The following is a 49,483-nucleotide window of genomic DNA, read 5'->3' on the forward strand; positions in this document are numbered from 1 at the left end:
CAGACGGTCGCGTCGTGGCCTCAGGAACGGTCGACGAGGTGCGCGCAGGCAACACACTCGACGAGGCATTCGTTCGCCTTGTCGGTAGCCGCAGTCCCAATCCCGACGGGCTGTCATGGATGCGCGCATGACCACCACCAGCTTTTCACCGACACACTGGAACACGTCGGCCTCTGTGTGGCGCACTGTCCTTCGAATGCGCGTGACCCTCTACAAACGTCAGTTCACCGGCGGAAGAGCTGTACTCAAGGTCATTGCAGCTCTGTTCGGGGTTCTTGGGGCAACGCTACTGTGCCTGCGAGCTTCGGGAACGAACGGTGATTATCCCGAACTCGTCAGCGGCACAACCAGTCTCGCACTGTCGACTATCGGCGTGATGTGGATCTTGATGCCGATCATGTCTGGTCTGTCAGACGACAATCTTCACCCCAGACATTTCCAAATACTCCCCCTGGAACCCGTCCGACTCGCCAGAGCACTGTTCTCGACGTCGCTGGTCGGTATGACCGTGCCGATCACCGCGTTGGCTGCAGCAGCGATTCCAATCTATGCCGCAACGCACCACCCTGCCGCACTGCCGCTAGCCATTGTCGCCTGGCCCACAACGGTCCTGTTAATGGTCGGCACCTCACGGGTCGCGATGCTGACGATGTCGCAGCTCCTCCACAGCCGGCGCAGTCGCGAACTGGCGTTGTTGGCCTTCAGCGCGATCTTCGGCGGACTGTATCTGCTGCAATTTCCGCTCCAGAGCCGCCTCGACACGGTCGTCGGCGGCGACGTCACGTGGCCGCTCACGGTCGCGCATTCGATACCGTTCGCGTGGGGAATCACCAGCGTCGACGCAGCAGCAGGAGGCGCCTGGCTCCTAGCCGCCGGAGCGGTCCTCGCGCTGGCGCTGGTCGATCTGGCACTGCTGTGGTCGTGGCAACACCTGGTCGTTCGCTACTTCAATGGGAAGGTCGCAGAATCAGCGGGCGCGACTTCCTTGCAATTGAAGAACCAGGGCCGCGACATTCGAACCGGTTGGCGCGCATCCCGTCTGGGCTCCGTGATCTCTCGCGAGCTTTCGCTCTGGCACGGAGACATGCGCCGACGAACGCAACTGCTCTCCGTTGCCATCATGACCTTGGTCTCCGGCTTCGGACCGCTGATCTCGTCATCGATTCCATTCTCCGCCGCATGGGGTGCCTGGTTCCTGATCTACCTGGCGATGGCAGCGGGATCGAATCTGTACGGATTCGACGGCGCATCGATGTGGCATCTGGTGATGATTCCCGAGGCCGCTGCCGCTGACGTCCGGGGCCGACAGATCGCGTGGGCAATCGTGATGACACCCTTCGTGGTCGTCGCAACAGCTGCTGTACGGATCTTCGGGGACCTCGGGACCGACCGACTGGCCGTGCCGATCGCCGTCGGCATTTCGATGATCGGGGTCGGCGCAGGATTGGTAGTGGCGATATCCGCCAAAGCCCCCTACCCGGTTCCGGAGATGAAGAAGACGTTCTCCTTCAACACCCGCGGGTCCTTCAACGGCTCGTCCTTCGGACTGATCATCCTCGGCATCGTCATCTTCGCCGCGACAACAGCACCCGGCGTGCTACTCGGAGCATTGCTACCGAGCCCACTGAACTACTGCGCCGTCCCGGTCGCCGTTTCGATTGGTGCACTGGGTGCTTGGATAGGGGGCCGCGTCGCGATCACCCGTATGCAACGCGAGCCGGACCGGATCCTGTTCGCCGTCACGACAACATAGCCGCCCGGTACAACCCGCAGGGGCCACGTTGGCAACAACTCCAAGCCGACCGGTACGGTTACAAAGCATGTTCACCGTTTGCCGCCGCGTCTCGATCGCTGTCTCCTCACTCGCCCTTCTGACGAGTCTTTCCATCATGGGTGCTCCTGCAACACAGGCACTTCCGGCGCTACCTACGGGTTCGTCGGCGACGGGATCGATCGAGACGCCCGCGGGTATCGACAGCGAGGTGACCTTCGAATCTCGCGGGATCACGTTTTACGGGAGCCTGAGGTCACCCTCGGGCGTCGAGCATGCTGATCTCGCTGTGCTGCTTCTGCCGGGAAGCGGTCCGACCGACCGCAACGGCAATCAGGAGAACGCGACGGTCTTCCCGAATACTCTCGCGCACGTGGCAGACGCACTTGCAGCACAGCGGATTCCGAGCCTTCGGTTCGACAAGTTCGGATCCGGGCGCACAGGCCTTTCAGGTAAGTCGCCGGACGCTTTCGACTACGGCTTCGACATGCAAGTCGAAGACGCTCACAGCGCGCTCGACTTGCTCGGCGACCTCACCTCCACACCTGCCACGCGCACGGTCGTACTCGGGCACAGCGAAGGCGCCCTGACCGCACTCACCCTGCAACAGCGCACTGCGCTGCCGCTCGCGGGACTCGGCCTGCTGCAACCTCTCTCGCAGCGATACCTTGATCTGCTCTCGCACCAGATCAATGCAAGCCTCGACCGCACTGTGCAGGGAGGGCAACTCTCGGAGACCGACGCTGACGCCACACGCGACAGTCTCGCTCGCACAGTGCAGTCCCTACGAGAGAGCGGCACCATCCCCGCCGACCAGGATCCGCTACTCGAAACTGTCGGATTCGTCCCCCCCAACGCCCGCTTCCTCTCCGAGGCCGACCGCTACGATCCGGCCGAGCTCGCCGCAGCCCTGTCGCCTTCCACACCTGTCCTGATCACGTGCTCCGAGAAGGATCTCAACGTCAGCTGCGACCAAGTCCACCGTTTGCACTCGGCAGCCTCACCCGAAGCAACCACCTTCCTGCAGCTGACGACCGCGAACCACGGACTCGGCGACATCGGTGTACTTGCACCCGGGCAATGGGACACGATGGCGCCAGTGCCCCTCTCAGGCCAGTTCACGCAGGCACTGAGCCAGTGGATGTCGTCGGTCGCGCAGCGCTAGCCGGTCAACGCCACAGAACATCCCGTTCCGGGAGCGGCACGTTGCGCACCTCTAGCGATCCGTGCGTTCGGACTGCCCCCTTGTGTCTCGGCGCCACTCGAACCGATCACAGACGTAGAGACACCCTACCTGGCCTTTTACCTGTACATTCCGCCAACGCAGATGCCCCGACGCGCATGCGTCGGACCATTTCTTTCGCCTCCGACTCCGTTCAGGTGTCCAGGCGGCTCGGATCGAACTCGTGGCCGAACGCAGACACGAGGACGCCGAGAACGGGTACGTACCAACGCAGGGCGTGTACGGCGTTGCATGGACCATTCTTGTCAGGAGAACATTACCGAGCATGTACTTTGTATCGCTGATCAACGAGACAGTTGACGTGAGGTCGAAACTGATCAAGAACGAGCTGAGCGCGGGTAGGGCAACCGTGTCCGATCTGATTTGAACAGTGCTCGGCGGCGCCTGAGGCGATAGTGGCGGCCGCCGATCATCCTCACGCAGCAGCGTGTGGCGTAGTTGCCTGACCCGGGATTTCGCAATGTCGTTCCGGGCTTCCCGATAACCCTATTCTGCGGGCGTCAGGTCTTCGTCGTTCGCAAAAATCAGACGCCCATCATCGAGTGCGATCGCCCACCGCTGCACCGGAGCCCAGTCCCGCCCCACCGAACCGCGGTCGATGATCATGTCCTCGTAGTCCTCGATCACCACACCCGTGCATGTCAGGCTGCCACCGGCATCGGAGTCTGACACCGTGAGTCGCACGCGGGAACCTACTGCAGTCCCGTCTTCGCTTTTGCAGTTTTTGTCGGTCATCTGCCTGATTCTGGCAGAGCAACTTCGCGGCAACCGCGTTCGGGGCACAGCGACGCACGCTCTGACAGAGCGGGGGGCTGAGTGTGCTGGATGCCAATATCACTCGCTGGAGCTGTTACCGGCGTCCTTCCGGTGCCACTGCGAGACATGATTCTGTCGGTGCATGCTCCTCCAGTCAGCTCGGGTAGCAGTCCGGATCGAGTGTCAGGAGCAGGCGATGACGTTCGTCAACGATGCTCCCTCGCCGCTGCCCAGTATACCCGACAACACTCCCGTACAACCGGCATTCCAGATGACGTTGATCGGGCAGCCCCAACCCGTACGCATTCCCGAACGTCTGTGGCGTTCCTGGCTCGACGATCCCGCCGTCGTTTCTCGCTTCGAAACCAAGCACTACCGCCGCTGCCGGGGATCAGTGCTGGCCCTGGATAAGCGTGGGTGTCCTCGACCGGGCATGGTTCGTTCCGGGCGGCGAGTCTGCGCGGGCCGTCTCGCCGCGGGACCGTGACGACCCATTTGCTCGCGCACCAGATCGAATACGGCGTCATCTCGAAGTTGGGCGGGTCCAACACCGACGACGCGGCGCTGTGCCATCAATGCGACTTCGCCCGCTGCACCAACCCTGCACACATGCGGTTGGGATGTCACCACGAGAGCTCAAGCGACGGGCAAAACACAAACTTGCTGTGCTCCGTCAGGTCGAGGAAGTCAGTGGCAGCGTAGCCGTGACCTGCCGCTACTACGGGCTCAGCCGGCAGTGCTGACTACGTGACGACTTCGATCATCGGGTAGCCGTCGTAAGGATTTTCTGGCCTTGCCGGACCTTCGCGAGGACCTGCTCGGGGGGGTGTGTCTGCGTGCCAGGAATCGTGAATTTCCTCCTGCGTCCAATATCGGACATGAAACTCACGCAGACACTGGACTTCTAAACGGAGGCCGGTTTCCTCTGCTGGGCCAGCTGTTGGATACGGGAAAGTGATGTTAGGAGGCTTCGATTCACCTAGAGGAACGTCGAGTAAGGACTCCGAATGAGATGAACACAGCAACCAGCATGAGCGCAGCCACAATCGTGTAGATCGTTGCGTTCGCTGACGCTAGATCAAGTCGGGTGAGGCTCTCGGCATCACCACCAACGGAAGCTGCGAAGACAATCCCGAAAATTGCAGTACCCAACCCCGCCCCGATGGGGAAGAAGCTGTTGACTAAGCCGGTTGCCATGCCAACCCGCTCGATCGGCACTGCCGAAGTGGTAACGGCCATGAGCGGGGTGTTAGCGAGGGCACTGCCAATACCCCAGATGACGGTAGCGGGGAGCAGCAACCGTGGGTCTTTCTCCTGCCCAATTTGCCATGCCAGCAATACTGATGCAGCGGTCATCAATGCGAATCCCGCGCCAAGAAGAGTTCGAGGATCAAACCTGGACTGTGCGTTGCCGGCCCATAGCGACACCGCCATGACCGCTATACCGAGCGGCACCAACAGAAGACCAGTCTGGGATGGGCTGTATCCAAAACCTCTCTGCAGCAGAATAACCAGGTAGACGGTGGCTCCGACCGTGGCGATCCTGTTAAGAAGCGCGAGCAGAGATACACCGACAAATGTGCGATTCCGCACCAGCGCCAGGTCGAGGATCGGAGCCGGTGCCCGGAGTTCGCGAAATCCGAAAGCGACCAGCAACAGGGCTCCGAGCCCGAAGGCCGTCAGGGTGGTGCGCTCGCTCCAGCCAGTTTCCTGGGCTTTCGCCAGGCCCAAATTGATACTGAGCAGAGCTGACCCGAGCAGGACCGCGCCGGCGAGATCGAAAGCTGCGACGACAGTGCGATGGTTCCTATTGTCCGGCGCTAGCAAGGATCGCACCAGGAAAAATGCGACTACTCCGACGGGGATATTGATCAGGAACATAGATCGCCAACCGACGGCATCGACCAGGAAGCCGCCAAAGACAGGTGCCAGGACGGCGGCAACGCCGAGGACGGCAGACCAGATTCCGATGGCTCGGGCCCTGGTGTCTTCCGCGAAAGTGCGTGCAATCAGGGGCACGACGCTGGCAAACATTACTGCAGCACCTACACCTTGGATCACGCGAGCGATGTTGAGCATGAGCATGGTGGAGGCCAAGCCACAGATGAGCGAGGCAACCGCAAACCCCGCGATCCCGTACAAGAACATGCGCTTGACTCCGACAGCGTCGGTTAGCGATCCGCTGATCTGCAGCAGGGAGCCGAATGCGACCGTGTAACCGATTATGACCCATTGCAGACCGACAAGAGAACTGCCGGAAAGGTCCTCCCCGATAGCAGGCAGTGCCACGGTGACGATTGTCATATCGATCGTGAACATAGCGGTTGCAGCGAGGACGGCCGTAAGTACAAGAACCTGTCTCCGGTCGAATCGAGTTCGTATGTTTGAGGCTTGGTCGCTAGCGGTGGGCTCGGATGTTTCGCTCATCTCACTCCTCCCTTGTGTGGGAGGCGAACCTGAGTCGTTGATCGCCATTGTGAAGTGTCGGTCCGCGTGTTAATCATGCGGTGGAATTGCCCTCCTGCCTCTGCGAGGTCGGCGGGAGTTCCTGATTCGATGACTTCCCCGCCCTCCAGCACGACCACGTAATCGGCGGTAGCGATCGTGTGTAATCGGTGTGCGACTATCACGACGGTGCATCGTCCGTGAAGGTTGCTCACCCACTTCTGAACGATTCGTTCGGACAGTGGATCGAGGGCAGCGGTGGCTTCGTCAAGGATTACGATCGATGGGTTCTGCAGCGCGACTCGAGCGATCTGAACCCGCTGTCGTTCGCCGCCCGAAAGGTTGGTGCCCCGCGGACCGACCTGGGCATTCCACCCACCCGGTATGCGTGCGATGACTTCGTCGAGACCGGACAGCGTGGCCACACGATCAAGTTCGTCCTGGTTTGCGTCAGGCCGGTTAGCGGTGACGTTGTCTCGGATGGTTCTGTCAAGCAACACGACCTCCGGCATGATCACGCCGATGCGGGTGTGCAAGTCAGCGCTGCTGATATCGCGTACGTCGACTCCACCAATCCGTACCGCCCCGGTGGTGGGGTCGGCGAAGCGGGGAATCAGTCGCAGCAGTGTGCTCTTGCCTGCGCCGGATGCGCCGACTATCGCCACCGTTGATCCGAGGGGGACATCGAAGTTAACCGCCGACAGCGCCGGTTCCGAAATGCTGTCATAGCGGACGTCGACATCATCGATTTGTATCGACAGCGCTTCTCCCTCCGGCAAAGTTTGCGGCTCAACGGGTTCCGACAGGGAGGGGGTTGTCAGAAAGTCGACCGTACGTGTCACCGTCGCAGAGGAAGTGCGCAACATGCGAGCGACAGCGGCAACAGTCATGACGGGTTCGGCGAACCGCAGCGCGAGCGTTGACAGCGCAATAAGGGTGGCGATATCAGTCGGGTTATCGAGCAGTCTGATCCCCACTACCAAGACGATCGCAGCAACTGCGATGTTCACGGCGGTGCCAAACCCCGTCCGCGCCGCGATCTCCGACCTGACACCACGCCTAGCTGTCTTGTCGAGGTCGTCGAGCGCACTGGTCAGTAGCGCCATCCCCAGGTTGTTCCGGTCTGCGGACCGCAACGTCGTTTGCGATTCGGCGTACTCGATGATGCGCGCAGTCGCTTCGGTATTAGCCGCATGGTCGACGTGCTCAGCAGCCTCTAGATGACGTGTGGTGACACGATGCACAAGGTAGAGCAACGGGATTGACATCCCCATGACAACAGCTGCTGTGGGGCTGACGAGCGCGGCGAAGACGACGACTATCACGGGAGTGACTATCCCGCGCGCAAGCGCGGCCAGGTTCAGCAGAATGTTTCGAGTAGTGCTGATAGCGCCGGGCCACAACAGTGTAAGAACTTCGGCATTACGTGATGGAGTGAACCAATCGAGCGGGAGTGTGCGCAGGTGTTCGATTTCGAGAACCTGGACCGCCGCCATGGCATCGAATGTTGCTCGCGTGCCTTTCTGGACGGTCCACGCGTGCGCTGCGAGAGCCAAGGCGGTGGCGAGAGCGAGCAAGATTAGCCATCGTGTGGAGGCTTCGGAATCACCCCCGATGATGGCCGCTAGGGTCGGCAATGTGAGACCTACAGCCAGGCCTTCCAGTACGGCGTAGGCCACGCTGCGCCGGATCTGCGCGCGATACCCGCGAACGGTGTCGCGGTCAAGAACCGCAAGCAATTGTCCAATCATGCTGGCTGCCTCCCCGGCTGCGGGGCAGCCTCCCACATTTCTCGGTATACGCCCGGAGTTTCGATCAATTCGGAATGTGTTCCTGTGGCTGTGATGTTGCCGGTTTCGACCACAACAATTCGATCGGCGCCGACGACTGAGTCGAGTTGATGTGCGATGAGTATGACGGTGCGGTCACGGACGATCTCGCCTAGCGCGGCGTGGATTTCAATGGCCGATTCAGGATCGACATGTGCAGTCGGTTCGTCGAGTATCAGAATGCGCGGATTTGACACCAACGCACGCGCGATCGCAATGCGCTGGCACTCCCCGGAGGACAAAGTGATGTCGTCGCCGACCACAGTGTCATAACCTTGCGGCAGCGCCAGGATACGGTCGTGAATGTTGGCGGTGCGTGCTGCTGCGACGACCACTGCATCGTCGGAGTCCGGGTGTGCGAGTCGGATGTTGTCTCGCACGGTGGTACGTAGCAGTACGGCCTGTTGCGGCAAGAGCGCGACTGTGCGGTTGAGATGTGCGGGGTCGATCTCTCGGACATCGACACCGCCGATGGTCACTTGCCCTTGTGTGACATCGTGGTGACGGCCAATCAGCGAGCAGATAGTGGATTTTCCCGATCCGGATGGTCCGACGATGGCCGTGAACGATCCCTGCTCTATCCCCAACGTGATATCGGAGAGTACCGGGTCCACCCCGTACCCGAAAGTGACTGAGGTGAGCTGAATTTCATCGCCGGCTGGCCGGAGCGGACGATCAGAAACCGAGAGCGGGATCACGGCAAGAATACCTTCAATGCGGGTAGCTGCCGTTGCTGCCGAGACAATACCCCAGCGCGCCAGAGTGATCGCAGACGGTGCCGCGGCCACGATGACGGATGCGACGACGAACGGCACTAGATCTGTTGGCGGTCTCGGGGTGTCCTGTATGAGCCAATACCCTGCAAAGAGCGCGACAAAGAGCCCAAAAACCGGGTCTGTGAGAGCCGCAATCTTGGATCCGCGTGACTCCTGTTCCAGGTGCGAGTCAACAATGATTTGGTGGAGCTTCCTCTGCGCGGTAAGCAGTCGGGTGGCACCGGTCGTCGCAGCACTTGTGATTCGCAGGGTGACCGCGTCACGCATTTCCTCGTTCGCAGCAGACACGAGAGCCGATATCGCAGCGCCCTGTTGGGCTTGGAAAGACTGTGCCCGCAGAATGATTCGTTGCTGAACGATATAGTGGACTCCGATCGGAATCAGCATGATCAGTGTTAGTCTCCAGTCCACAGTCAGCAACCACGCCACCGCAATGACTGGTGCTACGAAAGATTGGATGAGTTCTAGGCGTCCGTGTGCGACCGCTGAGTGCAGGGCCTCGACATCCTCTCCTAACGTCGCGAGCGCCTTTTCGGAAGCGCCGGAATCGAACCAGCCCAACGGGAGTCGCCCGAGGTGATCAGCGACCGAACTGCGAACCGACCGGCGCACCCGCAGATCAGCAGTGTGGGTCGCATAGTATGCGCACGAAGTCAGGAGAAACCCCACGATCGCCGCTCCGCACACGAGTCCGATACCCATATAGATTCGGCCCCTTGCCTCGGTGCCAGCGAAGTGCGCCTCGAACGCCGCATCGGCTATCAGCCAGATCCCGAACAGGGGTACCACCGACAGTGCGGACGCGATAACTTGCAGAACTGTCGCGACACGCGTGTAACTGGCAGCGGGAGCGCTGAGTCGACGCAGGGCGGTCCGGTCCACAATAGGAACCGCGTCGAATCTTCTCAACATGGATATCCGTGTCCGGAGGTTACCTCCGTGGCGAACTTGCTGAGGTGTTCGGATGTCTCCTCCAGGGTTTCTAGGTGCGGATGATGTGCGATGCCTGCAAGGACGACGGTCCGAACCGGGCCGCTCACGTGCTGCTGCACCAGATCCACCTGACGCAATGAACCGAAGTTGTCCGCTTCCCCCTGCATAACCAGCACAGGGTCAGTGATCGAGGGCAGAAGTGGGGTCACGTCGAAGCTCCGAAATTGCGGGGAGAGCCAGACATCAGCCCAATGAGCGAACAACTCTGCCGGGTCGTCGTGGAACGGGGCGAGCGAAGCCGCGATGTTGTCATCGAATCTCTCTTGGGCAGTGCGAATTCCGTCGAGGGTGCATTCCTCGACCACTATGTGGGGAGCGATTAATATCGCAGCGGTCACGGCGTGCGTAGCGGCATAGATTGCAGCGATGGTGGCACCGTCGCTGTGTCCGACAAGGACCGGGCCAAGGGAGATCGAGAGCGCGTCCAACACCGAGGGAAGGACTTCAAGGGCTTCGTGGTGAAGATAGTCGACTGAGCGCTCTCGTGTTCCCCCAGACCCTCCGTAGCCGTGTCGGGAGTAGACAAGCGCAGGCATTGATGTGAGCTTGGAGAACAGCGCCGGGAGTCGTCCCCATTGCGCGATGGAACCAAGGCCCTCATGCAGGAACACCGCTGTAGGCAGCGCCTCATTACCTGGATAGCGCTGATACTCGATGTCACCGTACGGGTGGTCGATGGTGGGCATAGACCTCACCAAGCCTGGGTTCGCACGTCAAGCATGTTGTCTCCCAGTCGCGCCCGCGCTACGTAGTCGAGGCAGGCACTCGGGGTGGCTGGCATGATCGAGCAGAACTGCACTTCGCGGAGCAGTCGCTGCATCGGCGCGGTGAAGGCCATCGACGTCGAACCTGTCACCTGGACGGCATCGCTCGCGAGAGCTTGTGCACTGGTACCCAGATGGTGCTTTGCGGCATAGATCATGGCGTTCGCGTCCTCGGTACGCTCGGCCACTGCTTGTGCTGCCCGATACGCCAACGATCGAGTCGCTTCGAACGTGACAATCATGGTGCCGAATTGTTGTGTGAGAGCGATGTCGGTGCGCCGTCGGGTATCGCGAGCTAGATGGTCGGCGACAAAATCGACAATCGCGGTGGCGAGTCCCAGGTAGGCCCCCAGGTATCCTGCTGCCATCCAGTGCGGATCGCGGATTGCCTTGAACAGCGACATCCCCTCGACGCCGAGGTAGAGCCGTTCCTGCGGAACGATGGTTCCATTGAGCAGCATTTGTGCTGTCGAAGTGCCGCGCAACGCACTGCCGCCCCAGTCGGACGTGAACTCCACGCCCGGATCGTCTTTTTTGACGACGAAATGCGATACTTCGAAGTCCGAGTCGGTGTCGGCAGGCCTGGCCGAGACAACGTAGTAGTCAGCAACTCCGGCAAGCGAAACGAACGACTTGTGGCCGTCGATGACGTAGTTGTCCCCCTCTCTCCGGTAGGTCGTAGACAGCCCTCGCAGACGAGCTCCGTTGCCCGGTTCCGAAGATGCGGACGCGAAAAGCGCACCTCGTACTACCTCGCTCACGACCCAGTCGTGGAAGCGTGCGGAGTCGGCAGAGAGACCACCCGCCTCCGAATCGAAGAGGTTACCTATCGCGACGTTGTGCATATTGAAGCCCAGCGCGGCGGCCCCGTTGTACCGGGCAAGGTCGGCCAGCAACAGTGTGTAGTCGGCGAAATCAAGCCCGTATCCGCCATCTGCAACGGGTACCAATACAGCCGACAAATCGGTCTCTGCGATCAGTTGGTACGCCGCTTTGGGATTGGTCTGGCCGCGATCTACAGCGTCGGCGAGTTCGGCCAGACGTGGACCTATCCGCCCAACCTGTGCTCGTGCGGCGTGAAGTCCGCTATCGGATTCGACTGATGACTTGCTACGGTCTTCCAAGTCTGTCGGGTTCGGCATATCAGTTCTCCACCGGTAAGGACAGCTCTCGGGCAATGGCAATCCGCAGCAGATCGTTGCTTCCCGCGTAGATCGACGACGCGAGCGCTCCGGGCAGGTCCACAGCAAAACCTGAATCGGCTATAACCGAACGGGCACCGAATAATTGGCCGGCGAGGGTCTCGAATTCCAGCAAGTCCTGCGCACAAGAGATCTTCACCATCGCTGCCTCGGTGGTGAGCGCACTGGCTCTGGTTCCGGCGTCGAGTCTTGCCGCAATGTTGGTTACCAAGGCTCGCACGCGATGAGCCAACACCGCCATGTCTGCAATGCGCGCCGCGGTGAGCGGACTGGCTCCCATCGGACGGTCGAAGTGCCGTCGTGTGGTCACCCACGCAGTGGCACGGTCGAGGACGTTATGCATAACTCCGATGGCGTAGCTCATCAACAGCGCGCGCTCCCATGTCGTGGTGACAGATAGGAATGCGAGCCCAGCTCCCTCGGCGGTTACCGTCTCATCCGCACGAACGACCACATCGGTGAAGTCGAGTGCTCCCATCGGCACCGCAGGTAGTGCTCGCTTAGCGAAAGGCTCGCTTCGGACGATGCCGGCGGTATCGGTGGGAATCAGGAACGCGGTGAGCGCGAAAGGGTGCCGGCCTGGACTAGTTCGTGCAAATACGAGGGCTAGGTCAGCAACTGGTGCTGCCGTGACGTAGGCCTTACGGCCTCTGAGTACATACGTATCGTTGGTATGGGGCTCCGCACTGGTGCCCATCGACAATGGGTCACTGCCCCCTGTTTCTTCGGTCAGGGCATGGCACAGCATAATCGAACCGTCCAGGATTCCGGCGCGTTGGTCGTCAGTAAGCGCGCGGAGGTTGCTGAGCGGCCATTGAATGCCGAACAGCTGCGATGTCAACGCGTAGCACAGGCCCGGTTCAATTCCCCCGCGGCCGAGCCCTTCGATGACGGCGACGGCGGCGATGATGGATCCTTGGGGGCGCTCAGTTTGCAAGGAGTCACGCATCATCGCAGCGACGGGGGGGAGCGCAACCAGTCGGCGCCAGGCTGCCCGAATGGGCAGCTCGGCGATCTCCGGTGCGAGTTTTGCAGCGAGAGTGGCGGTCTCGCGGGTAAGCGCCGAATGGTCCACGTCAACTGCTGTTCCCCGGGTCATCGTGTGCTCTCCGTCAGTTCACGAGTCAGCGCCGCATGCAGACTCGCAGGAGTCCGGAAGTTTCGTGCCACGGCAAGGCTTTGCGGCAGTTCGCCACCGACCAGCCGCTCCAGTTCCGCAACGATCTTCACCACGGTCAGCGAGTCCAGGAGCCCGGTGAGCAACAGTTCGGTATCAGCGCCCACAACTGTCGGCTCCGCTCCCGGTGACCTCACGGCCTGGGCAATTACGGTGCACACTGCGTCGAGGCTCGGAGCGGAGGGGCTGTCGATGTTAGAGCTCATGCGATGGTGTCCTCTCGTTGGGTGTCGATGTCGTTAGCGAGGGACCGGACCTGGTGTAGGTCGATCTTCCCTCGGGAATTCCGTGGAATCGATGTCATTAGGGTGATTCGATCGGGCAAATGCGGCACGGGTAGCGATCGGTGCAGGGCGGTCCGTACATCGGACAGCACGGTTACCTCTCCGTCACTGGTTGGTTCAACAAACAGCACCACTTGGTTATCGGGTCCAGTGGGAACAGTGACACAAGCGCGCACCCCGTTCACCTCGCCGACCAGGGTGTCGATTCCCGCCAAATCGATTCGATAGCCACGTCTCTTGATCTGGGCGTCCCGTCGGCCGTGCAGGTAGAACCGCCCGTCAGCGCCCCGCGAGGCGATATCGCCCGTACGATAGGAGCGGCGAGTTACCCTGTCCGGGAACATAATAGAGGTGGTTGGGTCATGCAGAATCCCATCGATCAGATACCCCCGAAGTAGCGACGGTCCAGCGACAACCAGTTCCCCTTTTCCGTCAGTGGGCGTGAGGTCGTCGTCAACAAGGCAAACGTCCAGACCAGCGCAGGGAAGCCCGATCGACAGTCGATGATCCGGAGTCCAATTCGCAGCAATCAACTCGATAGTGCACACGTTTGTCTCGGTGGGACCGTAGAGGTTGAGCAGTCGTGCGGTGCCGAACAGTGTCAACAGTTCGGCGAGGGATCGCTCGGGGTACGGCTCTCCGGCAAAAGCGATGGTGCGCAACGCTGGTAGCGCCGTATGACCCGCATCGGCCTGCACGCCGCTGGGGCTGGCTATTGCATCGGTGATTGACCGCAACAGCGTGGGGACCGCATATATCGTGGTGATCCGCTCGTCCCCGAGCCATTCCACGAGATCCTGAGGAAATGATTTGAGAAAGTCGGGGACTAGGACGTGAGCAGCACCAGCGGCGGCTACCGAGAAAATATCGAACGTGCTCAGATCGAATGTCAGTGCGGACTGCGCGGCAACTCGATCGACCGAGGTGAGTCCGAAAGCCTCCACGGCGGCTGCTGCGAAATTGGCGACTGCGGCGGTCGACAGCAACACCCCCTTGGGGACGCCTGTGCTCCCGGAGGTGAAAAGTAGATATCCATCCTCGGCATCGGGGGCTGGGGCGTCCGGGTCGACGGCCAACAGGAGTGAACCAACCTTGACCGCGGGCCAGTCGACACCCACATCCCGCAGGGACGGGAGATGGGCAGCATCAGTGACGATGCAGGCGAGGGCCGCGCCAGACACTAGGGTCGCGGTCCGCGTGGCCGGATCTCGAACGTCAAGTGGTGCGACGACCGCCTCGACTCGGACTGCGGCGTGAACTACCACGATGGCGTCGATCGATCGCGGCAAGTAGACGCCGACACGGCACCCACGCTCAACTCCACCAGTGGTGAGGGCACCAGCTACGTCGCTGACGCGCCGGAGTAATTCGGCATAGTTGAGGGAGTTGCCGTCGGCGACGATGGCCGCCCTGGTCGGTGCCGTGCGCGCCGATCTACTGAGGAAGTCCGCTAGCCGGGGCGCGGTCATCGGCTCACGACTGCGGCCGCAGTATCAGCTTCCAGTAGCCGGCGGACCGCGCCCTTGTCGATCTTGCCGAGTGGGGTGAGCGGCATGGTGTCGACGCGCACCACGCGATCCGGGCTCTTGTACGCCGCCAGCCCAGCTTCGGCGAGGAACACAGAGAGTTCGCGACGGGTTGGCGCAGCCCTGCCGTCGGTGACCACGACTGCCACGGTGCGTTCGCCCAGCGTGTTATCGGGTAGTCCGATCACAGCGACGGTCTCTATCGTCGGGTGCGCGATTAGGTGGCCTTCGACCTCGGCCGGGGCGATCTTTTCCCCGCCGCGGTTGATTTGTTCCTTGATGCGACCGACAACCGTGAGGTGACCCGAATCGCTTTGTCGGACAAGGTCCCCGGTCCGATAGAATCCGTCTGGGGTAAACGCGGTGTCATTGAGTTCCGCCGCACCCCAATAGCCTCGCAGGGTGTACGGCCCGCGAGTGGTCAATTCACCGGCCTCACCGTTGGGAACTTCGCGGCCGTTCTCGTCGACGACCCGGACCTCGTCGGCCGGTGACACTGGGACTCCCTGTGCGCTGCAGAGGATATCGACGTCATCATCGAGATGGTTGGCACAGAAAAGCCCCTCAGACATTCCGAGGATCTGCTGGAGTTTGCAGTCGAAGTTCGCAACGATCTCTCTGGCCGTGTGATCGGACAAACGCGCAGAACCAATTTCGAGGATCTCCAACGATGACAAGTCGCGGTTAGTGAAGCTCTTTTCGGCAAGCCAGGCAGGCGCCAACTGTGGATTGATCGCCGTCATGGTGACCCGTTCACGTTCGATCAGCTCGAAACAGTGCGCGGGATCAGGCGATTGGGATAACACGACCGTCCCGCCTGCGTAGAAAGTGCCGAGGATGCCTGGGCAGTTCCAGGTGAAGTTGAATGCGATGGGCAGTACGGCGAGGTAGATGCTCGACGGGTCCAGTCGAGACCTCTCGCCGGCGGCTCGCGAGTTGTACAGATAGTCGTCATGCGTGCGCGCGATCAGCTTGGGCATCCCGGTCGTACCCCCCGACAACAGCAGTAGAGCGACATCGGACGAGGACACCGAACCTGTCACCAGGTGACCTGTCAGGCCTCCGGTCTCATCGCCGTGGGTGACACTGGCAAAAGAGAAAAATCGGGAATCCCCCCTGTATTCGCCGAGATCGCCAACCACCAGAACGGCTCGAATCGACGGGTAGGAATCCGCAACCCCGGCGGCGAGCGCACGGTGGTCGAATCCGCCGATCAGATCGGTGGTTACGTAGGCGACGGCCTCGGTCATTCGTGCTAGATGTGCGATCTCCGCACGCCGATGTCCGGGCTGAGCATGCACCGGGATTGCGCCGAGTCGCTGAAGCGCAAACCAAACGGTGACGAACTCTCCGCAATTGGGCAGCTGAATGATGACACGGTCACCTTGTTCAATGCCGAGTTCGCGCAACCCGCCCGCGAGCGCACTGGCCTGGCGGTTCAGTTGCGCATAGCTTGTGCGGTTGACGCCGTCGACGATGGCGGTTGTGTCTCCGAAGTTATGCGCTCGTTCACGTAAGAAATCGCTGAAAGTCGTTCCTTGCCAATATCCCTCGGCCCGATATCGCTCAGCGAAATCTTCGGGCCATTTGGCCGCTGCCTCGTTCACTCGATTGCCCCTCCGTCGCATGTTTGTGGTCGACGAACACGAAAGCTATTGACCTCGTAGCCGTTGACATGACCGTCCGGTTCGCTCTACGTTGACTGAGCTTAGGCTTTGCTAACCAAGAGTCAAGACCTTCCCTGTGGGTGATCGGCGACGAGTTGCATGACAACCGCCGCGCCCACCCCCGCCTACGAGGAGCGATGAGTGTGAGCGTGCCGACTCTGACCGAGCTACGCGAGACTGCTGCGGCAATGCTCGATTTGCCTGTGGCCGAAGTTGGGCTCGAGGACAACCTGATCGAGTGTGGTTTGCAGTCGATTCAGATGATCAACTTGGCAGCCGAGTTGCGACGTAATGGCATCGAAGTGGTCTTCGCCGACTTCGCACTCGACCCCACTATCAAGGCGTGGCACGACCTACTGCAGTCGCGGGTTCGCATCACCGACGACACCTCGTCCCGCCCCGACGACTCCGCGACCCCGGACGTCGAAAGCTCCCCCACAGCCGACGATCACGAGCGATTCAAGTTGGCGACTATGCAACACGCCTACTGGATCGGGCGCCGCGATGACCAAAAGCTCGGCGGGGTCGCAGCTCACCTCTACGCCGAGTTCGACGGCCCGGGCGCAGGGTCAGAGTCGGTCGACCCGGATCGCATGCGTACGGCAGTTGCTGCTCTCGTGGAGCGTCATGTGATGCTTCGTTCGGTGTTCGATGACGACGGATACCAACGGGTGCCGACGCACGCAGAGTCCGAGATCTTCACCGTCGTCGACCTTCGCAAGAAAAATGCGGACACAGTTGCCCTGGAACTCGAGTGCCTGCGCGAGAAAAAGACTCACCAGCGAATGCCCGCAGATGTGGGAAAGGTCGCGGACTTCACGCTGACGTTGTTGCCGGACGGGAAGCATCGGCTACATGTCGATATTGACATGCTCGCTGCGGATGCTCTGAGCTATCGCATCCTGATGGCCGACCTTGCCGAGATCTACCGTGGCAACAAGGAATATCTACCACCCATCGACTACTCGTATCGGCGCTACCTAGCAGACAAACCTGCGCTCACCGGTGCGGTACGTGAGCGGGACCGACAGTGGTGGAGTGAACATCTCGACGAGTTGCCCGACCCCCCGACACTCCCCATCGTGCCAGAACACGAACGTGAAAATCCGCATCACACCATCCGCTGCAATCACTGGATCGACGCGGCAGCGAAACAGACGCTGATCGAACGATCACATCGGTACGGGGTTACTCCGGCAGTCGTCTTGGCAGCGGTTTTCGCACACATCGTCAGCGGATGGTCCCGTGATCGAGAGTTTCTACTCAATGTTCCGCTGTTCGACCGCGAACCTACTCACTCCGATGTCGAACTACTCAGCGGTGACTTCTCAAGTTCCATCATGCTCGCAGTGGATGGATCACATCAGAACTTCTTGGAACTGATCCGCGATCTCCAACGTCGGTTGCACACATACGCGTCGCATTCGGCATATCCAGGGCTTGATGTGTTGCGGGATCTGGGGCGCCACCGCGGGGGTCAACTACTCGCCCCGGTCGTCTACACAAGTGGTCTCGATCTCGGAGAGTTGTTCCGCCCCAGCGTGACCGAGGAGTTTGGCCGGCCGACATGGATTGTGTCTCAAGGACCGCAGGTCGTCCTCGATGCACAGGTCGTCGAACTCGACGGCGGCCTGCTGACCAATTGGGACGTTCGAGAACAGGCATTCCCTCCGGGCGTTATGGACGCGATGTTCACCCGTCATCGTGACGTGATTGACCGCCTGGTCGGCGATAACGCCGATTGGAACTTCACGCTCAATGAACCGACACCGCCGGAACAGATAGCCGTCAGAGAGCACACGAATACCGGCCCAGATGACCGGGCGCAGGGCGATCTGGTTATCCACGAGGGATTCTTCCGCAATGTGGACCTGAACCCCGACGCGATCGCAATTGTCGACGAACACGACGTCTCCCACTCTTATGCCGAGGTCGCCGAACAGGCCTTGACCATCAGCTCCGGACTCCGTGAGCGTGGTATCGGCACCGGCGACGTTGTGGCCATCCGACTACCCAAGGGAGCCGATCAGATCGTGGCAGTGCTCGCGATCCTCGCGACAGGGGCTGCCTACCTCCCCATCGGCCACGATCAACCTCCGGCTCGAATCCGTCGGATGTACGACATCGCTGGCGCCGCACTCGAGATTGCTGGGTCCGCCCTGGACGGCGCTGACGTTCCAGTCCGCATGAGCATTGACGAGCTCGAACAGCTCGGCCGGAGCCAGACCCCGGTCACACCAGTTTTCCCCGATCCGGATGCGCTTGCGTACGTGATGTTCACCTCGGGATCAACCGGCGACCCGAAGGGCGTCGAGCTTCCCCACGCGGCGGTGTCCAACACCCTCGCCGCCATGAACCGTATGTTCGATCTCAATGCGACTGACCGTTCAATCGCGCTGTCCGCCCTAGAGTTTGATCTATCGGTACAGGAAACGCTTGGGCTATTCGCGGTCGGGGGATCCACCGTAGCCGTCACTGAAGAGGTTCGCCGCGACGGCCACGCCGCCGCGGAATTGATCGGCCGACACCAAGTCACGCAGTTGTATTGCGTGCCTGCTGTGCTCGATGTCGTTCTGGCCGGCGGAACTCAGCTACCAGGCTGGTCGAAATCGGTTCGAGTGGTCATCCTCGGCGGTGACTGGGTCCGCCCAGAGTTGCTTCGCCGAATGCATGAGGCAGCGCCGCAAGCGCGGCTCGCCGGTCTCGGTGGCGCGACCGAGACAGCGATTCACCACACCGTATGTGAAGTCGACGGCGCAAACATCGATCCCCGATGGCATTCGATTCCGTTCGGAAAGCCCTTTGCCGGGGTTGCGGCGCGGATTGTCAACGATCGAGGGCAGGATTGCCCCGACTGGGTCAGTGGCGAGCTGTGGATTGGCGGCGCGGGCCTTGCTGCTGGGTACCGCGGCGATGACGAGCGCACCGCCGAACGATTCGTCGAATACGGCGGCCTTCGTTGGTACCGCACCGGCGACACGGCTCGATACTGGCCGGACGGCACAATCGAGTTTCTCGGACGTCGCGACGATCAGGTGAAGGTTCGCGGTTTCCGCATCGAACTCGGTGAGATCGAGGCCGCGTTGCGGTCCCTCCCCACAATCGACAACGCTGTCGCCACCGTAATCGCGGGACGACTTGCCGCAACCGTCACCCCTGTCGCACTGCAGGATGCCACTGTTCCGGACCGGATTCTCGCCAGCCTCGCCGACCGACTGCCCACTTACATGATCCCGACGACTCTCGAAGTGGTTGACGAGTTCCCCCGTACTTCGAACGGCAAGATCGATCGTGCAGCAATCGCACGTCAAGTCCACCAGCGACTCTCGAACAACGACTACGTTGCACCTGAGACCGCGCTCGAAAAAGCCATGGCTTCGCTGTTCGGAGACGTCGTCGGAGGCGACCGTGTCGGTGCCTGCGATGAGTTCTTCGATATCGGCGGGGACTCCGTTCTCGCCACCTCTCTTGTCGCACGGCTCCGAGATGTTCTGCAGTTCGAATCGATCACGGTCTCCGACATCTTCAAGGCGAGAACTCCGCGTGCACTCGCAACCCACTTGGAAGCGACATCCTCTGATGCCGAACACATCCGCGCGGTCGCCGAAGTGTTCGTAGAAGTGCTCGAAATGTCCGAGGAGGAACTCGAGCAACTCGATCGAGACTCCGTGTCGACCAACAACGACTCGCAGGTGGCAGCAGAATGACACTCCCTGACAACGGATCCGGCAGTTCAGCCACGACGATCGATGTGTCCGATCCCACCGGCTGGTCCGCCGCCGACTACGCCACGGTCAACGGCAATCAGGTTCGGTCAGCTCTCGCAGCAATCGCTCTGGCCGAGCAGGACAAGCTGACACAGAACGGGCAATTCGACGCGAGTGGGCTCGCGTTCGCCGACATCGGCTGCGGGGCCGGCGAGATTGCCTACGAAATGGCCGGCCGCGGATACGCTGTTTATGCCTGCGACTACTCGAGATCGATGGTCGAGGAAACAGCCCGACGATGCGCCGCCGCCGGTGTCGAAGTGGTCCAGGCGGATGCGAACGAACTAATTCTCTCTCCCCGCACCTTCGACGTGATTCATTCCTCTTGGGTGTTGCACTGGGTCAGGGAGATCGACCTGCTCCTGGACACACTTGTCGGGGCACTGCGACCAGGCGGTCACGTGGTGCTGCAGTGGAACGCAGGTCATGCCGCGGACCAACCTGATGGGCAGTTCGGGATTTTGCGCGAAGTGGCGGAGCGGCCGCGGTGGCGCGAGCAGTTGGTTCAGGTCCCCTTCACGATGCGTCGGCACCCTTCGGACCACATCGTGGCTCGGTTACAAGCCGCGGGCTTGGAAATCGTAGACCGGGTGGACGATCTCGCGCATCCACCAGTGTCGGATGCGCCCAAAATGACATTGATCGATGTCCGTGAACGCGTCAAGCGAACTGGCATGGGTCAGCAAATCACGGCGCTCGGGGCCGACATCGACGATTTCCTCGACGAGGCGATCGCCCTGATGGTTGAGCGCGGCGATACATCTCTTCGAGACAGCCGGATAATCGCGCGCCGTCCGAATGGACCCGATTGTGGCCTTTGATGAATCGCGGCGGGCCGCCCTTAATCGCGCACTGGCACAACGGGGTCTGACTGATCGCAGACCCGAGCACAACGCTGCACTGGCTGAGTTGCCGGTCGGCGACGACGGCGTCGGAGTTGCGCCGTTATCGCCCGAACAACAGCGGATGCACTTTGCGCAATGCCTGGATCCGACGTCCGCGGCCTACAATGTGCCCTTCGTTCTCATCCTCCATGGTGACGTGAACGCCGACCACCTCGCTGACGCCGTGGGTGATGTGGTCGCGCGCCACGATGTACTCCGTACTACCTACACCGCTGATGCAGATGGTGTTGTCCGACAGCATGTTATGCCCACGTTGGAGGCGCGGGTTGGGCATCGTGGCGTCCACGCAGATTCGTTCGGAGAACGAGCATTCGTAGACGATGTCGCGCACGCCCAGATGGTCAGCCCCTTCAATCTGCAAACTGACGCTCCGCTGCGTGCGGTCGTCGTCTCGGGATCGACTCTCACTGCACTGGTCATCGTCATCCACCACATTGCGTTCGACGCCGGATCGCATGCGCAGTTTTTCGGTGATCTGGGGTGCGCCTACCGGATCCGATCCGGTAGCGGCGACCAGTTCCCGCCTGCGCTGGCGCCGTATTGGGAGTACGCCCTCGCCTCGAATCGGCCGGGCCAGAGCACCGCAACTCTCGAATACTGGCGCGGCCTGCTACCTCGAATCGCCGACCGTAGCGTCATTCCGTGGGCCGACCGCACTGGCGAAGCGCACGACGATAGCAATGATGATTCTGGCACCCTCGAACTACGCGCGTTGCCTACTGGGCTCAGTCAGGCACTCGAGAGCATCGTCTCTGCACGGTCCTGCCCGCCGCTGGTTTTGCTCTGGGTGGCCGCCGCGCTCGCATTGCGCCACTTCGGCTCCGGAGACCAGTTCGCGCTTGGGATGCCCGTTTCCACCCGACCAGGATCGCGGTTCAAGGACACGATCGGGGTGTTTGTCAACACTATTCCTCTGCCGACGAATCTGAGCACGGACCGCACTCTCGGTGACCTGATCACAGAACTGACCGAGCAATACCGGGACCACATCGCCCACTCGGATGCCGATATCGACGTCCTTGTGCGCGATATCGCCGGTCCCCGTTCGCATCCGCTGCTCGAAGTGATGGTCAACACGACCACCCCGGTTGCGATCGACCTGGGTATTGCCGGCGTGCGCGCGGAATCCGCTCCGCCACTGCACATGTCAGCGCCGTTCCCTCTCACTTTCGGTATCTATCGTACGCAGGACGATCACCTCGGCGTGTCCTTGCTATTCCGCAACTCTGTCGTGGACAAAACCAGCGCGCGCCGAATTCTGGGAACCGTCATCGGTAACCTGGCTCAACTAGCCTTCCACTCTGACCTGCCGATCCACAGCGTTATCGCGTTCGATGAGGCGCCCACCGGCGAGAATGCTCCCACTGTGACCCCCACTCTGGTGACAGTCGATCTCGATGGAATCGACTCTGGTGTCGATCCGCTCGCAAAGGCTCTGGCAGCCGTCGCCGCCACGTTTTCGGGCGCAGACTCCCCCGAGCTGTTCGGCTCTCCGCTGGCCGGCGCCGACGACGCACGGCTGTGGTGCATGCTGCCCTCGGCGGTGGTGGGATCGGAAACCAGCGAGGTTCTCAGGCAGGGCCTGGTCTCTGGTGCCCCCTGGCAGGGGCCGACTTCGATCGCGGCACATGACTCAGCCCAGTACGGCGACGTCGCAATCGTCGACGTCGCCGAAGATTGGTTGGATGTTTTCGACCTCGCAAAGGAGACTGCCGCCCAGACCTCCGCGTCGCCCCGCACCGGTGGCGCTGAGATATCGGCGGATTCGCAGACAGCATTCCTAGGCGCCCTGCACGAACTCGTACTGGGTAGCCTCATGGACGCGGTTGCGGCCCACGCGACCGGTACGATCGAGAGTCCGCTGTGGTTCATACTCGACGAACCGGACCGGGACTGTCCGGATGATTGGATGGTCCTCGCGCCGATGAGGCGGCGCTCCCCCGTCCTCGTGTTTACCGACGGAAGCATCCCCAGCCTGCCGGCCCCGCGGAGTTACGGCTGGGTTCGTGATCTCAGCCCGCACACAGTCGGCATGCTCGATGATTGTGCTGAGCCCCACACGGAACTGCATGTATTCGTCGGAACATTCCCTCGCGACCCGTCCTCGCAGACGATCAGTCGGTGCGTGGTAAGCCGCTCCAACGACCGGTGGCGTATCGACTTCCAACTCACCGGTTCCCTGGCCCCGGTAGACCCCAACCTATGGGCAGAAGCGTTCGTGCGGCGCGCATCGACACTCCCGAATCACGCTCAGACGAAGCAGCCTGCACAAGAACCCCTTGTCGCCATTGGCCCCTTCGAACGGGAACAACTCACCGAGCGCTACGGCGCACTCGACGATGTCTGGCCGTTGACCCCACTCCAAGAGGGACTGGCTGTTCACCTGTTCACCGCGTCGTCTGGCGGCGCAGACGTCTATGCCACGCAGAATGTCATCGACATCGTCGGCGACCTTGATCCGGTTCGGCTGGAGGATGCGGCAAACAGGGCAATTGCGACGTATCCATCGGTACGTGCAGCTTTCGCCCAGCTAGGAACCGACCTGGTTCAGGCCATCGTGCGGGGCGCGTCCGTGCGCGTTGACGTGCACGAAATCGCAGGCGATGCCACTGCCGCAGACGAGGTGTTCGAAGAGCACCTCCGCCGCCCTTTCGACGCTGGTTCGCCGCCACTCATGCGCATTGCCGCCGTATGCATTGCACGGCCAACCCGGCAACTCTGGCGTGTCGCGTTCACTATTCATCACATCTTGCTCGACGGCTGGTCGGGCGGGCTGTTCCTACGCGCGATCTTGGACGCCTACACAGAACTGGACACCCACACCGATACAAGCGACGCCTCGCCGTCCGCACTGGGCCAGAGCGCCGTCGACCATGTCATACCCGCCGAACCGTTCCCCATGCGGGCATATCACGCATGGCTGGCGAAGCAGGACCGCGCGAGCGCCGCCGACACTTTTGCCGAGGCCTTGCGTGACGTACCGGGTCCGACAACCATTGCCCCCGGTTACGACACCCGCAACATTGACCCCCTCACCGCCACCGAGTTCGAGTACCGCCTTGATGCCACCGTCACATCCCAGGTTCACGAACAAGCCCGGCGGCGTTCCGCGTCGGTAAACACCCTGTTCGAGCTGGCGTGGGCAACCACACTCATGCGGGTTCTCGGCGCCGACGACGTGTGCTTCGGCACCGTGATTTCCGGACGCCCCTCCGACCTCGACGGAATCGACCGGGCTGTCGGCCTAGTGTTCAATACGGTGACCACGCGCCTGAGCGGAAGCGGATGGACCTCAATCGACGATGCATGTGCGCGCCTACACTCTGATAAGGCAGCGCAACTCCGGCGCCCGTACGTGAGCCTGACCGATCTGGTCGACCGTGGTGTGCCGCCGCAGCTCTTCGACACCCTCTTCGTGTACCAAAACCATCCCAAGATGGCCGCGAACGCCACATTTGGCCTACACGACCACCTGACCGTTGCCGACACCGCGCTGCGCGATGCCACCAACTTCCCGCTCACCATCGCGCTCGACGATCGAGACGGGACAATCACCGTCCGCGTCATGCATCACCACACCGCACTGTCAGCCGACCGTGCCCGCACGATCATCTCGGAATTCGATACCGTGCTTGTCGCTCTCGCGAGCGGCCACGTCGAAACCTTGGCCGACTTGACTGGTACAACTGCGCCGCTGCCGGACAGCGCGCACGGCACGAACCTGACGGGAGAGCAGCTGGACGCCACCGTGTGGGACCTGCTCGAACGTCGGGCCGTTCTCGCACGCGACGAGATCGCCGTCGTAGCAGAGAATCGCGCCGTCACCTTTTCCGAGCTACGCGAGATAGCGCTGACGATCGGCGCACTGCTCACCGCGAGAGGTGCCGGTCCGGAATCCCGGATCGGGATCTTGATGCGCCGAGACGAGCTGACGGTGGCCGCGCTGTTCGGAGTCTTCGCCGTTCACGCCGCCTACGTTCCGGTAGACGAGAAGCACCCACCGGAACGGATCGCCGACATCCTCGACGGAGCTCGCCCAGACATCGTCCTGGTTTCACCGGATCTCAATCACCTGCTGCCAGAAAGGTTCAAATCGATCACCGTCCCTATAGACCGGGCAACTGTGCGCGCCGCGAGGATCGCGCATGCGAACAACACGATGCCTGTACGCAGCCCCCGTGAGCGGCATTTCGCTTGGCTCGACCACACCGCGTATGTCATCTTCACCTCGGGCTCGACAGGCCGACCCAAAGGCGTCCAGGTGCCTTACCGGGGACTGACCAGCATGTACTACAACCACGAGCGTGAAATCTTCACTCCGGTCTTGGCCGCTCGGGACGCACACCGCGGGCCGCTAACCGTCGCGCACACCACCGCGTTGTCCTTCGACGCATCGTGGGAGCAGCTGTTCTGGCTGTTGCACGGGCAACAGGTACACATTATTGACGATGATCTACGACGCGACCCGCAGCGGCTCATGGAGTACTTCCGTAAGCATGACGTCGACGCGTGTGATCTGACACCGAGCTACGCAACCGTTCTCACCGAGCACGGACTATTCGATCGGAACGACGCTACGGGATGGCAGGGGTTGTCGTTTCTGTCTCTCGGCGGGGAAGGCGTCCCTGCAGCACTGTGGTCAACGATTCGCAGGACACCGGGACTGGCCTCGTACAACTTGTACGGTCCGACTGAATACACCATCAATGCAGTGGGCGCTGATCTCGATGAGTTTGCAGAGTCGTGCATCGGCCATCCGATCGCCAACACCACAGCCCTCGTCTTGAATTCATCGCTGCACCCGGTTGCGCCGGATGCGGCTGGAGAACTGTACCTGGCGGGCGCAGGGATGGTGCGCGGGTACTTCGATCGCCCAGACTTGTCCGCGGAACGATTCGTGGCGGATCCGTTTGGGCCGCCGGGTCGCCGAATGTACCGCACAGGAGATCTTGTGCGATGGAATCAGTCCGGCGGTTTGGACTACCTCGGCAGGACAGACGCCCAGGTCAAGATTCGTGGCAACCGAGTCGAGCCCGGTGAAATCGCCGATATGATTCGGCGGCACCCACAGGTTCGAGGTGCGGCGGTGATTGCGCGAAACTCTGCACAAGGCGCGATCCAGCTCGTCGGCTACACGATCGTCGACGACGCCGAGGTCGACACCGAGAGCATCCGCGCCTTTCTCGCAAACCGATTGCCTGCATACATGGTCCCCGAGGCGCTGGTCGTTGTTGAGAAACTACCGCTGACAGTAAACGGCAAACTCGATGTTGCGGCGCTGCCGGCACCGCAGTTTCAGAGCCGCCGGCGAGGTGGACCACCACAAGGTGAGGCCGAGGCTGCGGTAGCGGAGGTTTTCGCAGACCTACTCGAAGCGGACGCCGATTCCATCGGCCGTGACGACGACTTCTTCGCCCTGGGCGGGCATTCACTACTAGCCGTGCGACTGGCGGCTCGCGCCGCCACAGCCCTGGGAAGACAGATCGATCTTCGCAGGATCTACGGTGGCTCTACCGTCTCAGAGATCGCCAGCACCCGTAGTGCCGCGGTTGATCGAGTGCTCGTGGAGATCAACTCGGGGTCGACCACACATCCAACGGTGGTCTGCCTACATCCGGCGGGCGGATCCAGTTGGCCCTTCTTCGGATTGCGGCGACATCTGCCCCCGGCATGGAACATGGTGGCACTGCAGGATCCTGTATTGAGCGGTGGTCGACCCGTCACCACCGCAACTGGCTTGGTTGATCAATACACCGATGAACTCGTTGTGTACTGCGCCGCGCGAGATATTCGCGAGGTGACCCTACTCGGTTGGTCCTTCGGCGGCCAGCTCGCCTACTCGATGATCAACGCTCTCTGCAGCCGCGGCGTCAGCGTGTCGGGGTTGGTGCTGCTTGATACATACCTCCAATCGGAGATTGGGGTGCCAGCAGAAACCGACGAGGCCATTCTGGATGCCGCCGCCGAGTTCTTCGGCACAGCCGCAGACTCTGGTGGGCCACTCAGCACCGCCGACGGCACCTTGGCCCAGGCCGTGCGGGAGGCATATCTGCGGCACTCCCGAATGATGGAGGAGCCAGTTCCATTCACCGATCCTGTGCCGACTCAGTTGATCGTCGCCGACGATTCACCCGGGATCGCAGAAGATCTGCAACTCCAGAACCGCCACTGCTGGCAAAACCGTGTCGGTGACCATCTACACGTGCAGAACACACCGCTAGCACACAACCACATGACCACCCCTGAGGGCTGGGCTGTCATAGCTCCGCTGCTCCACGATTTCGTCCGTGACACTGCACGACGACCCTCCAATACAGAAGGACAACGATGAACCTCCAGCTTCGATCCCAGCGATTGCGGTCACGACGGTGGCTGCCTCTCACCGCAATCGCCATCTCGGCTGCCGTCTTTTCTGCCGCGTGCGGTTCGACGGCAGCAGATGACAAAACCGATACTCCGACGACCAACTCGTCTGTGACGGTCACACATGCGCGGGGGGAGGTGACCGTCCCCGCGACTCCATCCCGAGTAGTCGTGCTTGGGTCAGGAGACGCCCAAATGGCAAGCGCGCTAGGCGCAACGGTCGTTGCCGCAGTCGCGAATCCGTCCAGCGCGGACAAGAACTGGCCCGGGACCCAGCCGCCCCTGAATTCCGACGTTATGACACTCGACTCCGTCAAACCCAATGTGGAGACAATCGCTGCCGCTCGACCTGACATTATCCTCGCGACGACGGCTCAACAGTCGTACGTTGACCTGTACGACCAGCTCACGAACATTGCCCCGACGATCATTTATCCCACTGCCGCATTCGCAGACTCCGGTGAGGATCTATTGCGGCTCATCGGCAAGGTGCTCGGCAAAGAAGATCAAGCCAATACCCTAATCTCAGCGGCAAACAAGGAAGTAATTGACTTCGCTACGTCGAATCCCAGTCTGAAGAACTCGACCTATGCATTCGGCCAGTACGCTGGCGGAACCTTGTATTTGCTTGCGGCAAAAGAGAACCCATCTACTCGTTTCCTCACCTCGCTCGGTCTGCAGCTGAGTCCCGAAGTAGCTCAGCTGGCTGCCGGGGGCACCGCCAATGGCTTCGTCACTCTGACCCCTGAACTCTTCTCCAGCCTCGGCACCGCTGATCACATCTTGGTCAGCACTCCAGGTGATCCAGAGGGCACGCAATTCCGTGCGGTGCCGCTCGTTTCAGAACTCGGGGACAACCTCCACGTCATTTCCACAGATCTGGCAGGGGCACTGTTGACGGCCAACCCCTCATCTGTGAATTACCTGATCGATCAGCTACAGCCTGCGCTCGCTTAGCAAGACGTAGCCGGGAGTTCGAGAATCACAGCAAGGAGAGTATTGATGAGAACGCCCGGTTTCGATGAAGAATTCCACAAAAGGTTGGCGCTGCGGGGGATCCGGCGCGTATCTGCGCCGTCTTCTTCAGGGATGGTCGATGACCCCGGATTACCCTCCGAGGCATTGACCATCGCAGAACAACGCATGTGGACCGTCCATCAGATGAATCCGCAATCTACCGTGCACGCCATCGGGATCGTGTGGTGGTTCGATGACGCTATCGACCCGGAACGGCTCGCGAAGGCGGTCAGTGCAGCGGTGCGTGAATTCTCGGTACTGACTTCCACCATTGCAGTGACGGCAGATAACACACCCTGTTGGCAAGCCCAGGACGATATTCCGCCGATACGCGTGTGGAACGACTCTTCACCCGCTGTGGAACCGGGACATCGCGCCAGCGACTTGGCGTCAACACCATTCGACCTCACCACCGAAGTTCCGTGGCGAGCCGAAGTGATCCCCAGGGCAGGCGGCGCAGCAGCGGTGGCCTTCGTCGTGCACCATATTGCGGTCGATGATGACTCATGGGCCGCGCTACTGCGACGCATCACTGACTATTATCACGATCCAAGGACTCGACCCTCCCTCTCTACCAATGTCCGCAAGCACTACCGCCCCCGCACTGCCGTCACCGACCGAGCGGCAGCGGCAGCGGCCCGAGTGTGGGCCGATCCGCCACCACGAGTTTTTCCCCGAACGAGCGAGGGAAACCCGGAGGTTGGAGCGCGCGTGCAACGCGCTGTCGATCGATCGCTTGCCGCAAAGGTGGCAACAATTGCCAAACAGTCTGGGGCGTCGATGTTCTCGGCTCTAGTAGCAGCGTGCACAGTCGCAGTGCACGCTGCCACCGGCGCAACCGACCTTGCACTGGTTACACCGGTCGTGAGCCGGCCGGATGATGCCAAGGACCAGGTGGGGTACTTCGGCAATTTAGTACCGCTGCGCATTGCCTTCGCCCCATCCGTCCCCCTCGGATCCCTGCTCAGCGCAATCACTGCGACCTGCTACGACGCCCTCGAATTCCGGTCCGTCGATCTGGATCTTCTTCGTGCGGGACTGCGCGAACGCTCGATCGACTACCGTGCTCCCGAGATTTTGGTAGCGCTCCGTCACAATCCCGGTCGACTCGGGAATCTCAACGGCACGCCCGTGCGCGCGAATTCGGTATCCAATGGCACAAGTCAATTCGTGCTGGGGATCACGATCGAAACTGGTCCGAATTCTGATGACATGACTGTCGAACTCGATTATCGACTCACGCATCTCTCCCCACCCACAGCCAATGCCCTTGCCGATCTGGTCGTGGCAACACTGGGCGCGCTCGCTAATGCAGTTGATCGAAGTATTGACGATGTAGTCACCTCGTTCGCTGGTGGCCCACGTCCACCCTTCACGGACGGGGGTACTCAAGAAAGCCGCGAGGACACGGTGCCGGAAATCATTCGGCAACAGTGCATCAACCACCCAAATGGCACAGCCCTTGAAATTGGAGATATCACCGTCACGTACGGCCAGCTAGGCGACTATGTCCACCGACTCGCGCGGCGGCTACGCAGGACCGAAAGTCCGCACGCTCCGATCGCCCTATTATGCGAACCAGGCCTCGCCCAGATCGTCGGTCTACTCGCGACCTGGTCGGCTGGCATTACCTGCATACCGCTCGACCCTGCCTATCCCACAAAATGGATCGATCGCGTTCTACACACCGCCGGCGCACGAACGGTCTTAGTCGACCCGACAAACTGGGATCGCATCGACGCGTTGACCTGGTCCGGGCAACATATCGACCCCATGGATGCAGCGGTTGCCTCGAACGACGGAGAATCCGAGCACTGGTCCGTCATCCCGGATACGCACGCCTACATTGGCACAACGTCCGGCAGCACCGGCAGCCCCAAACTGATTGCGATCTCTCATCGCAACGTCGCAGCACGTGTGCGCTGGGGTGCCAAATACTGGCCGCTGCGCGCCGGCGAGACTCGACTAGCGAAGAGTTCGATCAACTTCGTCGATGGAATCACCGAAATCATAGACACTCTGACTGCTGGAGCCACCCTGCGTGTTCTCACCCGCAGCGACAGATCTGATCCTGCGGTCCTTGGCAAAGCAATCGACGAATCGGGAATCCAGCACCTGATGGCTGTCCCCACAGTATGGGAATCACTTGCTCACCAAAACCCGACAGCGCTTCGCGGGCTCACCCGAGCGGTGACGACCGGTTCCGCCCCAACGGCAGGACTTCTCACGGACCTGCAACGTCTAGTCCCTGGTTCGGTCCACAGTTCTTACGGCTGCGCTGAAGTCGTAGGTGACGTCATGGAGGGGCTCGTCGGACGGGGAGACCCGACGACGGCAATCGGCACTCTGCCCACCGATTGCACTGTCTATGTGCTCGACGCGCGGCTCCGACCGACCCACCCAGGTGTAACGGGAATGGTTTACATCGCAGGTCCCAGTGTGGCGCATGGTTACCTTGGGGACCCGGCAGCAACTGCCAGCGCTTTCGTGGCCGAGCCTTTCCGCGTTGGTTCCCGCATGTTTGCTACCGGTGACCGTGCCCGTCGCGCTGCCGACGGCACCGTGACCTACCTCGGCAGAAACGATAACCGCATCAAGATCAACGGAGTACGGATCGAAAGGGACGAAATCGAAAGCGCACTGTGCGCCGAGCACAGCGTGTCCGCGGCCGCGGTGGCCACGGACGCGACCCGCAACGGAACCAGCATTCTCGTCGGATACGTGAGCGGCGACAAAGACATGGACTGTACTGACATCGCCCGAGCGGCAACGCGAGCGCTTCCGCCAGGGGTGACCGTCGCACTCGTTCTTCAACTTCCGTCCTTGCCGACGCTTCCCAGTGGGAAAATCGACTACAACGCACTGCCTAAGGTCACGCCGCCAACTACGCCAGTCAAAGTTCCGAACCCGCTGGAGCAAGCCCTCACAGTGATTGTGGCCGAGGTGCTGAACATGGACACGGTGCACCCGTCCGACGACCTCTTCGCTCTCGGCAGTACGAGCTTGCAAACCGTCGACATTGCACGGCGCGCAAAGGATCTCGGTATATCCTGCACCGCAGCAGACTTGTTCGAGTACCGCACCGTAGCTGATCTCGTCACGCATTGCACCAACACCGAACGCCCCCAATCACACGTTGACGAGTCAGTGGCAAGTGACATTGCGCTCCCATTGCCCCCTATCTCTCGCTGGTGGTCAACAGCTAAGGCAAGTGAACCGCTGGTGGTCGTGCGCACTTCACCGCACCGTCCGGATACCATTCGCGCCATAGTTGCCGAACTTGCCGTTGACAACGAAGCGCTGCGCACGCGAATATTCCGATCGCGGCGAGGCACTATCCGCGCACGATTGACCACAGAACCGCTGGTCGCCGTGACAGATCACGGAAACGCTTCGAACCTCGCCGACTTGGCAAAAGCCGCTGTCACCCAAGATGGCCACCCAGGATGCTCAATCGCGGTGAACAACGACGGTTACATCGCTGTCGCTGCGCCACCTCAACTACTTGATCACGGCTCGATCGCACGGCTGATCGACGCACTCAACACCAATTCCCCGCAGACCGGAACACCTGGCCCACCCAGCCTGTCCGCCTGGCTAGCCGCACCGGAAATGGAAACCAATGGGATCGACCTGGATGTCCTGTTGATAGATCGTCCGCGGCACTTCGATAGCGGTGGCCCACATGAACACACCGCCCGAGACGGAATCGCCGGATTCCATAATGCGGACCGGGCCCGCTACGCATCAACACTTGCCCGAGCAGTCGAGCTGAAATTCGGGCGCACCGTCGCTGTGGATCTCGAATGGGCGCCAAGCGGCTCCGATGTTCCCCTGCTGGGCCCTCTCAGTGATCTCGTGCCCGCCGAGAATTCCGCCATCTCGCCTGCTGCGGCGTATGCCGGAATCCGGGCCGCCTGGAATGATCGAGCCGGTCGCCGAAAGGTCAACACGGCGCCTGTGGCAGATGTCTGCATTCTCTTTGGTTCTCGTTCGGCCGACGCGTATCCCCACCCGATAGTCGTTACCGTGGACGACGAGGTGACAGTGTCACTCACCGCCCACGCCCGAGAAAGCATTGAGCCCGCGAGGCTGCTGCAAGCCTGGCGTGGTGTACTCGCCTCGAGTACTGATTCAGACATGTCATCGAGGGCGAGTTGCGCATGAACATGCAACAGAACACGCCACTGGCCGATGCCCTGATCCAGGTCCTCGCCGACTCGGCGCTTAATTTCCACGCCGTTCCGTGGGGTGGGGTCTCCGCTACGGACAGCCCTGTCAGCCAACGGTATCGAGACCTGTTCGGTGACAGAATTTCCGACATCGACGTCTCCATGGCAGCACCCGCACTTGACTCGTTCTTTAGACCCCGCGGCCCGCTGCAATCTGCACAGGAACTCGCTGCCGAAGCATTCGGTGTCGATGCCACCCACTTCCTCACTGGGGGAACAACACTCGCCAACACCATCGCGGTTACGGCGACTGTCCCGGTCGCAGGCCGGGTAATGATAGACCACACGTCGCACCAGTCAGTGCATTTCGCGGCAGCGGCGAGTGGCGCCGTCGTAACCTCCATGCCGCCTGCACCCGGGAATCGTTGCCCGGACTACGGCGAGGTAGTCAACCTTCTACGACGAGCAGCAACCGCCGGGCAGCCCTTCGATGCTGTGGTTGTCACAACATCAACCTACGACGGACACCGCCTACGTTGTGACCAAGTACTTCCGTTGATCGCGGAAGCCTCCCCGACGACCGCCATCGTTCTCGACGACGCCTGGGCCGCCATTCACTGTTTCTCGCCGCAGACCCACTCGATAGCGCCGACCCGAGTTGCGGCCTCCCTCCGCGCACGCCCAGGGCCGGTGCTCATCGTTCACTCTGCGCACAAGACGATGAGGGCAATGCGGCAGGGCTCATACTTACATGTCATCGGCGACACCGATGTTCGTACCGCAGTGCAGCAGAGCATATTTCGTCACCATACGACGTCGCCGTCATGGCCAATCCTCGCTTCACTCGACCTCGCGCGGGCTGACGCCGCCTCAAGCGGTCCCGTCGCAGTTGACCGGTCACTCCAGGCCTCATCAACTCTGACAAGGAGCCTCAACGCCCGCCCGGACGACCTTAACCACTTCCGAGTGGTGCCCGCACCACTGCCAGCAGCCGAATATGTGACCGACCTGATGCGATTGCATATTCGAGTTCCGGAAGGACATACCCCTGTTTGGGTGCGAGATTCTCTCTGGCATGAGCATCGCATCCATGTACCTCGCGTGGCTGGTCGGCATCTCGTGGTGTCGATAACCATCGGAATTGACAACGTTGCCGCAGACAAACTGGCCACGGCGCTTACCCTACTGGAGAATTCCACCCCCATACTTCGACAGCCACCGCAATTTCCGAACATGATCGAGGTCTCTGCAAACGAAGGAGACTTGATCATCGCTTATCCACCAGGCCGGCCTGTTAGCTCGCACCTCGCAGCATGCGAAGCACTATCCAACGGTTCCGAACTTTTCACCGTACCCGCACGAGCGGGTTCAAGCAGGAATGTCGGCGAACAATGTCTTCCTCCACCAAATTCCGCGTTCCCGATCGAACCAAAGCAATCGAAGAACGCCATACTGCCACCAATGCAGGAGTCAACCAGTGAAGAAAAATCTTGACGACTCGAGATCACGGAACGACAGTACGGTCGATCTGATCGGAGTCGGATTCGGACCGTCCAACCTAGGACTGGCAATTGCGATTCGCGAGTACAACGAATCGCAAGAGTCCGACAACCGGATCACAGCGCGCTTCGTCGAGTCGAAACCAACTTTCGGCTGGCACCCCGGAATGTTGATTCCAGGTACGACCATGCAGATTTCGTTCCTGAAAGACCTCGCCACACAGCGTAATACTACAAGTCGATTTACATTTCTGAATTATCTAGCAGAACACGGCAGATTGAACCATTTCGTGAACTATCAAACATTCTTCCCCACTCGGATCGAATTTCATAAGTACCTCGAATGGGCGGCCAATCAAGTCGACGCCGACGTCGATTATGGAAGTCGCGCAGTTGAAATCCTATCCGCGGGTGATCACTTCGAGGTCCGGACCGTTGGCAGCTCAGAGCGCATGCTTAAAGCGCGCAACATCGTCATGGCAGGAGGTCTGACCGCCGCACTCCCCGACGGCGTGACACCGACTTCGCGACAGTTCCACAGTCACAACCTGCTCTTCGACCTGGCTGAACTGCCACCGATTCGACACAATTCTTTTATCGTCGTAGGCGCAGGGCAAAGCGCGGCCGAAGTCGTTCGCTATCTTCATGCGACATATCCCGAAGCTGAAGTCCATTCAGTTTTCGGCAAGTACGGATACAGCCCTTCCGATGACAGCCCGTATGCAAACCGGATATTCGATCCCGTCGCAGTCGACGACTTTTACTCGTCGGCACCGCACGTGCGCAAGCAACTGCTGAACTACCATCGCGGCACCAACTATTCCGCGGTCGACCTACCACTCATCGAAGAGTTGTATGCGATCGAATACGCTGAACGCGTACAGGGTCCACGCAGACTTTTCGTCCACGGAGCGTCTGCGATTGTCGACACGCACGAGGACTCCGTCGGCGTGAGCATCACATTGGAACACCGCCCTACAGGGCTCACAGAGACCATCCTCAACGATGCCGTCATCTACGCGACCGGATTCAAGCCGATGGATCTACCCTCAATTCTCGGACCACTTTGCGACAGGGACGATTTCCATTCGAATGGACCCACTGTTACGCGAGACTATCGTTTAGTCACCACGGTGAGCTGTGGCGGTGCCGTGTTCCTCCAAGGTGGTACTGAGCACTCACACGGGCTCACGTCATCGTTGCTGTCGAACATCGCAGTGAGGTCGGGCGAGATTTTACAAGCGGTCGTCTCACAGAGCGCCCCATCGTCCGCTCCCCATATATCTAGTCCGTAAAGTTCAACAGACCTGTGGAATGTGTTGGGTTTCAACGACGATGAAGCTTGCCCCTCTGTATGAACGCACGGAAGGGCTCAGTCAGCCAGTCAGACGCACCGACATGCTGTTCGCTACTCCAGTCGGGCGATAGTGGTCAGAGCTTGTTCCAGTCGATACTTGCGCGGGTGAGTCCCTCGACCCATTTTACGATGGGGTCACTGTTGCCTTGTGGCCAGTAGGGTTTTCGTTCGCCGGTTGTCCGCCATCCGAGTTCGGTGAGGAATAGATTGCACGTCCGTTGTCTGGAAGCCACCCACCGCCAGTGCGGTGAGGCGAGCAGTGCGGCGGTGTTGACGACGCTGGGGTAGCTGGCTGCCAGATATTCGCGGCCTTCGAGGAAGATGAACTGTCTCGCATGCGGCTGGAGGATGTCGAGTCTTTCCTTGACACCGCTGCACGAGGGAAATGAGTGGAGGTTGTGTCCACCATCAGCTCCTTCGAGCACAACAGGTGATGCAACACCGGCAATACAGCCACCGGATCGCCTACCGAACGCGCACAGTCGATCAGCGGACGAGATTTCGCGAACGCTGCCAACAATGCAGCCGCAATTGACTCCACTCGGTGACGAGGGTGCCGATATCCGCCCAGCCACTGCACGTTCGTCAACCAGACCGGATCGTGCTCGCTCACTCGCCGATGGGCCCAGCCCATCGACGCGCATGCCCGCTCGGTCGCTGCGAATGCAGCTTCATCCCGCGGCTTGATCCGCGCCGCAGGTCGACAATCGACGACTACCCCGGTGCCGTCGGCCCGGCGAGCGAAGAAATCCGGTGCATGCGATCGGCTTCCGTGCCCATCGCGCCAGAGCAGCCAGAATGGTTGCGCCGCGAACCCAGTCACATCAGGATCGAAATCCAGCACCAGCGCCTCGTCACGCTCCAACCAGGACTCGAACTCCACATGCGCCGACACCGTCGCCGACCAGTACAAGCCAGGATTGTGCCGCTGGCCCTGATACGACGGAATCGAACGGATCGGCGGAACCCGCTCAAACCGCACCGCCACCGCATCCGCCAACGAGCACCGAACCTCGACCCCATCCGAACCCACGAAGCCGATCTCGAATGCATCCAACCCGACCGACCACTCCGCCCTCCCGTTCGTCCACAGCCAACCGCATGGGGCAGCGATAATGACACACCGCGTCAGATGCCCTGAGTCTGCATCACATTGACGTACTGAAAGATCAGATCCGATGAGTCCGCATCAGGTGCGATGAGCCAGAACAATCCCCCCGGTGAACTCTGAACCCGACGGTGGCCACGACGTTCCATCCTCGATTCCACCTACGACCACAGTGACACCAAACAAGACAACCTCCGCGCCGTTGCACTGGCAGATCGGCCGAGATCTCGCTCCGAAATGAAATTTCGTTCCGGAGCGAAATCTTTTTTGTACGTGAGGAAATCGAGAGTTTGTTCACCTCGAATTCGAGAATGTTTGCGGCCGGGGGCTGCTGCCGGTGGACGATTCGATCCGGTACGGAGGATTTGAGTTTCCTCGACGGTGAGTGCGCGGCCCATCACATCTTCGACGAAGTTGGCGGCGAAGGATGTCTGCGTCTGCGGCGTTCGTCGGCGTGTTCAACGTGCGTTGGCGGCCGAGTAGTTTGCCGAGGTCGATGACACCGCAGGTGGCCGGGCAGGCAGATGCCATATTGGTGATCCGACCGACCGGGGGTGACCTAGTGTCCTGCGCCGGTAAGTAACCTTCCGATATGGCTCTCGGAAACGGGTTGGTCGCTCGCATCGAGCGGACCGTGGACTTCTACGGTCCAGGCCGTCCGATTCCGGCAGACGAGCTTCACGCGCGATTGCATGCGCTCGACATCGTCCCGGACAAAGACTTCACCGAGTTCGTGGGACGTTGGGGTGGATGCTTCGCGGGCGTGTCAGTGCACGTATGGGACAACGCCGAACTTATCGGTCGTGAGACATGCATCGAGCTGACCATTGAGGCGCGTGACGCATACGGTGCCCTCATCGACGGGGTGGTGTTCGCTGACGACGGATCGGGGAATCCGATCTGGATCGCAGCGGACGGAAGCGTGTGCTTGGTCGACCATGACAACGGGAACACAGTTGTCCGACTGGCGGCCAGTTTCCGCACGCTGTTGGAAGAGAACGTCGACGACTGACTCACGAAGGCATCCGCGCGATGTCGACTTTCACCGCCCTGGGCTCGTCGAAGGTCCTGATCACAGGGTGATCGGGCCATCGTTCAGTCCAGTGATCGGTGTTGATCACTGCGCTGCCCGGAGCGTCGGTGTCGATGCGAGAGTGCGACTTGCGGTTGGCGAGTGCTCTATCGGGCCGAGCGGGCGACCGTTTGCTCTTGATAGCACCATCGACCGCTAAGTCTCCGGCCAGTTGGGTGGAACCCTACGGCGGTACATCTCGTTTGGCTCGTAGTCCAGCATCGCCCGTTGTGTCGAGATTTTCCTGGCGACGGAATTCTCCCGCGTGAAGATCACGCATCCACCAGCCGGTCCAACAGCGGCGGCATTAAATCAACAGCGCCGGCACGATTCACGGGGAGTCGAGCAGCTCGATTCCGTAGTCGGCGACCACGGCCCGCACCTCGGCGAGGTAGCGCTGCGCCTGCGCCGTGAGCGGGACGCCGGAATGGCTGATCCAACCGATCTCGATGCTCTCGTCCACGTCGAGTGGGATCGCGACGATCTCGGGGTCGAGGTCGTCGCTGATGATGCCGGTCGAGATCGTGTAGCCGTCGAGTCCGATCATGAGGTTGAAGATGGTCGCGCGGTCGGAGACCCGGATTTCCCGCTTACTCGACAGGGTGGAGAGGATCTCTTCGGCGAAATAGAACGAGTTGTTCGCGCCCTGGTCGAAGGTGAGCCGTGGCAGGTCGGCCAGATCATCGAGAGCGACGCGATCTCGGGAGGCCAACGGGTTCTGTCTGGCGATGAAGATGTGCGGCACCGCGGCGAAGAGCGGGCGGAACACCAGCCCGGAATCTCGCAGGAGTTTGTCGATGACCTTCCGGTTGAAGTCATTCCGGTACAGGATGCCCACCTCACTGCGGAGCATCCGGACGTCTTCGATGATGTCCCAGGTCCGGGTCTCACGAAGCGAGAACTCGTACTGTGCGGCGTCAACGGAGTCCACCATCCGGATGAACGCCTCGACCACGAATGAGTAGTGCTGAGCCGAGACTCCGAGCAGTCGACGGGACGGTGGCTGACCGAGGTAGCGCTGCTCCAGCAGCGACATCTGCTCGATGACCTGCCTGGCATAGCCGAGAAACTCCGCGCCCTCCTCGGTCAACGTCGCCCCCCGGGCCGATCGAGCGAGGAGGGTGCGCCCCACTCGGGATTCCAAGTCTTTCATCGCGGCAGACATGGTCGGCTGGGCAACGTAGAGAAGGTCGGCGGCGCCGGTGATCGACCCCTCCGCTGCGACCTCGATGAAGTAATGCAGTTGCTGCAGTGTGATACCTCTGGATTCTCGCGCCATAGCTAAACCCTATAGAGAGACATAGGCAATGTTAGTTACCCGATAACTGAACTGGAACTGCAGGATGGTGGCAGAGACTTTCCGCACGGCCGAGCCCTGCCGATCAAAGACCCGAAATGGACGTACATGTCGAACGAATTCACGTTCAGCATCACCACCACCCGCTTCGACGAGGACTACTCGCCGTCGGAGCATTCTCGGACCACCACGAACTTCGCCAACCTGGCCCGAGGCGAACACCGTCAGCAGAACCTCCGCCGAACCCTGGCGATGATCAACGACCGGTTCAACGATCTCGCACGCCGGGACAACCCGGGCCGGGACCGCTACTGCGTCGAGCTCGACATCGTCTCCGCGGAGCTGCAGTTCAGCTCGGACGGCGCCGATCACCGACTCCCCCTGATCGAAGTACTCGACATTCAGATCGTCGATCGCCTCACCGGCACACGATTGCCGGGAATCGTCGGGAACAACTTCTCCTCCTACGTCCGCGACTTCGACTTCAGTGTCCGCCTGCCGGCAGTCAACGAGGGAACCTCTGTATTCACCGTGCCCGGCGACTTCGGTGACCTGCACGGCAAACTGTTCCAGCATTTCCTCGACTCCGAGGCCTACAAGGCGCGCTTCGCGATGGATCCCGTGATCTGCATCAGTGTGTCCACGAGCCGGACCTACCGCCGGACCGGGGATCACCATCGGACCCTCGGCGTCGAGTACCAGCAGGACGACTACTCGTTGACCGACGAGTACTTCCGGAAGATGGGTCTCCAGGTCAGGTACTTCCTGCCGCCCAGCGGTGTCGCCCCGCTCGCGTTCTACTTCCGCGGCGATCTGCTCAGCGACTACACCGAACTGCAGCTCATCGGCACGATCAGCGTGATGGAGACCTTCCAGAGGATCTATCGGCCGGAGATCTACAACGCGAACTCGCCCGCCACTGAAATCTACCGACCGACCCTCGATCAGCAGGACTACTCGCCTACCCCTATCGCCTACGACCGCGTCGAACGCGGTCAGCTCGCAACGAAGCAAGGCCAGTACACAGAAGAGCACTTCATCAAGCCACACCGAGAGCTACTCGAACACTGGGCCGCCCGCTTCCCCGTCCTCGTCGGATGACCACCAGAGGAAAGTCGACCATGAACCACCAGATCTTGCCCACCTCCACCGTCGGCAGCCTGCCCAAGCCCTCGTGGCTCGCCCAGCCCGAAACCCTCTGGGCGCCCTGGAAGTTGCACGGCGATGAGTTGATCGAAGGCAAGCAGGATGCACTGCGTATCGCCGCCAAAGAACAGAGCGATCGCGGCATCGACATCGTCAGCGACGGAGAGCAGACCCGTCAGCACTTCGTGACGACGTTCATCGAGCATCTCGACGGAGTCGACTTCGAACAGCGCGAGACGGTTCGGATCCGCAATCGTTACGACGCGAGTGTGCCTACCGTGATCGGCGCAGTGAGCCGCTCCAAGCCGGTCTTCGTCGACGACGCGAGATTCCTCCGGCAGCAGACCAATCAGCCGATCAAATGGGCACTGCCCGGCCCCATGACGATGATCGACACGCTGTACGACGGCCACTACAAGAGCCGCGAGAAGCTGGCGTGGGAGTTCGCGACGATCCTCAACCAGGAAGCACGAGACCTCGAGGCTGCGGGGGTCGACATCATCCAATTCGACGAACCCGCGTTCAACGTCTACTTCGATGAGATGAAGGACTGGGGCGTGGCGACGCTGGAAAGGGCAACAGAGGGATTACGCGCGGAGACCGCAGTACACATCTGCTACGGCTACGGGATCAAAGCGAACACCGACTGGAAGACCACCCTCGGCTCGGAGTGGCGACAGTACGAGGAGTCGTTCCCCCTCCTACAGCAGTCCAGCATCGACATCATCTCGCTGGAATGCCACAACTCCCATGTCCCGATCGACCTCGTCGAACTCATCCGGGGCAAGAAGGTCATGCTCGGGGCCATCGACGTGGCGAACGAGAAGATCGAGACTCCGGAGGAAGTCGCCGCCACCATCCGAAACACCCTCAGGTTCGCCGACGCGGACAAACTACTGCCGAGCACGAACTGCGGAATGGCGCCCTTCTCCCGGGACATCGCGCTGGCGAAGTTAAGCGCGCTCAGCGCGGGCACGCGCATCGTTCGTGAGGAGCTAGCGGCCGCGAAGCCCTAATCTATCGAGGCCGCATCTCACCGACGGTCCGGCAGGACACGGCGGTTCAGGTTGATCTTCTGGCGAAGGCCCGGGTGGATCGCGACATGGCCTATGTCGATCATGGGGTCAGTGGCCGGCAGGCTCGTCGGCCGGGTTTGGATAATGCGATTAACGCGGCTCGGGCTGGCGATGTGTTTTGTGTGACGAAGCTCGATCGGCTGTCTCGTTCGGCGAAGGATTTGCATGAGACGGTGGAGCGGATCGCGGAGAAGGGTGTGTCGCTGTCGATTGATGGTCAGGTGTACGACCTTTGCTGATCCGATGGGGAAGATGTTCATTGGCATTCTTGCGTTGATGGCGGAGTTCGAGTCCGATCTGATTCGTTCGCGCACTCGTGATGCTGTTGCCGCCGCGACGGCTGCTGGGAAGATGAAAGGTAGGCCGCATAAGCTCTCGCCCGAGGAGCGTGCGTATCTACTGCAAATTTATGAGACGGGTCAGTTCAAGATCGAAACGCTGTGTAAGAACACGGGTTTGAAGCGTTCGTCGTTGTATACCAATATTGCGCTTGCGCGGATCGAGCGGGAAGCGAGCGACCGGACCCCTCGGGTCGAGAGCTGAGCCCGAGAGTGGGGTCCGGTCGCGACGTCAATGTTGCAGGTGCTGTCGGCCGAGTTGTCCCTCAAGTAATTTCGACCGGTTGATGTTCAGGTCGAGTCTTCTCGCAGAGTTGCTGATGCGTTGACTGCTCCGATGGTGCCGGCGCGTCTTATGTGGAGGCGTTACGTTTGACCCATCCCCAGACGGCTGTGGCGACGAAGAGAACGATGCCGATGATCGCAAGCCACAGCAAGCCTTTGGCGACGAAACCCACGACGACGAAGACAAGCCAGAGAACCAAAAGAAAACCTATGAGACTCAACATCTCTACATCAGTACACTCGAACCGAGGGCGCCGCATCCCTAACTCCGGGCAATAGGACGTCAGTCCTCAGCAGGCGAAGAGTTGTTCCGGCGCAACGAGCGCCGGCACGCATCGGCTGTACGCAAGAGATACCGTTCGGCAGCGGTGTAGTCGGAGGCCGCGCCCGAACCGCGACCACGAACGATCAGCTCCAGATAGCGACGACGGTAGCGGTACGCATCAGGCTGAGCGAGAAGAAATTCCGTGGCCGCGATGACCTCGGGGCTCGGTGCAGCGTGTGCAAGCGCACTCCTGCTCAAGCGTTCGTCGTCGACTCTCACGGCCCTCCGTTCTGTGCCCCACCGGGATAGAACCCGTCGGGTTTCGAGAGAGCGAAACCCGACGGGTAGTGCGTGTACCTCGGCCCGGCAGAGGTCGGGTACAGCACAGGTGATCTACCGGCAGCGACGTTTGGGGGTTCGGCTACCGGTGGATCGCACAGATTCCTACCCTGCTTGTCGTCGAGACAAACATGGCACTCGTACAGGTTCACTGAAATCATGTCGGAGGGTTGAGGTTCCCGATCGGGGGGAAGGCGTCCGGCATGCTCAACGACATTCCCCGATCGCCACCTCACCGACACGGACCTGCCGCGCGGACCTCTGATGTCGTTCTCGATCTTCTCGGACAGACCGCTGTGGACGGGGCGGCGGTATCGGTGTTCGCCGGCACTGCCGGTGACCTTGTCTACGCCACCGACGACATCGCCGCGCAGATCGACGAACTGCAATTCATCCTCGGCGAAGGCCCGACCGTGGAGTGCTTTCGTCGTCTACGTCCAGAAGTACACCATGACGACGCGAGCGATCACGGTGCGGACGAATGGCCGACCTTCGCCGCGGACGCTTCTGCGCTGGATTTCGGCAGTGTCCATGCGTTCCCGCTGGTCATCGACTCGGTACCACTCGGGGTTCTGACGGTCTGCATCAAGAACCCGCGGGGCCTCACGCCGGAGGAGGAGAGGATCTGTGTGCGCTGCGCCCGGTCATTGGTCAGCTATGTGCTCACCGACCTTACGCGAACACCGTATCTCGCTACCGGCCCCTACGGTTTCTCACGAGCCGATGTGCATATTGCGAGTGGGATACTCGCTGCGCGCCACACCATGACGATCGACCAGGCGTTACGTCGCCTGCAGTCGGACGCCCGCGCCCAGCATCGCCGCATCACGGTCCTGGCACGTGAACTCATCGCTGATCACACCGAGACGAATACGACATGACACGATCATCACCCTCGCCGCCAAAAGCTACTATGTAGCTAACTCAAGGATGGGTGGTGGGACATGACGGGGAGCGATCACGTGTTCGCCGGCAACTCAATGCGCTGTTCGCCCGATCGGCCGTCCGTACAACCAACACCATGCTTGCGCAGGCACTGACCGATCAAGGTTGTCCGATTTCGGCTCCGTATCTTTCTCAACTTCGCAACGGTGTCCGAACGCGACCAGCACCGCGATACGTCGAACGGATCGCCGAGTACTTCGCAGTGCCGCTCTCGTACTTCTACGACTTGCCCTACGAGCGCAGTGATGACAGCGGCGAGGATCGAGACCGCGAACGCGTGGCGATATCGGAGATTGACGACGACGGCGTTCGCCGCCTCCTTCTCCACGCTCACGGTTTGAGCGCGGAGGCGATGGACCTTCTGTTGCAGTTCGCCGAACGGCTGAACGTACTCGGTTAGGGTCTACGTCCAGTTTCACGTTCAACAGGGGACTAGGGGCGGCAGTGAGACCACGTCCGGTTATCGCGCTTCTTTCGCAGCGAGGTCCTCGGTTATCTAGATTCCTGCTTGTCCGCTCAAGGCTCGGATGATCTCGGCAGCCACGGTCGTGAGGCGAATGTTCTGTCGCTGCGATTGCGCGGCCAACATCTCGAATGCTTGGTCCTCGGTGATTGCGTGCATGACCATCAGCATTCCTTTGGCCTGTTCGATGTGCCCGCGCGATTTCATCGCCGCCCGCAGGCCCGCGATTTCCGTTTTCCATTCTTCTCCCCGCCGGGCCTTCCACACCGCCCCCTCCAGTGCGGCGATGAACACCTGCAGCAATACCTCGTCGATCTCGTCGAAGCCGTGATCGACGAAGCTGTACAGGCTCAGTACCCCGACGTGAACCTCGTCGATGAACAACGGGGCCGAGAGATAGCTGGCGACACCGATCTCGGAAACGCGCTGCGCGAAGTCCGGCCACTTACGAACCACGCTGTCACTGTCTGCGCGCACAGGTTGGGCCATGTGGGCAGAATCCACACCCGGACCCTCGTTTACCCGGTATTGCTCGTGTTCGATGTCGAAAACGCGGGCATCGGTGCATGCCACTGTCTTAGGTTTCGTGCCGCGTTCGGGAACGAGTACGACGCCGGCCATGTCGGCGCTCGCGATTGTTGCCACCAGCTGCTGACAGAATGTTTGAATCAGTCTTTCGGATGCACTCGCGCTCACCAGCGCACCGAATCTGTCCGATGACTTGAAGATGTCGCCCGCGAGCGGCTGACCGGACGATGAGACACCGGATGTGTCAGCGGCAGCCTTTGCTGATGAATCGTCCATTTCGGTCCCATCCCGCAGCAGAACTGCGGGTGAGCGTCCTGCGCGTACTCGTCGTCGCGCGGCGCTTGTTTCACCGAGATATCGATAATACGTCAATAGAGAACGCGATTCGATGGCAGGTTCGCGCGGATGCGCGATCTGGCTCGATGCATACCGAGCACGAGTACGCCCGATCGAGAGTTGGCCCGCCACTTGGATCCGTGGTCCAGGAGCTGGACCACGCGGGTCCGGTTGAGCGTGACCGCGAGACCGAAAAGCGCACGTACAGTCGAGCTCTGAAGCGGTGTGCGTTCGTGGTGGCCCACCGATTGGTGTTGTGAGCATCCGATCGGTGGGCCGTGCGTGCCAGCGAGGACCAACATGCTGACACGCAGTATCTGAGGCCCTGATCGGTGGTTCGTCGTCAGCTACCGATCAGGCCGCGCACCCTCGCCGATAGGAGAAAGTGCAGTATTGTCGAGCTCCGTTGCCCGAACTCACCGGTGCGCGCATGTGAGCGGGCAACGATTCTCGACCATGCTGCCCAATTCGTCGATCGATGAAACATGGCATCTTCGAGCGTCGATGCCACGATCGAACCATCGCCTTACTTCCCTGCGGACTGTCCCGCGTTCTCTACCGCTACCGAACTTCCGCAGAAACCTGACGAGGGTGATCGAGCCATATGCATGGCACAAGCCCTCGGTTTCCGGTAACGCCGGCCGACCATAGTGATCGAGGATCTGAGCACGGCGTCGAGGTAATCGAGGGTCTCTGACACGCTCGATGAGGTCGGAAGCCTCCCAGCCACACGACCAGGAGCCCGACAGCCGATGGTCGAGCTGTCGGGAACATACGTACCGTCCGCGGGTCCTAGCCCACGGACACTGAACGAAACCGCCGCACGGTTACCTGCCGCGCTCGTGACAGGAGAGCCCTCGTGCACGTAATCGGCGCTCTGCCAACACATTCTGACCGCGTTACGTCACGAGACACGTAAACTGTCGTGACATGACCCAGATGGCTTGGCATACGGAAGCTCTCACTCCGGCTTCGTCAATGCGGCGTAGGGTGGGACGAGGTTCTGACGTAGTGAAGGTGGACCGCCAGTAGGGCTGTTTTGATGCTCGATCTCACCACTTCCACCGGGATGTCGTCCGTCTGAGCGATTTGCCGAGATGTCATGGCACGGTAGTAACTCCGGTAAAGATCCTTCCTCTCCCGATGTTGCACTGTCGGCCAGAACGACTCCAACGTTATCTCGTGTTCACGAGTTGCATTCTCTCCCTGTCGACGCGGCTCCGGCGCGTCGGCGAAGTTGTCAGCGATCGGCTGGGCATGTTCGTGCTGCCGAGACCGCATGTCTGCCGCTGTCAGTCGATGAGCGAGCCGAAGGAGCCATGCCGTCGGCGAACTGCGTTCGGCTCGGTATCGGCTGGCAGTCCCCCAAACTTCGGCATAGGTTTGGCGTGTGATTTCCTCGCTACGTCGATGATCATCGATCATGTGGGTGATCAGCCCGTAAACCTGGCCGCAGGTGCGATCGTAGAATTCGGCGAACGCGTCTCGGTTACCCGATGCCACCTCGCGCAGCACGCGCACCAAGTTGCCGTCGTGCCCGGTTCTTCCCATCGCGGTCACCATGCCTGGTTGTCGCACCTGCTGCCGGTCACGGAGTTCGCGCTCGACACTTCCGTGTTCCGGGGCAGGGGTATTCCCCGGATCTGGTTCGGGCGGTGCAGAAGTCACGGTCTATCTGCCTCGTCAACTTCCCTCGGAGTCGTCGACGACGCCTCGGACTGGCTGAGCGTGTCGGTCAGTTTCGCACAGAACACCGGCAAATCATCGGGCTTGCGGCTCGATATCAACGTATTCGGGCCAGAAGTGCATACTACGACTTCTTCGTCTACCCACGTGCCGCCGGCGTTCGTGATATCGGTACGCAAACTAGGCCACGACGTCAGCGTACGACCGGCCACCACGCCGGCTTCGACCAGCGTCCACGGTCCGTGGCAGATTACCGCGACGGGCTTCCCGGCATCAAAGAAACTCCGGACGAACGCCACCGCTTCTGGATTCATGCGGAGAAAATCAGGGTTGGCCACGCCCCCGGGCAGGACGAGAGCGTCGTATTCGGACGACTCCGCCGACTCGACCACCGCGTCCACGTCAAAGACGTCAGCTTTGTCGAGATGGTTGAACGCCTGGATGGTGCCGGATTCTGTCGAAACAATCGACGGCTGAGCGTGTTCGGCAACCAATGCATCCCACGGATCTGTCAACTCGACCTGTTCGACTCCCTCCGTCGCCACAAGGAATGCCACTTTCTTCCCTGCAAGTAATTGACTCATGCTTGAACGTCCTTCCTCACCTTCGTCACTCGCGCCGAGCTACTGCTCAGCTGGATACGCCCTCGGTGTCGTCGAAGAACGACCATTCGCCATCATGGTGGACTTCCATTCGCCATCCCAGTTCCGAGTTGTCGGCGCGAGAATCCACAAACCAGGCATGCGCATCGTCAGCGCTCTCGATGTCGCGCGTCGCGATGACGTCGCCTGCAGGATTGATCACTCTGTAAGTAGCCATTCCGCTCACCTTCCCCAACCGACGTTTCCTCAATCATCGACCGCGACGCACTTTGTGGTGAGGATCTTGCCGAAGGCGCGGGCGATTCGGCTCATGGGGATCGGCTCAACGTCGTTGTAGGCGGGTTGAAACACCTGGACCGCATCCGCAAATTTGTCCCACAGCCACACCTGATCGTGAACGTCGTACGGCATCGGGTACGGATACGGGCTAAGCCATTGCCTGGGCTCGACATCGACAATCGGGAACCACCCAGCGGATGGACGAAATTTTCCGGATCCAGGAGTTCAATGCTTGGGAGTTCACCTGTTCAGACAACCTCAGACACCGGCCGGCCACCGTCGGGGTCTGCCGACGTGGTGGCCGTTGTCGCGTTCGGTACCGCGGTGGTGTTCCGCTTCGTGTTGCGGACGATCATCACCCGAAAATGAGCTACTGCGCTGGTCGGCAGCGTGGAATAACTCTGAGACAGTCTTCGTTGTAGAGACTGTCAGTGTTCGGTTCTTTGCCCCGGGTACCACCCCAGAAATGCCGCTTCGAGCGGCCACTTGCCGAGAGGCGCAAGACGGGCACCGACCCTGTGAAGCCGCTGGACACCCTTTTCGGTTCCGGCGGCTTCGTCAATTCCGGTGGGAGACCGAGGATTCGTCGTGGGCCGTGTGCGTTACTTGCTTGCGACGAAAATACGCGACCGCGACTGAGGCAGCATCGGACCGGGTTGCCACGACGCTAAGCCATTCTCGGCGTGCTCAATTCGGATAGACGGCAATCTCGATGAGATTGCCATCCAGATCCCGACAATAGTGCGACACCATCTCTCCGAGGGCACCTAGCTTGGTCACGGGCCCGTCGAGCACCTCCACCCCACAGCTCTCCAGGTGGGCACTGACAGCATCAGGCGAAGCCGACGTGACGAAGCACAAATCCTCGGAACCTGCCGCCTCGACAGCACCGGTCGTCCAGCCCGGGTCTTGCTCCACCGTTCCGAGAGGCCTCAAATTGATCTTCTGATTTCCGAACTTCACCGCAGTGCGCGCCGTAGGGCCAAATCGCTCGATCGTCATTCCGAGTACTGTCGCGTACCACTGGGCTGTGGCGTCGACATCACGACAGTTGATCACGATGTGGTCAAACCGCTCGACCGAGAATCCCATGGTTTCGCACCTCATTCATTACCGTAAACCACTCCAAAAAGTCACCCTATCGCGACGGCCCTACCTGCGTTCTTTGTGCTCATGCCCCGCTTCGAGCGGCGACTTGCCGAGAGGCGCAAGACGGGCACCGACCCTGTGAAGCCGCCGGACGCCCTTGTCGGTGCCGGCGGACCGACGCACGCGGCTCGGTTCGCCGTTCCGCGCAGTGCGCTGGCGGGGATCTCAATGCGGGAAGCAAGGTTCGCTGTGTAGCGACGGATGGGCCAGCATTCGACAACCTGCGTTTCGCTTCCATGCGTGGTGAACTTGGATTGGTGCCTTTGCGAAGCACATGCCGCTTCAGTGCAAGGCCGCGAGGTCGGTAGTGAGAAGGGTAAAAATTACCGGGTGCGCGACAACTGAACTCCGCTGCGCCAGACAACGAACCCGGTGAGCGCTCCGACCGCAGCGCTGGCCAGTGGCCCGACGATGAGATACAGCGTCGGGCTCTCATCACTGCCAGGACAGAGAGAGATCGTAGGTAAGTTGGCCGGATCCGTGATCTGCGATGTCAGAGGTGCGTACGAAGCACATTGGGTCGGTTGCCCGAGCCACCACAGCACGAAGCCAACGCAGATAAGACCACCAATCAAGAAGGTTGCAGCCCCCGCTGCGATCAACGTACGCATCTCCGCATCCTTCCATGGTCGCGGCCACGTTCAGTTCGGCGGATAGCGTCGTCACCATAGAATTGAAACGCAGGATTGAATTGAAACGCCGGATTTGACAGAGACCAGGAGAAGTTCAGTAACCATCGTTTCATCGGAGTGGCGCGACGGCGACGCCGTCGGCGAATTCACCCGGGGCATCAGCGTCTTCACGGCAGACAATCGTCCGGTGCCTCTGGCTGGGCGCTCGCAGACCCACGAGGCCGCCCTGCATGACATGGTCGTCAAAACCCGGGCTTACATGGCCCAAGAGCCGGGCCCGTTCATCGACCGCACCGCACTCCACGTGAACCGAAACTATGTCCAGGTCCAGGGCATCATCGACCTGGAACTCAGCGTCGACGATATCGTCGCTCGAATCACCGCCGCCTACGATGCCATTGGCCAGGGCTCACTCACCCTCTAT

General features: G+C 60.8%; 38 protein-coding genes and 1 pseudogene. 18 read left to right on the forward strand and 21 right to left on the reverse strand.

Features of this window, described 5'->3' with window-relative positions; translation table 11 throughout:
- Positions 1-127 precede the first annotated feature (127 nt).
- Together DBV08_RS03985 and DBV08_RS03990 are read left to right on the forward strand one after the other, a co-directional pair.
- Positions 128-1,753 carry an ABC transporter permease gene (locus DBV08_RS03985; RefSeq protein ID WP_124566602.1) on the forward strand — a complete coding sequence of 542 codons (1,626 nt, stop codon included), beginning with the start codon at positions 128-130 and terminating at the stop codon, positions 1,751-1,753.
- A gap of 136 nt (positions 1,754-1,889) precedes the next feature.
- Positions 1,890-2,936, forward strand: a complete 1,047-nt coding sequence (locus DBV08_RS03990) for an alpha/beta hydrolase (RefSeq protein WP_185564430.1) — start codon at positions 1,890-1,892, stop codon at positions 2,934-2,936.
- A 564-nt stretch (positions 2,937-3,500) separates the two neighbouring features.
- Here DBV08_RS03990 and DBV08_RS03995 read toward each other — a convergent pair.
- Complete coding sequence (locus DBV08_RS03995; RefSeq protein ID WP_124566604.1) at positions 3,501-3,749, reverse strand: hypothetical protein; 249 nt, start codon at positions 3,747-3,749, stop codon at positions 3,501-3,503.
- Between the two features lie 217 nt (positions 3,750-3,966).
- Between DBV08_RS03995 and DBV08_RS32730 the strand changes: the two genes are divergently transcribed.
- On the forward strand, positions 3,967-4,257 hold the full coding sequence (locus DBV08_RS32730) for a hypothetical protein (protein WP_260395285.1): 291 nt from the start codon (positions 3,967-3,969) through the stop codon (positions 4,255-4,257).
- A gap of 488 nt (positions 4,258-4,745) precedes the next feature.
- On the opposite strand, the gene DBV08_RS04005 is transcribed toward DBV08_RS32730, so the two are convergent.
- The 9 genes from DBV08_RS04005 to DBV08_RS04045 are packed head-to-tail and all read right to left on the reverse strand — an operon-like array spanning position 4,746 to position 16,373.
- A complete protein-coding gene (locus DBV08_RS04005) occupies positions 4,746-6,245 on the reverse strand; it encodes an MFS transporter (RefSeq protein WP_124566605.1) in 1,500 nt (499 codons plus the stop codon).
- A complete protein-coding gene (locus DBV08_RS04010; protein WP_124566606.1) occupies positions 6,194-7,966 on the reverse strand; it encodes an ABC transporter ATP-binding protein in 1,773 nt (590 codons plus the stop codon). Before DBV08_RS04010 ends, DBV08_RS04005 begins: the two co-directional genes overlap by 52 nt.
- Entirely contained in the window at positions 7,963-9,732 is a 1,770-nt protein-coding gene (locus tag DBV08_RS33215; RefSeq protein ID WP_124566607.1) for an ABC transporter ATP-binding protein, read from the reverse strand. The genes DBV08_RS04010 and DBV08_RS33215 overlap by 4 nt, the downstream gene beginning before the upstream one ends.
- On the reverse strand, positions 9,726-10,499 hold the full coding sequence (locus DBV08_RS04020) for an alpha/beta fold hydrolase (protein ID WP_124566608.1): 774 nt from the start codon (positions 10,497-10,499) through the stop codon (positions 9,726-9,728). Before DBV08_RS04020 ends, DBV08_RS33215 begins: the two co-directional genes overlap by 7 nt.
- 5 nt (positions 10,500-10,504) lie before the next feature.
- Positions 10,505-11,719 carry an acyl-CoA dehydrogenase family protein gene (locus tag DBV08_RS04025; protein ID WP_124566609.1) on the reverse strand — a complete coding sequence of 405 codons (1,215 nt, stop codon included), beginning with the start codon at positions 11,717-11,719 and terminating at the stop codon, positions 10,505-10,507.
- A gap of 1 nt (position 11,720) precedes the next feature.
- Positions 11,721-12,878: an acyl-CoA dehydrogenase family protein gene (locus DBV08_RS04030; RefSeq protein ID WP_124566610.1), complete on the reverse strand. Its 1,158-nt coding sequence runs from the start codon at positions 12,876-12,878 to the stop codon at positions 11,721-11,723.
- Positions 12,875-13,162, reverse strand: a complete 288-nt coding sequence (locus DBV08_RS04035) for a phosphopantetheine-binding protein (protein ID WP_124566611.1) — start codon at positions 13,160-13,162, stop codon at positions 12,875-12,877. Before DBV08_RS04035 ends, DBV08_RS04030 begins: the two co-directional genes overlap by 4 nt.
- Positions 13,159-14,709 (reverse strand): AMP-binding protein, encoded by a 1,551-nt coding sequence (locus DBV08_RS04040; protein WP_124566612.1) that lies wholly within the window; start codon positions 14,707-14,709, stop codon positions 13,159-13,161. The genes DBV08_RS04035 and DBV08_RS04040 overlap by 4 nt, the downstream gene beginning before the upstream one ends.
- Positions 14,706-16,373: a (2,3-dihydroxybenzoyl)adenylate synthase gene (locus DBV08_RS04045; protein WP_260395288.1), complete on the reverse strand. Its 1,668-nt coding sequence runs from the start codon at positions 16,371-16,373 to the stop codon at positions 14,706-14,708. Before DBV08_RS04045 ends, DBV08_RS04040 begins: the two co-directional genes overlap by 4 nt.
- 203 nt (positions 16,374-16,576) lie before the next feature.
- Between DBV08_RS04045 and DBV08_RS04050 the strand changes: the two genes are divergently transcribed.
- From DBV08_RS04050 to DBV08_RS04080, 7 genes are all read left to right on the forward strand, one after another.
- The gene (locus tag DBV08_RS04050; protein WP_260395289.1) at positions 16,577-20,140 is read left to right on the forward strand and encodes an amino acid adenylation domain-containing protein; all 3,564 of its coding nucleotides are present in this window, start codon (positions 16,577-16,579) and stop codon (positions 20,138-20,140) included.
- Positions 20,137-21,021, forward strand: coding sequence for a bifunctional 2-polyprenyl-6-hydroxyphenol methylase/3-demethylubiquinol 3-O-methyltransferase UbiG (locus tag DBV08_RS04055; protein ID WP_124566615.1), 885 nt, complete (start codon positions 20,137-20,139; stop codon positions 21,019-21,021). Before DBV08_RS04050 ends, DBV08_RS04055 begins: the two co-directional genes overlap by 4 nt.
- A gap of 145 nt (positions 21,022-21,166) precedes the next feature.
- Positions 21,167-27,436 (forward strand): non-ribosomal peptide synthetase, encoded by a 6,270-nt coding sequence (locus tag DBV08_RS04060; protein WP_260395294.1) that lies wholly within the window; start codon positions 21,167-21,169, stop codon positions 27,434-27,436.
- Positions 27,433-28,425, forward strand: a complete 993-nt coding sequence (locus DBV08_RS04065; protein WP_124566617.1) for an ABC transporter substrate-binding protein — start codon at positions 27,433-27,435, stop codon at positions 28,423-28,425. The genes DBV08_RS04060 and DBV08_RS04065 overlap by 4 nt, the downstream gene beginning before the upstream one ends.
- Positions 28,426-28,470: 45 nt before the next feature.
- The gene (locus tag DBV08_RS04070) at positions 28,471-32,652 is read left to right on the forward strand and encodes an amino acid adenylation domain-containing protein (RefSeq protein WP_124566618.1); all 4,182 of its coding nucleotides are present in this window, start codon (positions 28,471-28,473) and stop codon (positions 32,650-32,652) included.
- On the forward strand, positions 32,649-34,151 hold the full coding sequence (locus DBV08_RS04075; protein WP_124566619.1) for a hypothetical protein: 1,503 nt from the start codon (positions 32,649-32,651) through the stop codon (positions 34,149-34,151). The genes DBV08_RS04070 and DBV08_RS04075 overlap by 4 nt, the downstream gene beginning before the upstream one ends.
- The gene (locus DBV08_RS04080; protein WP_260395290.1) at positions 34,135-35,451 is read left to right on the forward strand and encodes a lysine N(6)-hydroxylase/L-ornithine N(5)-oxygenase family protein; all 1,317 of its coding nucleotides are present in this window, start codon (positions 34,135-34,137) and stop codon (positions 35,449-35,451) included. The genes DBV08_RS04075 and DBV08_RS04080 overlap by 17 nt, the downstream gene beginning before the upstream one ends.
- Positions 35,452-35,587: 136 nt before the next feature.
- Here DBV08_RS04080 and DBV08_RS32740 read toward each other — a convergent pair whose 3' ends face one another.
- On the reverse strand, positions 35,588-35,938 hold the full coding sequence (locus DBV08_RS32740; RefSeq protein WP_185564442.1) for a hypothetical protein: 351 nt from the start codon (positions 35,936-35,938) through the stop codon (positions 35,588-35,590).
- A gap of 29 nt (positions 35,939-35,967) precedes the next feature.
- Positions 35,968-36,546: pseudogene (locus DBV08_RS32745) on the reverse strand (TnsA-like heteromeric transposase endonuclease subunit); the annotation flags it as partial.
- Between the two features lie 667 nt (positions 36,547-37,213).
- On the opposite strand from DBV08_RS32745, the gene DBV08_RS04090 reads away from it, so the two are divergent.
- Positions 37,214-37,633: an SMI1/KNR4 family protein gene (locus tag DBV08_RS04090; protein ID WP_124566621.1), complete on the forward strand. Its 420-nt coding sequence runs from the start codon at positions 37,214-37,216 to the stop codon at positions 37,631-37,633.
- Between the two features lie 391 nt (positions 37,634-38,024).
- Here the strand turns inward: DBV08_RS04090 and DBV08_RS04095 are convergent, their stop codons facing one another.
- Entirely contained in the window at positions 38,025-38,972 is a 948-nt protein-coding gene (locus DBV08_RS04095; RefSeq protein WP_124566622.1) for a LysR family transcriptional regulator, read from the reverse strand.
- 126 nt (positions 38,973-39,098) lie between these two features.
- Between DBV08_RS04095 and DBV08_RS04100 the strand changes: the two genes are divergently transcribed.
- From DBV08_RS04100 to DBV08_RS32755, 4 genes are read left to right on the forward strand one after another with little or no spacing between them, the layout of a single operon-like run.
- Complete coding sequence (locus DBV08_RS04100; RefSeq protein ID WP_124566623.1) at positions 39,099-40,091, forward strand: putative oxygenase MesX; 993 nt, start codon at positions 39,099-39,101, stop codon at positions 40,089-40,091.
- Positions 40,092-40,111: 20 nt separating this feature from the next.
- Positions 40,112-41,152 (forward strand): methionine synthase, encoded by a 1,041-nt coding sequence (locus tag DBV08_RS04105; protein WP_124566624.1) that lies wholly within the window; start codon positions 40,112-40,114, stop codon positions 41,150-41,152.
- A gap of 59 nt (positions 41,153-41,211) precedes the next feature.
- Positions 41,212-41,451: a recombinase family protein gene (locus DBV08_RS32750; protein ID WP_260395295.1), complete on the forward strand. Its 240-nt coding sequence runs from the start codon at positions 41,212-41,214 to the stop codon at positions 41,449-41,451.
- A gap of 4 nt (positions 41,452-41,455) precedes the next feature.
- Entirely contained in the window at positions 41,456-41,755 is a 300-nt protein-coding gene (locus tag DBV08_RS32755) for a recombinase family protein (protein ID WP_260395291.1), read from the forward strand.
- A 148-nt stretch (positions 41,756-41,903) separates the two neighbouring features.
- Here the strand turns inward: DBV08_RS32755 and DBV08_RS32195 are convergent, their stop codons facing one another.
- Both DBV08_RS32195 and DBV08_RS04115 read right to left on the reverse strand, forming a co-directional pair.
- On the reverse strand, positions 41,904-42,059 hold the full coding sequence (locus DBV08_RS32195) for a hypothetical protein (protein ID WP_185564444.1): 156 nt from the start codon (positions 42,057-42,059) through the stop codon (positions 41,904-41,906).
- Between the two features lie 59 nt (positions 42,060-42,118).
- Positions 42,119-42,379: a hypothetical protein gene (locus tag DBV08_RS04115; protein ID WP_260395292.1), complete on the reverse strand. Its 261-nt coding sequence runs from the start codon at positions 42,377-42,379 to the stop codon at positions 42,119-42,121.
- Between the two features lie 263 nt (positions 42,380-42,642).
- Here DBV08_RS04115 and DBV08_RS04120 point away from each other — a divergent pair, with 263 nt between their 5' ends.
- Together DBV08_RS04120 and DBV08_RS04125 are read left to right on the forward strand one after the other, a co-directional pair.
- On the forward strand, positions 42,643-43,320 hold the full coding sequence (locus DBV08_RS04120) for a GAF and ANTAR domain-containing protein (protein ID WP_124566625.1): 678 nt from the start codon (positions 42,643-42,645) through the stop codon (positions 43,318-43,320).
- 56 nt (positions 43,321-43,376) lie between these two features.
- Entirely contained in the window at positions 43,377-43,784 is a 408-nt protein-coding gene (locus tag DBV08_RS04125; RefSeq protein ID WP_124566626.1) for a transcriptional regulator, read from the forward strand.
- Between the two features lie 96 nt (positions 43,785-43,880).
- On the opposite strand, the gene DBV08_RS04130 is transcribed toward DBV08_RS04125, so the two are convergent.
- The 6 genes from DBV08_RS04130 to DBV08_RS04150 form a co-directional block, all read right to left on the reverse strand.
- A complete protein-coding gene (locus tag DBV08_RS04130; protein ID WP_185564438.1) occupies positions 43,881-44,651 on the reverse strand; it encodes an ANTAR domain-containing protein in 771 nt (256 codons plus the stop codon).
- Positions 44,652-45,686: 1,035 nt separating this feature from the next.
- Entirely contained in the window at positions 45,687-46,274 is a 588-nt protein-coding gene (locus tag DBV08_RS33220; RefSeq protein ID WP_397486738.1) for a sigma factor, read from the reverse strand.
- A 101-nt stretch (positions 46,275-46,375) separates the two neighbouring features.
- Positions 46,376-46,981 (reverse strand): type 1 glutamine amidotransferase domain-containing protein, encoded by a 606-nt coding sequence (locus tag DBV08_RS04140; RefSeq protein WP_124566629.1) that lies wholly within the window; start codon positions 46,979-46,981, stop codon positions 46,376-46,378.
- A 46-nt stretch (positions 46,982-47,027) separates the two neighbouring features.
- Positions 47,028-47,216 (reverse strand): hypothetical protein, encoded by a 189-nt coding sequence (locus DBV08_RS04145; RefSeq protein WP_124566630.1) that lies wholly within the window; start codon positions 47,214-47,216, stop codon positions 47,028-47,030.
- A 29-nt stretch (positions 47,217-47,245) separates the two neighbouring features.
- Positions 47,246-47,410: a hypothetical protein gene (locus DBV08_RS32200; protein ID WP_185564440.1), complete on the reverse strand. Its 165-nt coding sequence runs from the start codon at positions 47,408-47,410 to the stop codon at positions 47,246-47,248.
- A 555-nt stretch (positions 47,411-47,965) separates the two neighbouring features.
- Positions 47,966-48,370 carry a VOC family protein gene (locus tag DBV08_RS04150; RefSeq protein WP_124566631.1) on the reverse strand — a complete coding sequence of 135 codons (405 nt, stop codon included), beginning with the start codon at positions 48,368-48,370 and terminating at the stop codon, positions 47,966-47,968.
- A 762-nt stretch (positions 48,371-49,132) separates the two neighbouring features.
- Between DBV08_RS04150 and DBV08_RS04155 the strand changes: the two genes are divergently transcribed.
- A partial coding sequence (locus DBV08_RS04155; protein WP_148090781.1) for a hypothetical protein occupies positions 49,133-49,483 on the forward strand: 351 nt, incomplete at its 3' end.

Source organism: Rhodococcus sp. KBW08 (assembly GCF_003852455.1).
GTDB lineage: Bacteria > Actinomycetota > Actinomycetes > Mycobacteriales > Mycobacteriaceae > Rhodococcus_F > Rhodococcus_F baikonurensis.

What these genes read in the sequence shown, in the direction of transcription:
- DBV08_RS04105 (WP_124566624.1), top strand. Translation starts at nt 40,112, where the DNA reads ATGAACCACCAGATCTTGCCCACCTCCACCGTCGGCAGCCTGCCCAAG.
- DBV08_RS32195 (WP_185564444.1), bottom strand. Translation starts at nt 42,059, where the DNA reads ATGTTGAGTCTCATAGGTTTTCTTTTGGTTCTCTGGCTTGTCTTCGTC.
- DBV08_RS04090 (WP_124566621.1), top strand. Translation starts at nt 37,214, where the DNA reads ATGGCTCTCGGAAACGGGTTGGTCGCTCGCATCGAGCGGACCGTGGAC.
- DBV08_RS04150 (WP_124566631.1), bottom strand. Translation starts at nt 48,370, where the DNA reads ATGGGATTCTCGGTCGAGCGGTTTGACCACATCGTGATCAACTGTCGT.
- DBV08_RS04100 (WP_124566623.1), top strand. Translation starts at nt 39,099, where the DNA reads ATGTCGAACGAATTCACGTTCAGCATCACCACCACCCGCTTCGACGAG.
- DBV08_RS33215 (WP_124566607.1), bottom strand. Translation starts at nt 9,732, where the DNA reads ATGTTGAGAAGATTCGACGCGGTTCCTATTGTGGACCGGACCGCCCTG.
- DBV08_RS04025 (WP_124566609.1), bottom strand. Translation starts at nt 11,719, where the DNA reads ATGCCGAACCCGACAGACTTGGAAGACCGTAGCAAGTCATCAGTCGAA.
- DBV08_RS04145 (WP_124566630.1), bottom strand. Translation starts at nt 47,216, where the DNA reads ATGGCTACTTACAGAGTGATCAATCCTGCAGGCGACGTCATCGCGACG.
- DBV08_RS04040 (WP_124566612.1), bottom strand. Translation starts at nt 14,709, where the DNA reads ATGACCGCGCCCCGGCTAGCGGACTTCCTCAGTAGATCGGCGCGCACG.
- DBV08_RS04055 (WP_124566615.1), top strand. Translation starts at nt 20,137, where the DNA reads ATGACACTCCCTGACAACGGATCCGGCAGTTCAGCCACGACGATCGAT.
- DBV08_RS04140 (WP_124566629.1), bottom strand. Translation starts at nt 46,981, where the DNA reads ATGAGTCAATTACTTGCAGGGAAGAAAGTGGCATTCCTTGTGGCGACG.
- DBV08_RS03985 (WP_124566602.1), top strand. Translation starts at nt 128, where the DNA reads ATGACCACCACCAGCTTTTCACCGACACACTGGAACACGTCGGCCTCT.
- DBV08_RS04060 (WP_260395294.1), top strand. Translation starts at nt 21,167, where the DNA reads ATGCACTTTGCGCAATGCCTGGATCCGACGTCCGCGGCCTACAATGTG.
- DBV08_RS04035 (WP_124566611.1), bottom strand. Translation starts at nt 13,162, where the DNA reads ATGAGCTCTAACATCGACAGCCCCTCCGCTCCGAGCCTCGACGCAGTG.
- DBV08_RS04030 (WP_124566610.1), bottom strand. Translation starts at nt 12,878, where the DNA reads ATGACCCGGGGAACAGCAGTTGACGTGGACCATTCGGCGCTTACCCGC.
- DBV08_RS04020 (WP_124566608.1), bottom strand. Translation starts at nt 10,499, where the DNA reads ATGCCCACCATCGACCACCCGTACGGTGACATCGAGTATCAGCGCTAT.
- DBV08_RS04130 (WP_185564438.1), bottom strand. Translation starts at nt 44,651, where the DNA reads ATGGACGATTCATCAGCAAAGGCTGCCGCTGACACATCCGGTGTCTCA.
- DBV08_RS33220 (WP_397486738.1), bottom strand. Translation starts at nt 46,274, where the DNA reads ATGGTGACCGCGATGGGAAGAACCGGGCACGACGGCAACTTGGTGCGC.
- DBV08_RS04070 (WP_124566618.1), top strand. Translation starts at nt 28,471, where the DNA reads ATGAGAACGCCCGGTTTCGATGAAGAATTCCACAAAAGGTTGGCGCTG.
- DBV08_RS32730 (WP_260395285.1), top strand. Translation starts at nt 3,967, where the DNA reads ATGACGTTCGTCAACGATGCTCCCTCGCCGCTGCCCAGTATACCCGAC.
- DBV08_RS04005 (WP_124566605.1), bottom strand. Translation starts at nt 6,245, where the DNA reads ATGGCGATCAACGACTCAGGTTCGCCTCCCACACAAGGGAGGAGTGAG.
- DBV08_RS03995 (WP_124566604.1), bottom strand. Translation starts at nt 3,749, where the DNA reads ATGACCGACAAAAACTGCAAAAGCGAAGACGGGACTGCAGTAGGTTCC.
- DBV08_RS04095 (WP_124566622.1), bottom strand. Translation starts at nt 38,972, where the DNA reads ATGGCGCGAGAATCCAGAGGTATCACACTGCAGCAACTGCATTACTTC.
- DBV08_RS04120 (WP_124566625.1), top strand. Translation starts at nt 42,643, where the DNA reads ATGCTCAACGACATTCCCCGATCGCCACCTCACCGACACGGACCTGCC.
- DBV08_RS32755 (WP_260395291.1), top strand. Translation starts at nt 41,456, where the DNA reads ATGGGGAAGATGTTCATTGGCATTCTTGCGTTGATGGCGGAGTTCGAG.
- DBV08_RS04075 (WP_124566619.1), top strand. Translation starts at nt 32,649, where the DNA reads ATGAACATGCAACAGAACACGCCACTGGCCGATGCCCTGATCCAGGTC.
- DBV08_RS32200 (WP_185564440.1), bottom strand. Translation starts at nt 47,410, where the DNA reads ATGCCGTACGACGTTCACGATCAGGTGTGGCTGTGGGACAAATTTGCG.
- DBV08_RS04010 (WP_124566606.1), bottom strand. Translation starts at nt 7,966, where the DNA reads ATGATTGGACAATTGCTTGCGGTTCTTGACCGCGACACCGTTCGCGGG.
- DBV08_RS04065 (WP_124566617.1), top strand. Translation starts at nt 27,433, where the DNA reads ATGAACCTCCAGCTTCGATCCCAGCGATTGCGGTCACGACGGTGGCTG.
- DBV08_RS03990 (WP_185564430.1), top strand. Translation starts at nt 1,890, where the DNA reads ATGGGTGCTCCTGCAACACAGGCACTTCCGGCGCTACCTACGGGTTCG.